The sequence below is a fragment of the Rhodococcus sp. IEGM 27 genome (assembly GCF_033142305.1).
Lineage (GTDB): Bacteria > Actinomycetota > Actinomycetes > Mycobacteriales > Mycobacteriaceae > Rhodococcus_F > Rhodococcus_F oxybenzonivorans.
Genome location: NZ_JAWLSG010000002.1, coordinates 835500 through 891108 on the forward strand (window position 1 = coordinate 835500; position 55609 = coordinate 891108).

Consider the following 55609-nt stretch of genomic DNA (forward strand, 5'->3'; position numbering starts at 1 on the left):
CGCACCCGCGTACGAGTTGAGGGATTCCACGACCTGGAAGGCAAGTTCGCGGGTGGGCACGAGAACCAGGGCGCGGGGACGCTTGGGCGCCGGCCGGTCTTCGTGGCGGGCGAGACGGGTGAGCATGGGCAGGCCGAAGGCCAGCGTCTTACCCGATCCGGTCTGTGCACGGCCGAGAACGTTCTTGCCTGCGAGCGCGTCCGGAACAGCCAGGGCCTGAATGGGCGACGGGGTGGCGATGGAATTCCGGAGGAGAGCCTGCACCAGGGATTCGGGAAGGCCGATCTCGGCGAACGTCACCGTCTCGGTGGTGTTCTCCTCGGAAACAGAGCTGACGTCTTCTGCAGATGTCATGGGGACAGCAGTCACTGGGACAGCGGTCATTTGCACAGCGTTGGTCACGCGGGATACCTCTCCGGGCATTAGGGCGCGTCGCGGAGCGGGGCTGTCATGCAGCACGCACAAAGGGACGAGCCAGGGCACATGTCACCTGGTCAATCCATTCGCGGAAGTGCGGGGAATTGGGCTGTGTGCCGTTTCAGTGTTGATGGGCCGCAGTGGCGACCGTGAACCAGTGTACGGGACGGGCGCCCGGATACCGAACCGGCGGAGTTGTGACGTGAGTGACTACGCCGCCGAGAACAGGCGGCTCAGTTCGGTGAGCCAGGGAACGGCCACCGCGACCGTCGGAACCACCAGGATGGCAACCGACGCCGTGTACGCGGCGATGGCGACCGGCACGGCCGATTCGGAGGAGGCGAGTCGCTGCACCCTCAGCAACGTGCTCGGACCGCCCGCCGCCATCGCGCCCTTCGGCGCCGTGGAGCCGGAGCAGGCGACGAGCGCACGAGCGAGGGCTGTCGGCCCGGTGGCACGCACCGCCGAATCATCGGCGAGCATCTCGACGAGCAACTGCACGGAGCCGAGGGCGGACTTGCTGCGGACTACGGTGGGAAATGCGGCGTTGACCGCGGTGAACGCTTCGAGGACGAGGTCGTGGCGGGCGCGCAGATGCGAACGTTCGTGGGTGAGGATCGCGGTGATCTCGGCGTCGTCGAGATTGGCGAACGTGCCCTGGCTCAACACGACCCGCTGACGCAGGCCGGGTAGGCAGTACGCGATGGGTTCGGTGACGTCGAGGATTCTCAGGTCGGGCGTACGCGCCAGCGGGGACGTCGAGTCACATCGGTCGAGCAGATCGACGAGCATGCGGTGCCGGGCACGACGGCGCCGGGTGCGGAACCCCACCTGAACCACCGCGAACATCAGCTTGGCGCCGACCAGCAGGGTGAGGGCGAACACCACCACGTACAGCAGCCAGAGGGGAAGGCCGAGCGCGTCGATCTCTTCCACCGGCGCGGTGGTAGGCCGTCCGTCCGGACCGGGCACGAGGAGCTGGCTGGCTATCGCGAGACCGGAACTGAAGGCGGACAGGACGGCGGCGAGGGCGATGGCCTGCCACAGCACGAGCGCTGCCCGCGGAGCCCGGTGCGGCCACCGGGCACGGCTGAGCAACGCAGGAACCGGTCCTGCGAGAAGGAGGGCAAGTATGCCGAATACCAGCGCGGTGGTGGCGTCCATGTCCCACTCATCATGCATGACGAACGTCAGACGGCGCGAACGGTTCCCGTCTCGTTGCCGTCGCCGGACCGTTCCTTGGCTTCGAGCGCAGCCAGTGCCTCCCGGAGAGCGTCCGCCTCGTCTGCACCGACTTGGCCGACGAAGTGCACGAGGGCTGCGGCCCGACTGCCGGACTTGTCGGCCTGCTGTAGGGCGTCGACCATGAGGCTGGCGACCAGTTCTTCGCGCTGATGCACGGGCAGGTACCGGTGGGCGCGATCATCGCGCTGCTGGATGACGAGGTGCTTCTTCGCCAGTCGCTGCAGCACGGTCATGACGGTGGTGTAGGCGAGTTCGCGACGCTCTGCCAGAGCTTCGTGCACCTGCCGCACCGTCTGCGGTTCCGAAGTGGACCACAGGTGATCCATCACTGCGCGTTCGAGTTCGCCGAGTCCAGCCATGGTCCGATTCTACGGATACAACGACGCGGATGCGTACTACTGGTAGTAGTAAAACCGCGCGAAGTCGTGTGGTAATGGTCATAGCGCGAACAGGTGGTTTACGGTCGGTGGACGGCCACCGGCCGTCGACTTCGGCGGCTGTGTCGCCGGGCGGGCTTTCGTTCTCGACATCGCGGGAGAGTGGGGACCTGGCGGATGAGTATCGACGGCAATGCAGTCACTGGGGACAGTGCGGCGGCGAAAGTCAGCGGGGCGCCGGGTCGGGTAGCGGAATGGGTGCGCTTCGGCGTGGCCGGCGCACCGGTCAGCATCGCCCTCCTGGTTGTGATCTGGCTGGTGGCGTTCGCGACCTCGAGTGTGATCGGCGGACCCTCCCACGCGTTGTCGCAGCACGTGGCCCTCGGCATCCGGGCGTTCGAGCACGGGTGGGTCTGGACCCTGCTGTCGGCGGGGCTGTGGGGCGACGACATCCTCGCCTATCTGACCACCACCATTCTCGTCTTCCTGGCCGCGGCGCCGTTGGAGCGCCGGATGGGTTCGGCGCGGTTTGCCCTGGCGGCAGTGGTGACACAAGTGGTCGGTGGGCTGCTCGCGTTGGCGGTCGCCGCCGTCGCGAAGGTTGTGGACGCGGACTGGGGTTTCCGGCTCCATGTGGGTATGGCGGTCGGGCCCAGTACCTGGATCATCGGCGCGGCCATGGTGGCGAGTTCCGACATGGGCACCCTGTGGCGCCGCCGGATCCGGGTCGGCGTGCTCGCCTTCACCATCACGTTGGCCCTGTTCAGCGGATCCCTGCAGGACGTGGTCCGGCTCGCCGCCGCTGTCGTGGGCCTGGTGGCCGGACCCTGGATCGTCGGCCGCTCGGCGCGGGGCGAGCGGATCGCCGGGACCCAGCGAGAGGGCCGGGTACTGGTTGCCATCGTGGTGGCCGCCAGCGCCGTCGGACCGATGATTGCAGCTCTCTCGGCGGAAGCGGTCGGACCCCTGGCCGTGCTGCGCGATCTGTTCCGGGGAATTCCGTACACCGCCACCGAGGTTCGCGACCTCTGCGAGGTGAACGCCGCCGACCCCGAATGCCGCCGCGGTTTACTGGAACTGCGACTGTCCGGGGTCGGGCCGACACTGCTCAGTCTCATGCCGTCGCTGTTCCTGCTCACCCTCAGCGACGGACTGCGGCGCGGCCGACGCTTCGCCTGGGTCGGGGCGGTGGTCGCACAGGTGATCCTGCTGGTGCTGTCCCTGCTCAACTTCGTGGTCCGGTTCATCGACTCGTTCGAGGAGGAATCGCTGTTCTACGGGCTGGCGGACCCCAACCTGTATCGAACGCTGGTGCCGTTCCTGACCCCGTTGGTGATCCTGATCGTCCTCCTCGCCACCCGACGATTTTTCGACGTCACCGCCCCCGCCGGAACCTACCGCCGCCTTGCGGTCGCGCTGGCGGCGGTGACGGCCGGACTCGCCGTCCTCTACGTCCTCGGCGGCCTGTGGGCGCGGAACGGTTTCGATCATCGGCCCTCCGCCACCACCCTGCTCGCCAATTTCCCGGAGCGCCTGATTCCACCCGTCTATCTGCAGTGGCTCGACCCACGCCTGCTACCGGTCAACATTCCCGCGACCCTGCTGTACGAATGGACCGGGGTGGTGTTCTGGCTGACGGCATGCGCGCTGGTGGCGGCCACCTTCCTGCGACCGGCGCTCGGTGCGGACTCGGACGCCGCCGCCCGCGCGCGGGCCCTGCTGAAGTCGGGGAGTGGCAGTCCGTTGTCCTGGATGACGACGTGGCGGGGAAACAACTACTGGTTCGCCCCCGACGACACCAGCTACGTCGCGTACCGCGTCATCGCCGGGGTCGCGTTGACCACGGGGGATCCGGTCGGCCCCCCGGAACGGCTACGGGATACCGTCACCGGGTTCGCCGAATTCGCCTCCGCCAACGGGTGGATCCCCTGCTTCTACTCGGTGACCTCCGCCGTGCGCGCCGTCACCGACGACCTCGGCTGGAGTGGTATCCAAGTCGCGGAGGAGACGGTGCTCGACCTCGGCACCATCGCCTTCACGGGCAAACGCTTCCAGGACATCCGCACCGCCCTGAACAAGGCGAAGAAGTCGGGCATCACCGCCGAATGGGTCAGCTTCCCCAGCGCCCCGTTGTCGATCACCGATCAAATCACGGCGATCTCCGAAGAATGGGTGGCCGACAAGGGCATGCCCGAGATGGGATTCACCCTCGGCGGCCTCGACGAGGTCGACGACCCCGAGGTGCGCTGCCTGATCGCCGTCGACGGCGACCGCACCGTGCACGGGGTCACCTCGTGGCTGCCGGTGTACCGGGACGGGAAGGTGGTGGGCTGGACCCTCGACTTCATGCGCCGCCGCTCCGAGGGATTCCGGCCGGCAATGGAGTTCCTCATCGCGTCTGCCGCGCTGAAACTCGAAGCGGAAGGGGCCGAATTCCTCAGCCTGTCCGGCGCGCCGCTCGCGAAGGTCGAACAACCCGACCGCGACGCGGACGCCGCGGAACAGGCCGAATCATCGAGCCTGTCCACCGTCATGGACAGCGTCCTCGATCTCCTCGGGCGCACCCTCGAACCGGTGTACGGGTTCCGATCTCTTCTGGCATTCAAGTCGAAGTTCCAGCCCCGCTACGTGGCCATGCACATGACCTTCGCGGACCCGGCCGCCTTGCCGAGCATCGGAAACGCTGTCGGACGGGCGTACCTGCCCACCGTGTCTCTGGGGCAGGGCGTGCGGTTGGTGCGCACGATGATCGGTGGTCGCCGACCCGGGCGCTGACCTACGCCCGCTCCGGGCCGCCCACCGCGCCGTATACGTGGCGGGTGCCGATCGGCACCACCAGCGGACGGTCGGACACCGGGTCGCCGATCACCGCGGCTTCGAGACCGAACACCTCGAGGAGGAGTTCGGCAGAAATGATGTCCTTCGGGGTGCCGGCGGCGACGACCTTGCCGTCCCGCATCACGATCAGCTGGTCGCTGTAGCGGATCGCCAGGTTGAGGTCGTGCAGCACCATCACGACGGTGCGGCCCATCTCCTCGTGCATCCGGTCCACCAAGTCGAGCACCTCGATCGAATGCGCCAGATCCAGGTAGGTGGTGGGCTCGTCGAGCAGCAGAATGTCGGTGCCCTGCGCCAACGCCATGGAGATCCAGGCGCGTTGGCGTTGCCCACCGGACAACTGGTCGACGGGGCGGTCCGCCAGTTCGGATACTCCGGTCAACGCAAGCGCCTCCGCGACCTCGCCTTCGTCGTCGGACGACCACTGCCGAATCCACGACTGATGCGGATGCCGTCCGCGGGCCACGAGGTCGGCGACGGTGAGCCCCTCCGGCGCAATCGGCGCCTGGGGGAGCATCCCGAGGATGCGGGCGACATCCTTGGTGCGGAGCGAACCGATCGCCTTGCCGTCGAGGACCACCGAACCGGACCGAGGTTTCAGGAGCCGGCCGAGCGCCCGCAACAAGGTGGACTTTCCACACCCATTGGGGCCGATCACGGTGGTGATCACCCCGGTCTTCACCTCGAGATTCAGGTTCTCGACGATGATGCGGTCGCCGTATCCCAGGCTCAGGTCTTCGGCGCTCAGCCGAGAGTCGGTCTGCACGGTCATGCCGAAACCTTCCGATTGTTGCGAACCAACAGGTAGAGCAGGAACGGCCCGCCGAGGGCCGACGTGACGATACCGACCGGCAACTCGACCGGCAGGATCGTCCGCGCGATCACATCGCTACCGACCACGAGCACCGCACCCGTCAACGCGGACGCAATAAGGGGTGGCCCGGCCGACCGCACCAACCGCAGCGCCACCTGCGGGGCGGCGAGTGCGACGAACCCGACCGGGCCGGCGGCCGCTGTCGCGATTCCGGCGAGTGCCACCGCCATGAGCAGTAACCGGGCCTGCGACCACTGCAGTCGCACGCCCAGCGACACGGCATTGTCGTCGCCGAGGCGCAGCGCACCCATCGTGAACGAGGATCCGATCGCATAACCGCCGACGAGGACGACCGCGACCATAACCGGCCACACCTGACTCCACGACGCACCGTTCAGTGACCCGTTGAGCCACACCTGGGCGCGGGAGGCGTCGTTGATGTCCGCGGAGATGAGAAGCCATCCGGTGACGGCGATGAGCATGGCGTTGATCCCGATGCCGATGAGGATCAGCCGGTAGCCCTCGACCCCGCCGCGCCACGCCAGGAGATAGATGGTCAGCGCTGTCAGAAGTGCACCGCACAACGCGGCCAGAGGGATTCCGAGGGTGGCGAGGAGCCCGACGAAGCTGCCACCTCCGCCGAGGACGATGAGGGCGACGGCGGCCGCACTCGCGCCCGAGGTGATCCCGAGAATGTCGGGGCTGGCCAGCGCGTTGCGGGCGATCGATTGGGTCAGCGCGCCGGCGAGTCCGAGGGCCATGCCGATGAACACCCCGGTCAGCGACCGCGGCAGTCGTAGATCCATGACGATGAAGCTCTGTGCCTTGGTGCCGCCGCCGAAGAGGACCGTGGTGACCTCGGGAATGGACAGCGGGTAGTCGCCGCGGCCGATGTTCAGGCACAGCACGAGGAACAGCGCCGCGAGGAGCGCGACGTTCACGGCGATGCCGAGGGGACGCAGGACGAGGGAAAGCGGGCCGAGCCGGAAAGGCGGTCGTGCCGGGACGCGGGACTTCGCCGGCGCGACCGGATCGGGGCGGGTCTGGTCGTCGACGGTCACAGGCTTGCCAGCTTTCTGCGCCGCACCAACGCAATGAAGAATGGGGCTCCGAAGACGGCCAGGACGATCCCGACCTGAAGTTCACCGGGGCGCACGACAACACGTCCGATGACGTCCGCGGTCACCAGCATCACGCCGCCCAGGAGTCCCGCGTAGGGCACCAGCCAGCGGTAGTCGGGGCCGGTGATCGCGCGTGCCACGTGCGGAACGACGAGCCCGATGAAGGCGATCGGACCGCAGGCGGCGGTCGCCGCCCCGGTCAGCAGGGTGATCGCCACGATGCCGAGGGCGCGGCTCGCGCCGATGTTGGTGCCGAGGGAGCGGGCCACGTCTTCGCCGAGGCTCAGCACGTTGAGGCCGGGCGTGCTGGCGAGGGCCAGCAGCAGGCCGATCACGAGGAACGGCAGCACCTGCCAGAGCACATCGAATCCGCGTCCGGCCACGGAACCGACCACCCAGAACCGGTAGGAGTCGAGGCTGGCCTGGTCGACGATGATGATCGCGTTGGTCATCGCCTGCAGGAAGAAGGCGACCGCGGCCCCGGCCAGGGCGAGGCTCAACGGGCTGGCGGCTCCGTTGCCGATCGATGACAGGCCGAACACCACCACGCTCGCAAGGAACGATCCGGCGAAGGCGAACCAGAGGTACTCACTCGGGGCGCTGAATCCGAACAGGTACATCGAGAGGACGACCAGGAACGCGGCGCCCGCGTTGAGGCCGAGAAGGCCCGCGTCCGCGAGGGGATTACGGGTGTGACCCTGGATCAGCGCGCCCGCAACCCCCAGTGCCATTCCGACGACGAGGCCGAGGATCGTGCGGGGGCCACGCAACGTACGGACGATGATGTCCGCCTGGGACCCGTCCGCGTCGAACAGCGCGGAAAAGATCTCCGTGAACGAGAGGGGGCGCGCCCCGACCGCGATGCTGGCGAGCAACACGACCCCGAGCAAGACAACGAGGACGCCCAGTCCGATCAGCCGGCGGCGGCGGATCGCGGCGACGGACCCGTCCTTCTCGCGGGCCACGAATCCCTCGTCGTCCGCTGTACGGTCGCGGACCACCTCGGTACCGGACCGCTGAACCAGGCGCCGCAACGAGCGCTTCGGGCCGATCGCGCCGAGGCTCGTCGCGTCCCGGGTCACGAGACCGACCCACCCCTTGCCCGAGCTCTGCCCGGTGTTGCCCTCCCGAAACCCTTTGTTCCAGACCGCGAGTCCGACGGCGATGGCGACGGTTGCACCACCGAAGACGACCCGGTCCGCCTGACCGCCGCCGTTGCTGTCACTGAGCGCATCGACGAGGTACCAGCCGAGAACCAGGGGGATGGCCACCACGACCGCATCCAGGAATCCTGCGAGTGCCCGCAGAGGCAGGGGAGCCGGACCGCGCGGAATGTCGCGCTTTCCGTACTCCTCGTCGGTCGGCAGGTGCGGGAGGTCGCTGCCGAACTGTCGCGTCGTCGTCACTGCGGGAAAAGCTCCTGACGTGTGTGCACCGGAACCGAATCTGCACCCGATTCAACTACTTAGGTTACGGAACCCTATCTCTGATGTCCCTCCGGGCGGTATGTCCACTTCCGGCGCCCTGCAGTGGGTGCTCTACATCACAGGAAAGCAACTCTTGTAATTTGGTTAGGCTCACCTATGTTGAGAAGGGTTCCACCCCGACCGATTGGAGTGCACGGTGACTTCTACCCTGTCTGCCCCCGCGACCGCTCTGGACGCGTCCTGCGCGCGCCTTCGCTCATTGAATCCCGACTATCCGCGGATGTATGCCGTGGCATCGATGGCCGACGAGGGAAAACGGCGGTGGTGGTCGCTCGCAGACGATCTGGACGGTGACCGCGTTCCGCGTATGTGGGCCCGCTCCCTCGAGGACGTTCCGGACCCAGACGTCGCCGCGATGCAGGTCGCCACCTCGCTCATCCACGCCGTGGTCGGGCGAGTCACCGCGCTCGTCGTTCTCGAAGGGCGCGCGTGGGACCCGGGCCTCGAAAATTTGTGGATTCACATGGACAGCGACGGCGGCATCGATTGGGCGGGGCTCGCCGACGACACGATGCGGGTTCTACCCGACGATCCGTGGGCAGGCACCCGGGGCACGGTGACAGTGCCGTGTGAACGAGCACTCCTGGTCTGGACCGTTCACCGGTGCCTCACATCGCTGCACGCGATTTTCGACGCGATCGCGCGGTGCACGCCGATCGACGCCTCCCGCTTCTGGGGTCTGGTCGGGGAAGCAGTACTCGGCGCCTCGACATACGTGCCGATCCTCGCAGGTGAGGGGGAGTCGGCCGCTCAGCGCCGCGGTCAGGGCATATTGGATGCCTTCGTGGCCGCCGGTGCGCCGGTCCGGTGGAAGACCCGGCTGACGCGGATCCACTGAAGCGGTTGCGAAATTAGGGCAGCCTTGCCTATAGTCAAGGGGCCACGTCGGCAAGCACGAACATCTCGAACCGAACTGCCGGACCGTACCGGAGTCCTGAGGGCTGCAGCGACTCCCGGTCCACTCATGGCGGGCCTCACACCGAAGGGTGTGGGGCCCGCCGATCTGTTTTCGGCACACCTGCTTCCCGCTCCCGCACCGACGTCGTGTAGGCAGGAGAAACGAATGCGCTGCGACAGCGCCCAGTGATCCAACGGAGTGTGTGATGGTGGGTTCCCCCGAACGACAGGCCACGAACGGCAACGGCCAGATCGGCACCGACGCGATGCTTCAGCGATTGGGCAAGGGATTCGATGCCGTGATCGGTCTCGAGTACACCGAACTCGGTCCGGATCGCGTGTGCGCCCAGTGGACGGTCACCCCGGACCTGCAGCAGCCCGCCGGAATTCAGCACGGCGGCGTGTACTGCGCGGTCGTCGAATCGGTGGCAAGCACGGCCGGAATGATGTGGCTGGGCGGTCGGGGACACGTGGTCGGGGTCAACAACAACACCGACTTTCTCCGCGCCACACGCGAGGGCATGCTGACCGCCGAGGCCAGCCCGATTCACCGCGGCCGCACCCAGCAATTGTGGGAGGTCCGGATCACCGACGAGAGCGATCGGCTGGTCTCGAAGGGCCAGGTCCGATTGGCGAACATCACGGACACAGCCTCGCTCGGCAAGTGACCGAGCTCGACGAGTCGGCCCTGGTGCGGGTGGGGTCCGCCGACAACTCGCGCATCCGCCAACCGGGCAACGCCATCTCGATCGCCACGAACTGATTCGCTTGCTATCGTCGAGTAATGCCGTTCGCGAAGCGGCACCTGCCCGGACTGAGCCGCCGTGACCTGCTCAGACTAGGGGCGCTGGCGGGCTCTGGCATGGCTGGCGCCGCGCTCTCGGCGGCGTGTGCGTCGAATAACGGCAATTCGGAGACGGGCGTCCCAACATCGCCTGCGCCGCCTGAGGAACTCGGCCAATTCGATCCCTCGTTGTCAAGCGGACCCCCCACTGGACTACCCCGGCGCGCCGCTTGGGCCAGCACCGCGGCCGCAGAGTTCTTCCTCGCCCTCGGCGCCGGGGTGGAAGCTGCGTCGAGGGAACGGGGATTGCAATACCTCACCGCCTTCTCTGGCGACGACCCGACGAAAAATCTCCGCCAGCTCGAAACGTTCCTCGCCCGTGGCGTCGGCGCACTGGCATTCCAACCGCTCAACGCGGTGATTCAACGGCCCATCCTCGATGCCGCCTTGCGACAAGGCGTTTGCGTGCAAGGCATCATCACTCAGCCGAGCACGCTCCAGGTCGCCGCCAACCAGTACGACATCGGTTTCACGCAGGGCAAGGCCGCGGCGGATTTCGCGACCGCGCGCCTCCAAGGGAACGCGAAAGTGCACTACTTCAATCTGGACTCCGCCTCACCGCAGCTGCAGTTGAGGCACGCCGGCGTACTGGACGGCCTGCGGAGCGCAGGCAGTGGCTTGAGTGTGGTCAGCGATGTGGATGCGCCCGACATCTCGACCGCCAATGGTGCCGCGATCATGAGCACCGTCATCGCGGAGCAGCCCGACATCAGGATCATCCTCGGTGGTGACACCCTGGTGGTGGGCGCCTACAGGGCATTGGATCAGTCCGGCAAGCTCGCCGACGACATGTACTTCTCCGGTGTCGACGGCGACAAGGAGGCGCTGGCACTTGTCAAGAACGACGGACCCTACCGCGCCAGCATTGCGTTCCCGTGGCACCTGATGGGATACGGGCTGGGACAATTTGCCGCCGACTGGATCGAGGGGAAGCAGATCCCGCGGGTTATCGTGGCAAAACCGATCGTGCTCGATTCGCCAGGCAGCGTCGACACTTACATAGCGGACAATGCGAGTCCCGCAGCGGTCTTCGCCGATCGCACGCGCTACGAACGTTACCTGCCGCTGCTCGGCAACGTCAGTTACGCCACCCGCGAGATCGTTTGGCATGAGGAGTATGTACCGAGGTAACCGCGGTCATCTCTCGACGGCGTATACCTTCCCGTTGTAATTGCCGAGGTAGACCAGCTTGTCGGAGACGGTCGGCGAGGACCAGACCTGCCCGCCCATAGGAGTTTTCCACCGTACCGTGCCGTCCTGCGCGCCAAGGGCATAGAGGTAGCCGTCCCAGCTGGCGACGTAAACCACGCCGTCTGCCACGGCCGGTGACGAATGAACCTGACCGCCGGTAAGGGTCTTCCAGCGGACTTCGCCGGAGCCGGCGTCGAGCGCATACACGTTCTTGTCGTAGCTGCCGACGTAAACCAGGCCCCCCGCTGCCGCCGGCGACGAATAAACCTCGCCGCCGGTAGGGGTCCTCCAGCGGACTTCGCCGGAGCCGGCGTCGAGCGCATACACCGAGAAGTCCTCGTTGCCGAGGTAGACGCGTCCGTCCCCAACGGCCGGTGACGACCAGACCTGGCCCCCCACGGGGCTTGCCCAGTGCGCCGTGCCGGTTTGGGCATCCAGCGCGTACACGTACCCCTCGGTTCCGAGGTACACCACACTATCGGCGACCGCTGGGGCCGCGGCGGCGGCACCGTTGGTGCGAGTCTTCCAGCGCATCGCACCGGTGGCCGAGTCGAGCCCGTAGACGTACCAGTCGGTAGCACCGAAGTACACCGTCCCGTCGGACACCACCGGTGAAACTGGGAACGTGTCGCCTGGGTTGCCGGGTGCGGTCTTCCAGCGCTCTTCTCCCGTCTTCGCCTCGAGTGCGTGAACGTTCCCGTCCCAGCTCGCGACATAGACCAGTCCGTCGGCGAAGGCCGGCGATGGCCTGACCCGGTCCCCGGTGGCAGCTGTCCAGCGCTGCACCCCGGTCGCTGCGTCCAACGCGTACACGTTTTTGTCGTAGCCACCTATGTAGACGAGGCCGGCACCCAGGGTCGGCGCCGAGAAGATGATCACGGTGCCAGCCGAAGCAGTCCACAGCACCGCGCCGGGTCGACCGGAAAGCGTTGGAGAAGAGGGCTGCCCGTCCGAGGAGGACGTGATCAACCAGATCGCGGCTCCACCGGCCACGAGCACTGCCCCTCCACCCAAACCGGCCAGGACTTCCCGGCGGCTCGGCCCGGTTCTGCCGACCAACGGTTGATCCGTCGGCGGAGATGCCGGTGTGAGCGGTGGTGGCGCCAGGCTGTCGAAGGACGGATGGCGCACTTCCGGCGACGACCCGGTCTGCAGGCCTACGGGTCCCGAAGCCGGCGCTCTGAAGTGGAATTCGCTGGGCAGGTTCGCAACGTGCGTTTCGGTGTCGTCCGGTCCCGACAACATCGTCGCGGATGCGGATGCGGATGCCGAGGTGCGGTCGGACGCGAACTGGCCCGGTTCGGCCGAGAGGCTGGGCTTCAGGGCGAGTAGCTCCCTACACATCTCGGCGGCACTGGAATAGCGATGGTCTGGTTCAAGGGCAAGGGCCCGCTTCAGAACGTCGTCGAAGACGGTGCCGAGCACCGGTCTCGCCTCAGAAGCCGGAACGTAACGACGCTCCAGCTGCGAGGCAAGGATCTGCCACGGGGTATCACCAGGGAAGGGCAGCCGGTCGGTGAGGAGGTGATACAACATACATCCGACGGAGTACACGTCGGAGCGCGCATCGACGAGTCGGCTGTCGCGAGCCTGCTCAGGTGCCAGATAGGCGACGGTGCCGATAATGTTGCCGGTTCCCGTCAGCAGGTTACTGCAACCCCTCAGGTGCGCAATCCCGAAGTCCATCACCTTCACCGCTCCGGAATCAGTGAGCATGACGTTCGCCGGCTTCACATCTCGGTGAACAACTCCGCGTTCGTGAGCGTGCTGCAGCGCACTCAGCACGTCACCCATGACGTGGACGAGGAGAGGCAGCGCAAGCGGGCCATCCGTGCGGTGACGCTGCTGCAAAGTCGTCCCAGAAACAAGTTGCATGACGAGGAAATGCGCTCGCTCGCCGCCGAGCATATCCTCACCCAAGTCGTACACATGGACGATCGCTGGGTGGTCGAAGCTGGCAACAATTCGCGCTTCCCGACGAAATCGCTCCAGGCAATTTCCCGTGGGATCCTCTTCGAGAAGTTCGGTTCGTAGCACCTTGACCGCCACCGGACGGTCCAGAACAGAGTCCCACGCGCGGTACACGCGACCCATTCCACCGATGCCGAGCACCGCGTCCAACCGGTACCGGTGTGCCAGTACTCTCGCGTCATTCATGCGCGCCTACTAGTCCGCCAGCCCGATACTGGCGCTCTCCGGGGGCTGTGGGATGCCGAAGAAATGACCTTCCAACCCGGATTCTAATCCGGTACAGCGGAGTGGGTCGACACTTCCGCGCGGGATCACCGGATGCCCGGCGCTCGAGGCGATCCTGCCCATTCAGTGACACGAACGGGCGGAGGGCACCCAATAGCCCGGTGCCCTCCGCCTGTGTTCGCTGTGGTCGGGAACTAGCCGGCGGCCTTGCGCTGCCCTGTAGCGGTCGACGGTTCGATCGAAGCTTGCTTCTCGCGCTCGTGGCGTTCCAGCTGTTCCATGGCATTGCGGGCGAACACCCACTGTTCGGTGGACGCCATCTGCGCGCGTCCACGACCGAGGAACGTCACCGTCCACGACAGCAGAGTGGACAACCGGCTGCGGAAGCCGACCAGATACATCAGGTGGATCGCCAGCCAAGCCACCCAGCCGATGAAGCCACTGATTTCGAGCTTGCCCACCTTCGCGACGGCGCTGAACCTGGAGATCGTGGCCATGCTGCCCTTGTCGAAATACTTGAACGGCGGGCGATCCTCGGGCTTTTGACCGTGTAAGCCGGCGATGATCTGCTTGGCCGCGTACTTACCGCCCTGCATCGCGACCTGCGCAAGCCCCGGCAGCTTGTCGAGCGACATCATGTCGCCGATGACGAAGACCTCGGGGTGGCCCGGCACCGACAGGTCGGGGTTCACGAGCAACCGGCCCGCCCGGTCGACCTCGGCTTCGGACTGGTCGGCGATCTGCTTGCCCAGCGGGCTTGCCTGCACACCGGCAGACCACACCTTGCACTGCGACTCGATGCGCCGCTGAGTTCCGTCCTTGTCCTTCACCACGAGTCCGTCGACGTCGACGTCCGTGACCATTGCGCCCAGCTGAATCTCGATGCCGAGCCTCTCGAGCTGCTCGGCTGCCTTGCGGCTCAACTTGCCGCCGTACACCGGCAGCACGTCCCCGGCGCCGTCGAGGAGAATCACTCGGGCCTCGCGCGGGTCGATGTTCCGGAAAGCGCCGGACAGAGTGCGGCGTGACAATTCGGCGATTTGCCCCGCCAACTCGACACCCGTCGGGCCCGCACCCACCACCACGAACGTGAGCAGCCGGGCGCGTTCTTCCGGATCGTGGGACAGCTCCGCCTGTTCGAAGGCACCCAGGATGCGGCCGCGTAACTCGAGCGCGTCGTCGATCGTTTTCATTCCGGGCGCGAACTCGGAGAAATGGTCGTTGCCGAAGTAGGACTGGCCTGCCCCCGCCGCCACGATCAGGCTGTCGTACGGAGTGATGGTGGTCCGGTCCAGGAAGCGGGACGTGATGGTCTTCGTTTCCAGGTCGATCGACTCGACATCGCCGAGCAACACCCGAGCGTTCTTCTGCTTACGCAGCACGAGCCGGGTGGCGGGCGCGATGTCGCCGACGGAGAGAATGCCGGTGGCCACCTGGTACAGCAAGGGCTGGAACAGGTGGTGAGTGGTGCGCGCAATCATGGTGATGTCGACGTCGGCCTTCTTGAGGGCCTGCGTGCCGAACAGACCACCGAAGCCGGATCCAATGACCACGACGCGATGGCGGCGTGACTCAACCGACTGGATACTCATTCCGTGCTCCTCGAATCTAGGCGACGTGTGTAACGGTAGTCGTCTTGCCCACGGGCGTCTCAGTAAGGCTTGCTTCGGACGGAATCGATCCAGAGACCGGCCGGTGCCCGCGAACAGCGACAGGTGGGTGGTTCCCTCGCCGAGGGAACCACCCACCTGTGCGATTGACGCAACTACCGCGCTCGCTCGATCCGCCGCGTCGACCGCGATTTCTCGTTTGTCGGCACGATGTAATCCGACTTGATCGAGTAGACGAACAGTGCGATGACGCCCACAACCACCACGAGAACGGTCAGCACGACCACCACGTAACCGAATCCCACACCTATTGCTGCCCAGTCCATTGGACGTACCTCCTCAGTCGCTGCTCACGCTACTGCGCAGGGTAGCCGCTGTCGTGGCGTCAGCGGGAAAGAACGATTCGATGGCGAGTTCCGCCACGGTCACGTCGAGTGGGGTGCCGAACATCGTCGTTGTGCTGAGGAAGGACAGCTCGGCGCCGCGGTGGCGTATACGGAGCGGTACGACGAGGGAACCGGCTGGGTCACCGGCTTCCGATATACCGCCGGGGTAGCCCCTCAACTCGTCGAGCAGGTCCCGGAGCCGGTCGTCACCGGTCACCGCGATCTGGTGTGCGAGCCGATGCAGAAGATGCCCACGCCACTGGGCCAGATCCACGATGCGCGGCGCCATCCCGTCCGGATGGAGACTGAGGCGCAGCACGTTGACCGGCGGTTCCAGCAACGACGGCGCACAGCCGTCCGTCAAGATCGCCGCCGCGTCATTGGCGTCGACCATGTTCCAGTGCCGGTCCACGACCACCGCCGGATACGGTGAATGCGCGGTGAGAATCTTCTCGATCGCGTCCGCAATCGACGCCATCGACACATCCGACAGGCGGTGCTCGGGGAACTCCGGAGCGAATCCGCCCGCGAGCAGCAGTTCGTTCCGCTCGCGCAGGGGAATGTCCAGATGCTCGCTCAGCCGCAGCAGCATCGCCCGCGTCGGATTGGATCGCCCGGTCTCCATGAAGCTGACGTGCCGCGCCGACACGTCTGCCCGATTCGCCAGCTCCAGCTGACTCAACCGGCGGCGTTCCCGCCACGTTCGCAAGTGGATGCCGACGTGCGAAGTATGCCGATCGTCCAGGGTCGTCATGCAGGCCAGCCTAGGGTGGCGGGGTGGTCGCGGCCATTACCTCCGACGTCATGACGAGCGGTCACGTCAGGTCGTCGAACTCGCCATTCACCCAGGCACAGTGGCGGGACGCCGAGTACTCGAGCGCCGCCCGACCATCGGTGTCGATGGAATTGTCGAAATTGCCGATGATGCGGTCGAATTCGAGCTGGGACAGCTGGTCGGCGATCCTCCTGACAACGGCGGCCGAGAGTGGCAGTCGGTTGGGATACGAGCGTAGAAACGACACCGTGCGGCGATCCGGATTGGGGAAGACACCGTCCCCCGTGAGAAGAACACCCTTCCCGTCCGCGCCGTCGCGCCAATGCGCCACGGCACTACCCGGGAAGTGCCCACCGATCTGATGCAACGTCAGCCCCGGCGCGACGTCGTGGGTGCCGGACCAGAACTCGATCGGGCCGTCGGTGCGCGCCAGCCATGCACGATCTGCGTCGGCGACGAGGATCGGAACATTCCCGAGTGCCTTCGACCACTGGGTCTGGACGCCGAACATGTGCGGATGACTGGCCGCGACCGCGAGTACTGGCCCGTAAGCGGCCACAGCCTCGACCGCGGACGGGTCGATATGGCCGATCGGATCCCACAGCAACGATCCGGCCGGGGTGCTCAGCACCAGTGACTGCTGGCCGATCGCGACCTTCGGTTCCACAGACAGTCCGCGCAGCCCGGGTTCGAGTTCGCGCTCGACAATGCGATGACCGGAACGGGTGAGGTCCTCGGCGGTCGTCCACTCCTGACCACCCAGTGGGATGTACTGGCGTTCGTCCGCGCAGATTGCGCATTCGTCGGGAAGGGGCGTTGTCGGGTCCTGTTCGACGCCGCACGTGGCGCAGAGATGAAATAACACCCCTCGATCATGCATCCTCATAGCTCACAGAGTTGCTGTAATCCCGCGGTGACCGCCGTCGCGCAGGACTGTGCCGACTCGTGAGCCGCAGCGCTAGGCTCGAAGAGGGGTGACCGAGCGGTGGCCGGCCTCACACCGTCGCGCGCCCAGGAGTGCGGGAATACGTGGGGGACCGGCGGGGTTTAACAGGCCGACGGTGTTCGACCCAATGCCCCGGGTACCACATCAATATTGTCGCTGTGAGCGACCACTTGCCGAGAGGCGCACTGGCGGGCACCGTCACCCCTACTTGGAAGAAACCCAGATGCAGACGCCATCCGGGAAGCACACCCACTGGCCGGGAATCTCGACGTTATGGCTGGGGGAGACGGTGCTGGGCCCGGATCCGGGCGACGCAGGCTTGGCGGAGGCGAATCCGGCGGCGCCGGTCAGTGAGATCGCGAGCGCGGCGAGGGCGGCAACGGTGGCGCGGGCTGTGGGGGTTCGGATCATGCTGCTCCTTGATTGTCGGCGACCTGTGTGCCGCTACTAGAAGCTTGCGCCATCCCCGACACAGGAAATAGGCACCGCAGGGTGCTGGTCGGCCACCCTCCGGTATCGCATGCGCCGTCTCCCGCCACGAGCCGCCTGACCTGAGTCGATCGCACCGCCGACGACGCCGTCAGCTTAAGCTGACGGCGTGGAAAGCGGCGATCAGCAGGGCGTCAGGGGAGTCGAGGGGCTCTCTGCGCTGTGGGTTCATTACGACAGTGTGCAGAACATGAGCGAAGCAGCCGTGGCGGCGGCCGAACGGGGCGACGAGGAAACTGCTGCCCGGCGGAGGGAACTCGCAGAACGGGCTCAGCTGCGATCGCCGGCGCCCAGTCATCTCGACGCCCTGGCGATCAGCATCCACCTCGAAAATGAACTGCACAACGCGCGATTCGACGTCGTCAGGCGCGCATTGGCTGAGGGAGCCAGTTGGTCCGAAATCGGACGTGTTCTCGGGATGAGCAAACAATCCGCCCACGCCTGGTACCGGAGACGTCATCGGAAACCGGCTGTTCCGAACCCCACTGCGACACCGCGATAGAACGAGATCGACCAGTTCAGAACGAAGGCATTGCGCCACCGTCAGCATGTGTTGACGGCAGTCGGTCGCAGCGAACTCAGGCTTGCGATATTCCATTGTGGGAATTCTGCATCTGCAGGCAGTGCCCCCGGAGTTAGGCTCTATCGGTTGGTGATGAGTTCCTACGCATTTCTTCGCGGAGGCTGGTATGACGACCGCAGCGTTCGGCTCAGGCTTCGCAGTTCTCGCGTTGGCAATGTCGATCGGGGCGTGCTCGGCGGACAATCCCGCTGGCGGCGAAGGAAATTGCGTCCGCGCGACCGACAGCGAGCTGGATGCGCTCTTCGAAAGTTGGAATGACGCGCTGAGCACCGGCGACGCAAGCAAGGTGGCCGAGTTGTACCGGTCGGACGCGGTGCTGCTACCTACGCTGTCGGTGGCTATCGCAGACACTCCGGGGGAGATAACGCAATATTTCGCCAACCTGATCAAAGCCGATCCCAAGATCCGCATGGAGGAAAGCGTCAAGTTCTCGGACTGCAACCTCGCGTACAACGTTGGTCGCTGGGTCATCAATGCCAATGGCCAAGATGTGGCAGCCAGGGTGACGTGGGTGTACCGGCACGAAGACGGAAAGTGGCTGATCGCCAACCACCATTCGTCGGTGAACCCGCAGTGAGCCGGAAGGGGTCGACGGGGAGCGCGACAAACGGACCGGGGTGCCTCGTCCGCACGCTAGTTGACATAATGTTGATTATCGGCAAATTATCCACCTGGCGGTTTACCACTCACATCGCCCGAAATGGTCTGCAGGTATAACCCGTGGGCGCTTTTTCTCCCGGCCGTGTGTCGGTCGGCCTTCTGTGTTCGTCTGGCCGGACTTGCAAACCTGCGCTGGAGCGCACGCGAGACATCCGAACCGGCGCTCGTCGGAACGTCCGGATGATTCATACCGTTGGATAATATGCAGCCCCAGCGAGCGTCCCGAAATGTGGACGGCTTGCGACGAGTCGGCGCATACGTGCCCGTGCGAGCCTGAGGCCCCGCTGCCCCGGGTGCGGGAACTTCCAGCCATCAGACCGCATTTCGTCACCGTGACGTAATGACGGCCGCTGGAAGGGCGTCCGCTGTGGGCAACGATCCGCTCTCGCCCGCGCGTCGTCGCGTTGTGCCGCTGCCGGGATGGTTCAGGTGTGAGAATGACGGCATGGCTGAACGGATGTCGGACGAGGAATGGCGCACATTCGTCTCGGCGGGAACACGCACGGGCAAATTGTCGACCGTCCGCGCCGACGGCAGCCCCCACGTGGCCCCCGTCTGGTTCGTCCTGAACGGTGACGACCTCGTGTTCACGACCGGCAAGAGCACCGTCAAAGGACGCAACCTCCTCCGAGACGGGCGTGCCGCGCTGTGTGTCGACGACGACCGGCCACCGTTCGCGTACGTTGTGATTACCGGCACAGCCGAGGTGTCCGAGGATCCTGCCGAGCTGCGCCGATGGGCGGCGCGGCTCGGTGGCCGGTACATGGGAGTCGACCGAGCCGAGGAGTTCGGCGAACGCAACGGCGTCGCAGGCGAGCTGCTGGTACGCCTGCGGATCGCGAAGGTCCTGGCACACCGCGACGTCGCCGACTGAGCGGTGCTCTTCGGGCGAACGTGGCCACAGGACAGCGAGAATCGACATAGATTTTGCGCATGCTGATATTTGGGACCACTGTCATCGGGGCACGCGACATCCGGCGGGCAACCGCGTTCTGGGCCGGGGCACTCGGGCTGACCGCCGGCGATCCGTTCGGCGGCAACGGCTTCACCAACCTGTATCTGCCCGACGGGCGGCCACTGCTGTCGATCCAGCAGAGCGACCACGACGCCGAGCCCGAACCGCGAATGCACCTCGACCTCTATGCCAGGGACAGCGACGACCAGGCGGCCGAGATCGAACGACTCGTCGGGCTCGGCGCACGACGGGTGCCCTGGGACCGCTACCCCGACGACTCCGATTTCGTGGTCCTTGCCGACACCGAGGGCAACCTCTTCTGCGTCGTCGACAACGCCGCTGCGCCTGAGCAGGCACGCCTCGACCTGCCCTGACCTGCATTCCATGACGCGGATACGCCAACGCGGAGGCCTTGCGGGTTCGGCGAGGATGGGTACCATTCGACGTTCGGCGCCATTCGAAGGGAAGGTTGCGTTGATGTCTCGCCTCCAACGCACTGAACTGCACGGGGACGAAGCTGCTTATCACCTCTCCGGTGAGGGTGAGACGCTCCTGCTGATACACGGTATGGCCGGCAGCTCCGACACCTGGCGTGCGGTTATCCCCCAGCTCTCGCGCCGGTATCAGGTTCTGGCGCCGGACCTGCCGGGCCACGGCAGGTCCGCCAAACCGCGCGGTGATTACTCCCTCGGAGCATTCGCCGCGTGGTTGCGCGATCTCCTCGACGAACTCGGCATCCCACGGGTGACGGTCGTCGGGCAGTCGTTGGGCGGCGGAGTGGCGATGCAATTTTCCTACCAACATCCGGAACTGTGTAATCGGTTGGTGCTCATCGGTAGCGGTGGGCTGGGACGCGATGTCAATTGGACGCTCCGGTTGCTGGCTGCGCCGGGAGCCGAGTTTCTCCTGCCTCTGATCGCGCCGGGGGTCGTGCGCGAGGCGGGAAACAAAGTGCGCTCGTGGCTGGGGGCGGCGGGTCTGCGGTCGGTGCGGGGTGACGAGATGTGGCAGTCCTACGCATCGCTCTCCGATCCGGACACGCGGCAGGCATTTCTGCGTACTCTGCGCGCCGTCGTCGACTACCGGGGTCAGGCCGTCAGCGCGCTGAGCCGCCTCTATCTGAACGCCGACCGGCCCACCCAGTTGATCTGGGGGGACTCGGACCGAATCATTCCCGTCGCCCATGCCTATGCGGCGCACGAGGCAATGCCGGGCAGTCGACTCGCCGTCCTCGATGGTGTCGGCCACTATCCGCATCTGGAGGCGCCTGGTGAGGTTGTCAACATTATCGACGACTTCGTCTCCGCACACCCGGCACCCGCTCGAGAGTTCGGCCGAGGCTTCCCCGGCCGGGCGGCCGGATGGGAGGCTGAAGGGAGCCATTTCGGCGTTTCCTCGTACTCGGCAGGAGATAACCAATGCGACTTCCCACACTCGGACAGCTGCCCGGACGGATAGCGACCGGAGGTTTCATCCTGCATTCGGGACTTCAGAAGTGGCCCGGCGACGAGCAGACGGCCGCGGGTATCCACGGCATGGCCGCGGGCGCCTTTCCCTTTCTGAACGGAGTGCCGCCGGCACGATTTCTGAAGATGCTGTCGGTGGCGGAGATCGGCACCGGCACCGCACTGTTGGTGCCGCTCGTGCCGACCGCGCTGGCCGGCGCGGCACTCACCGCCTTTTCCGGTGGTCTGGTCGCGATGTATGCGCGGACACCTGGACTGCGTAACCCGGGAAGTATCTGGCCGAGCGAGAACGGGTTAGCGGTCAGCAAGGACGTATGGATGCTCGGGATGGGCCTCGGGTTCCTCCTCGACGAGTGGACGCGCACGCGCCGATCCGGCACATCCACCGGTGTCAGTCTGCGCTGAGCGCCTCCTGAGCCTGGAGATTCTGCACAGGGGTGCGCAGGGATGCCACGACGTCGGCGTAGAGGGTGGTTTTGATCTCGCGCAGGGTGCGGCCGCGGGTGGCGGCCAGCCCGCGGGCATGTTCGATCGCTCTGGAGAGGACGACGTCCTCGGCAGCGACGTCGTCGACGAGGCCCGCGGCGTGCGCTTCGGCACCGCCGTAGCGGTGACCGGTGACGAGGGCGGTGTGCGCCGCGGGCGCAGGCAGTCGCGCCGCGAGGAGGGCAATGCTGCCGGGCGCGTAGCTGGCGCCGATGCTGATCCCGGGCAGGCAGAAGTAGCCGCGGTCTTCGCGCATGATCCGGTGATCGTGGGCCGTGGCCAGGATGGCGCCGCCACCGAAAGTGTGTCCGGGTAGGGCTGCGACGGTGGGCAACGGGAACGTCAGGATCCGGGCGAACAGTTCCTGCACGCGGTCGATGTAGGAGTTCAGCTTGTCCGTGTTCTGCACGACCCACGTGGTGTCGAGGCCGGTGGAGTAGAACTTGCCGACTGCGGTGGTGACGAGCGCGCCGGGACCGTCCGTGCTTTCGATCTCGTCCAGCAGATCCCCGACCTGCTCGAGCCAGTCCGGGTGGAAGGCATTTTCGCTGTCACGGCTTCCCCGCTCACCCAGGTAGAGAACGAACACGTTTTCGGACCGCTCCAAGTAAGGCATGCCGCGAGGCTACCCAACCGCGGCGGCGAGCACCCGCCGAATACACCGGCTGTGCGTGAAGTTTCAACCGCAACCGGCCAGGGTATGTCGTGTCTACAGCTGAGGCGGTGAACGATGAAAACTGGAACAGGTGTTGCCGACGGGCGGACTGTTCGGGATTACATCCACACGGTCGCCCGGTGCGTTCATGCCGATTCGATCGATTGGTGGGACTCCGAGGGCGTCGATGTCGTTCTGGTCCTGCCGTTGCGGTTGCGCTACCTGCCGGGGCGCAATGCGGTTCTGGTGTGGAACCGGCACTTCGGGTGGTCGCTCGGTGCGGAGGGGGTCGGGCGCGGCAGCATCGTCGTCATCGAGGGACTCGGGATCGGACGGACCCCACCGCCCGCGCTGTGTTCGGACCGCGCACTCGAGTTGATCGACGGATACTTCCGGTCGCCGCCGACGCAGACGGACGGCCCCGATCCGAATAGTGTTGCTGCAGAGAGCTTTTCGTCGATAGAACACGATCGGTGTTCGCGAATCGGTACGGAGACTGCCGGGCGCGGGCGCCGCGACCGGGTGGTGAAGCGTCCCTGATCGCCGCGTCCGCCGACACGGAAGACCGGTGTCGTGCCGAAGCGCGGCCTCGTCGGCTGTAGGGCTCAACCGACAAGACCTGGCCGAAGTCGTACCCGGGTATGACTGCGGCGTGCTGACCGCATACCCGAGGCGGTAGCAGTCCAATCATCGCCACATTCGTGGCTGTTGCCCGGCATGTTGCGGGCCGCATGCAGTGTGCGGTGGTGACGGAATTTCGAATCGGCGGCACCGAAATGGGTATGGCGACAGTCTTTTCGTGATCTGCTTACTGCCGTGGTGTGGGGCTCTGCCGTCCGGCCCGGACAAGCAGAATCCCATCGATGGACACGTCGACGTGCCAGCGCGGCTCGTGGTCGCCCGAACGGGGGTGCGGATGTTGGTGATGAGCCCCATGGAGGCACTGTTCGTGCTGTTCGAGACACCGTCCCATCCGCTGCACGTGGGGGCGCTCGAACTGTTCGATCCGCCGGCCGAGGCCGGCGCAGACCACGCCCGGACGATGTTCGAGGCGTTGACTTCCCAGGAGGAGTCGTCCCCGCTGTTCCGTAAGCGGGCGGTTCGCCCGCTTCGAGGAGTCGGTTATCCGTGGTGGTCGGTCGATGATCGGTTGGATCTGGGGTATCACGTGCGGCACAGCGCGGTGCCGGGCGCCGGACGGATGGACGATTTGCTGTCTCTGGTGTCCCAAATGCACGGAATACCGCTCGATCCACAGCATCCGATGTGGGAGATGCATGTCATCGAAGGACTTGCCGACGGGCGGACCGCCGTGTACTCGAAGATTCACCTGTCGCTGATGGACGGTCCGGCGGGTTTGCGGTTGCTCCATCATGCCTTGTCGAGTGAGCCCGACGACACGAACTGCCCGGCGCCGTGGACACCCGGTGTCGCGGCGATGTCGCAGCGCACCTCGCCCTTCCCGGTGGCGGCCGTCCGTGCCGGCTGGCGGGCGGCGACGAGCCTGGTGGGTGTGGTCCCGGCGGCCGCGAAGGCCACCATGGACGGCCTCCGTGAGCAGCATCTGACCCTCCCCCTGCAGTCGCCCCCCACCATGCTCAATGTGCCAGTGGGCCGGGCCCGGAAGGTGGCGGCGCGTTCGTGGCCGATTCGTCGACTGCTGGCCGTCGCATCGGCCGCCCGCACCACCATCGACACGGTCGTTCTCGCTATGTGTTCGGGCGCGCTCCGTAGCTATCTGCTCGAGAATTACGCGCTACCGGATGCGCCGTTGACGGCGATGCTGCCGGTGCCACTCGACCTCGGCGGTCCTGCGATCGGACCGCGCGGGCGGGATCACGGTGTGGGTGCGATGGTCGTGGGCTTGGCCACCGATGAACGCAATCCGGCAGCGCGTCTGGCGCGCATCACGGACGCGATGGAACACACGCACAGGGTATTCGGTGCGCTCAGCCACAACCAGTTCCAGCTGATGAGCGCGCTCGCGATCAGTCCGATACTGCTCGAACCGGTGCGGAGGTTCGTCGACGACACTCCCCCGCCGTTCAACGTCATGATCTCGTACATGCCGGGCCCGTCGAGGCCGCGGTACTGGAACGGCGCCCGCCTGGACGCCGTGTATCCGGTGCCGACGATCCTCGGCGGTCAGGCGCTGAGCATCACGGTCACCAGCCGGGCGGGGCAACTCGATGTCGGCGTGGTCGGCGACCGTCACGCGGTCCCCCACCTGCAGCGCATCATCACGCATCTCGAGACGTCGCTCAGTGACCTCGAGAGCGCGGTCGCGGCATCGGGAACCTGAGGCGTGGTTCGGCGTCTACTCGATCGCCTGCCGCAGTGAGCTGATGCCCGCTTCCCAGCATCGGGTGACGTGGTCACCGACGAGGTCGTCGAATGCGAGGCACGCCGCGGCGCCGAGCAGGATGTCGTCACCGGTCGACGGGCGCGCGGACACCAGACCGCCCGCGAGGTCGCGGCAGACTATCTGCTCGTGCACGGAGTCGGCTTCGACGTGCTCGTCGAAGAACAGCGTGGCGGCCTTGCCGAAGCCGAGCCGGGTCAGTCCGGCGCTGTATTTCTTACTCGGCAACGCCGAGGTGGTTTCGACCGCGCAGAGGTGCCCGACCAGTGCACCCAGACGGCGGCGGTGAAGGCCGAAGAGTGAGAGCGCATTCAGGGACGCCAGGGTGATCGCGGGAACGGCGTCGATGTAGTGGGCGTAGCGGTCGGAAAGCCCGAGTTCCCGCATGGTGGTGGCGAACAGCGCGGAGTGCATGCGTTCGGGACGGCCACCGCCGTATTCGTCCAATTGCACTTCGACCAACGCCGCCTTCGGTGCGCCGGCGAGTCGCGGGATGCCGAGCGTGTGCACGTCCGCTTCGCGGAGCTGATTCAGTGAGCGGTGGACGAGCAGTTCGCGGAAGTGCTGGAGGTCGGCGTCGCGTGCCATGAAGGTGGACAGGCCGGGTCCGGCGGTGGGTGCGGTCATTTTCCACAGTTCCGCCACCACATCTGTCGAATCGGTCGGCGGGTTCGCGACGATCCGGATGGCCGCCTCGAACGGAAGCTCCAGGGCTTCCCGCGCCGCGAGCAGATCGGTGTTCCACTCCCAGTCGTCTCCGACGCCCGCAATGCCCTGCAGATGCAGTTCGTAGAGGGCGGTGAGACAGATCTGGGCGTCCTCGTCGTAGAGGATGGCGGGACGCCCGTCGACCGTCGTGTCCGCGGAAGTCTCTGCGAGGGAACGCGCCGCCGTCACCAACGATTCGCTGTCCTCGACGTCTCCGCGCAGAATGGAGAACAAGAGCTCGCTCACGGGGCCGCGTGATGCAGGAAACGGCATCGCGGATCCGGAAGGGGCCACTGTCTCCGACAACGACCGAGAGTGCAAGGTGGTCATATGGACTCCAATTTCACAACGGGAACCGACGGATCCGACGTGACCATCACGGTGTGCCCGGATGGGCCACTTCTCGTCCGCGGTTCGGCGCAATTGTTCGATACCGACGGTAACCCGTTACCGTCGAACCGGGCCACGGTGGCGCTGTGCCGGTGTGGAAGAACCGGCATTGCGCCCTTTTGTGACAGCTCCCACAAGAAGAAGCTCCGCCGTCCGTAGATGCGGCGGCCCGGTCTACTTCTTGTCTTCGCCCTTACCGACACCAGTTTCGTGTGCAGGTCCGACGCCCTCGTCGCTCGACTCCGCCTGCTCGGTGTCGGCCGCCGGCTTCTCCTCCGACGGCGACGCTACCGCTCCGCGGGCGGTGTCGTCGGGATCCTTGTCCTGGAGCCGGTTCGCGTCGACGTGCTCGTCGTGCTCCGGCCGGCCCTCGGCCGTGCTGGTGGTGCGGCCGTCGTAGGGCGGTGTTGCGGGCTGGGCGTCTCCCGGTGGCGTGGAGCCGCCTGCGGGCCCGGCGACGTGTTCCCGACCGGGATCGGGGCCTTCACCCGTCGTGGCCACTTCCTCCTGATCCAAAGTTCCCGGCTCCCGGTCCGACGGACCGGCCCCGGCTTCGTCCGGACCCGAGTCGCGTGAGCCGACGGGACCCCGTTCGGCTTGCGGCTCCTCTTGGAGCTGCTCACCTGGTTCGGTACCCATGATTCCTCCTCGACAGCGCTACGAAGCGTGTGTCCTCGACGGACCCACTGTTGTAGCTATGCCCCGGACTGCGCGGGCCAAACCCGTTCGCGCGACGTGTCATGCTGCTGGGGTGACACCCGTACCACGGTGGAACTCGTAGGCTGGACACCACAGACAATCGACGGCGGTGAGGGGTAGGTCGTGGACGAGCAGCGACGGTGGTCGTTGTGGCGTGCGGTCGCCGCAGCCTCCGACGTGCGCGGGCAAGGCGCTTGGGCCGAGATAGTCTGCAGCGCCGCGGTCGAACTGCTCAGTGGAATCGACTCGGCGGCGTTGACCATCCGCGCCACCGCCTCGGCTCAGGACATGCTCGGGGCGAGCGACGAATGGGCGGGGATCCTCGACGATCAGCAGTACACCCTGGGTGAGGGTCCGGGCGTGCTCGCCTTCGCCTCGGGTTCCCCCGTACTCGTCAGCGACCTCAGTGTCGACGAAGATCGTTGGCCGGGCTTCTCGGAGGCTGCGCGGGCGATCGGGGCGGCCGCAGTGTTCGCGTTTCCCTTACAAATCGGCGGCATCCTGCTCGGCACCCTCGACCTCTACCGCCGCCGGGTGGGCGGGCTTACGCCGCGCACCCTCGGTGATGCGGCCGTGGTGGCCGACTTGATCACCGTGGCGCTGCTCGAACACACCGAACGGGATGCTGCGGCCGGTGACCTCTGGAGCCGGGAGGGCTCGTATCAGGATGTCAACGTGGCCACAGGGATCCTCGCGGCCCGGTTGCACATCAGCCTGGCCGATGCGTTCGTGCGATTGCGGGGGCACGCGTTCATGATGAACCGGTCCGCCCTGGAGGTCGCCCGCGACGTGCTGGAGCAACGCATCGGTGTCGATGACCTCAACGATTGAGGCGTGTCGACGACCTCAACGATTGAGGCGTGTCGACGACCTCAACGATTGACGAATCCGCACCATAAGGAGGTGACACCGTATGCTCGAAGATGTGCCGGACGCGACTTCTCATCTGGTCGACGCGCTTTCCGCGATCACAGCGCAACTCGTCGACGATTCCTCTGACAGCGGTTCAACGTTGTATCAGATCGCCGGCACGTGCGTGAACGTGCTCGAGGCCGATGCAGCCGGAATCATGGTCGTCGATCCGCGGGGCGGCGTCGCCGTGGTCGCCGCGTCCGACGAGCGCGCCAGGCTGGTCGAGTTGCTGCAGACTCAGATCGACCAGGGCCCGTGCATCGACTGTATGCGCACCTCCGAGATCGTGGAGGCGAGCGATCTGCATGAGATCACCGGTCGGTGGCCGGACTTCACTTCGGCCGTACTCGAGGCGGGGTACCGGTCCGTGCTCGCCGTACCGATGCGCCTCGACGGGCGCACCGTCGGCGGACTGAATTTGCTGTACACGCGGACGGAGGGCATTTCCGCCCACGACCGCGGGTGGTCCGTGATCTTGGCCCGGCTGGCGGTTCTCGGGCTCACCCAGGAGGTTGGTGAACCGCGTACGGGGCGCCTGGCGGAGCGGACGATGTCGTTGCTCAACGATCGGGTGCATGTCGGTCATGCCACCGGGTTGGTCGCGGGCACGCTGGGCATTGCCCCGGCGGCGGCATGCGCCGCGCTCGAGGACTACGCGCAGGGAAACGGCGTTGCGTTGCGAGATGTTGCCCACCGGATCACCGAGGGCACGGTCCGGCCGGCAGAACTACTCGTCCGACAAAGCTGACGGCGGCAGTCAATCCCAGTCGGGATCGTTTCGGCCGTTGGCCGCCGCATTCACCAGCTCCCGCAGCCGCGCTGCCTCCACCGAACATCCGTCTGCGCTCGAATTCTGATCGAAGGCGTGGCCGGCCTGTGCCGTCGTGCATCCGCCCCACGCCTGCAGGATGCCGACGCTCTCCCCCCGGACGGCGCGCAATCGCACTCCCTCGCGGATGCGACGCGCTGCGGTGAGCACACGCGTCAGGTCGGATTCCTTGCTCATGACTCCACGGTCCTCTCTGTTACGGCGCTACGCCAGCCCAGCGGGGATGCCGGTCGATGACCGTCCGTGGTGCGCGCGAACCGCGGTGTCAGAGGTTGCCCGTGCAGGACCGCAGGAGGTCGCGGGCCACGTCGTGCAGCTTCGTGTTGGTGTGTTGCGAGATGTGCGCCAGGCGGCGGAATGCTTGTTCGCCATCTATTCCGTGCAGGGCCATGAGCACGCCTTTGGCTTGATCGATCTCGGCGCGGGAGGTCAGGGCGAGTTTCATCTGTTCGATGTGGTCCCGGGCATTCTGCCAGCGCCACCCGTTGCTGATCGCGGTGGCCGCGGCCGCCGTCAGTAGCGTCATCAGCCGTTGGTCGAGCGGGTCGAACGCCTCGGCCCGGAAACTGTAGGCGTTGAATGACCCTATCAGCCTTCGCTTTTGGTCGACGTCGACGAGAAGCGGAACCGAGAGGTAGGCGCGGACCCCCATGGTGTGGGCGGTTACCGTGAATTCGGGCCATGCTTCGGCGTGCTCTCCGACGACCGCGCGGACCGGCAACTGGGATCGTGCTGCCCGGAGGCAGGGTCCTCTCCCGGCGGCATATTGTCGCGCGTCGAGGGCGGCGAGTGTCTTGTCGGTGCTGGCGACCGTGCAGGGGGCGGTGGTGTCGAAGCGGGTGACGCTGACTGCATCGGCGTCGACCAGGGCCGCGAGGGCGGTCTCCGCCACCCGGAGTAGCACGGTGTCGACGGCTTCTTCGGCGATCGCGGCCTTGTGGAGCTGCTCGAGGGCTTCGGTGACGGTGTCCAACGCGGCGTTGGTCTTCGCCATCAACGAGCGCTCGTCGCCCCCGTCCGGCGTCTCACTCATGACTTCAGCTTTTCACCTTCACCGTCCGGCCGCCATGGACTTCGCCGACGGGTACGGATTCGGTCTCGCAGTGCTGGGTATTTCGACGAGTGCCCGCCACGAAGGAGAACGGTATGTCTCACACGGTTGCCGACGAGGTGTTGTCCCGCTTACGGGAATGGGGCGTCGAGTACGTCTTCGGTTATCCCGGGGACGGCATCAACGGGTTGGTCGCGGCGTTCGGTCGCTCCGGCAATGACCCTCGTTTCGTACAGGCGCGGCACGAAGAGATGTCTGCGTTCGAGGCGACGGGTTACGCCAAGTTCAGCGACCGGGTCGGTGTGTGCACGGCGACGTCCGGGCCGGATGCGGTCCATCTGCTCAATGGCTTGTACGACGCCAAGTTGGATCATGTTCCGGTCGTGGCCATCGTCGGCCAGACATCGCGCAGCGCGATGGGCGGCAGCTATCAGCAGGAGGTCGACCTGCAGTCGCTGTACAAGGATGTGGCCGCCGACTACCTTGTCGAGGTCAATGTGGCCGCTCAGATTCCCAACGCTCTCGACCGGGCGTTCCGCATCGCTCTGGCACGGCGGGCGCCGACGGCGGTCATCATCCCCGCTGATGTGCAGGAGGAGGAATACACTCCCCCGGCGCACGAGTTCAAGCAGGTGCCGTCCAGTCCGCCTGGCGTGAGCGGATCCTGGGTGCAGCCTGCGGTCGAAGAGATCGACAGGGCCGCCCGCATTCTCAATGCGGGGACGAAGGTGGCGATTCTCCTCGGGCAGGGCGCACGCGGCGCCGCCGCCGAAGTGTGTGAGGTGGCCGACCGGACCGGACCGGTGCGGGCGTGGCGAAGGCGCTGCTCGGGAAAGATGTGCTTCCTGATGATCTGCCGTTCGTCACCGGCGCGATCGGCTTGCTCGGCACCCGGCCCAGCTACGAGCTGATGCGGGACTGCGACACGCTGCTGATCGTCGGGTCGAATTTTCCCTACTCACAGTTCCTGCCCGCATTCGACCGGGCGCGGGCCGTGCAGATCGACATCGACGGCACCCGGATAGGGATGCGGTACCCCACGGAGGTCAACATCGTTGCCGACGCGAAAGCTGCTTTGGCGGCGCTGATCCCGTTGCTCGAACACAAGGACGACCGGTCGTGGCGGGAGGAGATCGAACGGGGTGTTCGGCGGTGGTGGGACACCGTCGAGCGCCAGTGCATGGTGTCGGCGCAGCCGGTCAATCCGATGCGGGTGGCGTGGGAGTTGTCGGAGCGCCTGCCGGAAGGTGCCATTCTCACCGCCGATTCGGGATCGTCGACCAACTGGTATGCGCGGTGCGTGCGGTTGCGGGAAGGCATGCGCGGATCGTTGTCCGGAACCCTGGCCACCATGGGTGCGGGTGTCCCCTACGCTATCGGCGCCAAATTCGCGCATCCCGGCCGTCCGGTTGTCGCGCTCGTCGGCGACGGGGCGATGCAGATGAACGGGCTCGCCGAACTCCTGACCATTGCCCGCTACCACCGGGAGTGGACCGACCCCCGCCTGATCGTGTGCATCTTCCACAACAACGACCTCAATCAGGTCACCTGGGAGTTACGCGCGATGGGCGGCGCACCGAAGTTCGAGGAATCGCAGACTCTCCCTGACGTGTCGTACGCCGACCTGGCACGGACCATCGGACTCGAGGCCGTCGCCGTCGACTCGCCCGACGAGCTCGGCGCCGCCTGGGATCGCGCTCTGTCCGCCTCCGTGCCGGTGGTCCTCGATGTTCGCTGTGACCCCGAGGTTCCACCGATTCCCCCGCACGCCACCTATGAGCAGATGAAGTCGACGGCGGAGGCGGTACTCGCGGGTGACGCGAACGCATGGCACCTCGTCGTACAGGGGGCGAAGATGAAGGCCCAGGAGGTCCTCCCACCCCGTCACCAGCGGTGACGACATTCCGGCTGCTGCGACTGCGGTCTCGAATCGGAGGAGGCGCGGCGAGGCGGTAGTATTCGGATGTTTGTTCGGTAGAGACACCTGCCATACCGCTGAAGTGGCGGCGGGTGCATGGGTACTCGCTCGCCTGAAATAGGGAGAGTAGTGCCATTGCCCGAGGATCTCGGTGCCGACGACACTCCGGGTCGGCACCGTCGTGCCGACGACACTCTGGCGCGGCACCGTCGTGCCGACGTCGATACAACCGCTCGTGTCGACGCAGTTGCGAGCGCGCTGGACAACCTGCAGCGCCGTCTGACCACACCCGCGCAGCTGCAGGGTTTCCTGCAGGAACTATGCGACTGTGTGGTGTCGACGATTATCGAAGCGGACATGGCCGGTGTGACCCTGGTGGACGAGGATGGGCGTGCCGAGACCGCGGCGTGCACCGATCGGCGCGCAGTGGACATCGACCTGAACCAGTACCGCAACGGTGAGGGCCCCTGCCTGGAGGCGGCCACCACGGGGCAGATCGTCAAGGTCCGGGTCGACGAGGTTGTCGAACGGTGGCCGGCGTTCGCGGCCGACGTGCGCGACATCGGTGCTGCCAGCTACCTGTCGGCGCCGTTGCGGCTGGGTGAGGCGCACGCCGGTGCACTGAATTTGTACAGTTTCGGCAGCCATGGATTCGGTGATCTCGATGTGGCGTTGCTGAGGATCTTCACCAGTCTCGCCGAGGTGGTGGCCAGGATGACGCGTGAGGCGGCGGCGGCCCACGACGAGGTGGCCGGGTTGAAGAAGGCCATGGTCACGCGCGGTGTCATCGAGCAGGCGAAGGGGATCCTCATGGCGGCGGAGCGGATCTCGGCCGACGAGGCGTTCCGGATGCTGGTGACCAACTCGCAGCGCAGGAACGTCAAGCTGGTCACCGTGGCGCACGAGGTGGTCGAGACCGTCGCCGCCGATGATGGCGACTCCGACTGACGAATCGCGGACAAGGCTCGGGTCAGCCGATGTATCGGCGCGCCTTCGACCGGGACTGCGGTTCCTCGAGGAGCACCAGTCCGGCTTCCACGGTGTCGGGCACCACGCGCCGGTGACGCAGAACCCACCGGGTCGACCTGAGGGCCTCGAGCAGGGCAGCCGCGGTAGCGCGGTCTTTCGGGGCGCTACGCAGGATCACCAGCGAGCGGCGCGCCGCGCTTCGCACCGGACGCCGCAACCAGAGGGTCCACAGTGTGTTGCGGATACCGAGTTGCCGGCGGCGGGTGGCGTCCCGGCTCACCGAGGGCTCGTGGTGGATCACCATGTCCTCGTTCCACACCATCCACCAGCCGGCGGCGGCGAGATCGAGGGCGAGGAGTTCCTCCTCACCGCCCAGCCACATCTTCTCGCAGAAGCCGCCGACCTGACGGAATGCCTCCACCCGGAACATCGTGAGGCCGGCCATCACGCCGAGGACAGCCGGACCCGGCAGCCACGACGGCCCGGGTACCGGTGAGTCCCGGAATTCCGGAGTGATCGGGTCCTCGACAAGGTCCGGTGCCACCAAGCACTTGCCGGTCACGGATCCGATCGTCGGATGCGCGTCGAGGACCGCGGCGCCGACGGTCAGGGCACCTGGTTGCCAGCGGGTGTCGTCGTCGCAGAACGCCACATATGGGCTCGTCACCAGCTCGACGGCCCGGTTCCGGGCGACGGCCCCGAGGTTGTCCCCCAACGCGAGGAGCCGGACCTGCGGGAATTCGCGCCGCACCATGTCGGTGGTGCCGTCACCGGAGCCGTTGTCCGCCACGATGATCGGTGCACGGTCGGGCAGGGTGGTCATGTGGGCGAGGGTTTTGCGCAGCTCGGCGCACCGGTTGTAGGTCATGACCACCACCGTGACCGGCGACGGCTTCTGCGGTTCGGCGCCGCTCACGGCCGGCTCCTCTCGAGTTCTTCGAGACGGCGTTCGAGGTGAGTGGGCACAACCCGCCGGTGTGCGACCGCGGCGGGGAGCTTGCGGATCGTGTCGAACAACGCCGGCGCCGCGGACGGTGTCCGGACCGCCGCGAACATGAGGGAGATGAGGGCACTCGCGACGGTCGGCACCGGTCGCCGCATCACGACGGTCAGGGTGTCGTTGCGGATCTCGCGATTGCGCCGGCGGCTCGCGTTCGCGCGGACCGAGGAGGGGTGGTGGTAGGCGACGAGGTCCTCGACGTAGCACAGTTCCCACCCCTGCGCGGCGAGGTCGAGTGCGAGTAGCGCCTCCTCCCCCACGAACTCGAGCACGTGCGAGAAGCCCCCCACGTTCTCGAATGAGGATCGTCGCACCACCGACGCGCAGGCGAGGAAACCCAGCACCGATGGGCCGGGGGCACCGGGCCGTGTTCCGAGCGGACTGCAGGCCATGCGGTCGTTGAGCGGGTCGTTGCGGGCCTGGGGGCCGACAAGGGTGCGGGCGGCGAGCAGCGCGATGGCGGGATGCTCGTCCAGTACTTTCTCCGCGAGGGGTAGAGCGTCACGGTCCCACCAGGAATCGTCGTCGCAGAACGCGATGTAGGGCGTCGACGCGGCCCACACACCGTAGTTGCGAGCGGCGGCGCCCTCATTGCGGGAGCGTGTAATCGTGGTCAGGGCCGGAATGACGCTGCGCGCCGCGTCTACGACGTCCGCGGTGTCGTCGGTGGACGCGTTGTCGACGACGACGATCGGGGGTATGGGCCGAAGTTTCGACAGTTCGAGGAGGGTGCGCGAGAGGCTCGTCGCCCGGTTGTGCGTCACTATCACGACGGTCGTCTTCGAGGTCACCCCGCAGTGGTACCCGAGTCGCGGCGCACCACAAACAGCCGGCCGAGGGAGAGGAGGTCGGTGCGCCGCTCAGCGTGACCGCAGTACACCGGACTCTTCGACGGCGGCGACGGAGAGGGTCCGGTAGCCGTGGTCGTCGAACAGGACAGTGATCCGGTCGGGTGCGGTGCTCATGACGGTTCCCGGGCCCCATTCGGAATGTTCGACTGCGGTGTCGACTGGCCAGGGTGCGTCCTGGTCGCAGGCGGCGGCCTCGTCGGTGGGCTCCGGGTGTTCGGTGGACTCGGTCGCGCAACATCGGTCACAGTTGCCGCAGGGCGGGTCGAAGGCCTCGCCGAAGTAGCCGAGCAGGAAGCTGCGGCGGCAGTTGCGGGTGTCGGCGTACTCGCGCAGCATCTCGACACGCGACCGTGCCAGGCGTTCCTCCGCGGCGGCACGGTCGGTTGCCCGCCTCAGGGCCTCGTCGGCGCTGAGGTCGCGGGCCGTGAAGCCTCTTCCTTCTCCGGCGACGGCGTCGACTTGTTCGAGCAGGTTGATCGCTGCCGTCACCTTGCGGCTCCCGGCGTCGAGTGCCGCGCGGAGGTCCTTGATCTTCGTGCGGCCACCGCTGCGAAGCAGTTCGAACACCTGGGCAAGAAAATCCTCGTCCGGTCGGTGAGACGCAAAGAACCTGCCGAGTGACAGCTCCTCGGGCCGGTAGAACAGCAGCGCCAACGCGCTCTCCCCGTCGCGGCCCGCCCGTCCGAGCTGCTGATAGTAGTTGTCGAGAGAGTCGGGAACGGAGGCGTGGACGACGAAGCGCACGTCGGGTTTGTCGATACCCATTCCGAAGGCGGAGGTCGCAGCCACGACGTCGAAGTTGCCGTCGAGGAATTGTTCGTGTACAGCTTCCCGCTCGGATCTCTTCATTCCGGCGTGGTACGCGGCGGTCCGCAGCCCGCGGTCGGACAGCTCTTCGGCGTAGAACTCGGCGTCCTTGCGGGTCGCCGTGTACAGCAATCCCGGTTGCGGAAGTTCCGGTACCCGGTCGAGTACGGCGCGTTCCTTGTCCGCTCTGTTGACGTAGCGGTCCACCTCGAGGGTGATGTTGGGGCGGTCGAAGCCCGTCGCGACCACCGCGGGATCATCGAGCGCCAACCGGTCGATGATTTCCTGCCGGACCGGGGGCGGCGCCGTGGCGGTCAGCGCGAGGACGGGTGGGTGACCGAGCCTTCGCACGGTATCGGCGATGCGTAGGTAGTCGGGACGGAAATCGTGGCCCCAGGCGGCGACGCAATGCGCCTCGTCCACCACGATGAGGGAGACGTCCGCTGCCTCGAATCGGGAGATCACGTCGCTGTTCGCCAGTTGTTCGGGGGCGACGAACACGTACTCGGCCTCGTGCTTCTCGACGGCACGCCAGGTGGCCTCGAGGTCGCGTGCGGACCGTGTGGAGTTGATCGCCACCGCCCGGGGTGCGCCCGCCGAGTCGATGCCGGCGATCTGATCCTCCTGCAACGCGATCAGTGGGGAGATGACCAGGGTCGTCCCTGTGAGCAGGACGGCGGGGACCTGGTAGATCGCCGATTTACCCGCCCCGGTGGCCATGACGACGAGCGCGTCGCGGCCGGTCATCAACGCCTGCATCGCCTCGAGCTGTGCGGGGCGCAGGGTGTTCCAGCCGAATGTGTCCCGCGCCGTCGCCTGCAATCTCTCGCGTAGGTCGGATGCGCGCTCGGTCATCGTCGTCTGCGCCATGGCGGCGTGGTCGGCGGCATCGTGAAAAATCAGCCCTGGTTCCGCTTCTTCGCACGCTGACGTGCGACGACGAACAGTACGACAGCCACCAGTATCACCAGTGCAATGAGCTCCATAGCTCCCGTTTACCCGGCTTCCCGGAACCTATGCACCCCGCCGCCGTCGTGGGCAGCATGCACACCGGGAAGGAGGTGAGGCCGAAATCGACAGGATGGGGTAACGTCAGTGTCCTGCACGGTTGAGCCCCCAGCCGCAAAGGACGGGCTGGGTTCGCACACCGTTCCCGTGCCTGTCTCCCTCGTCGCTACGACCGTGAGGAGTCCGACATGAAATCTGTTCTCAGTGCACATTCGGGACACCACGATTCTGCAGAAAACACCATGCTTTTCAGTTGGGCCACCGAGCCCGAGCACGGCAAGCTCACCGTCGAGTGCACCCCCGGTGCCGGCGGCGTTCTGGTCCTCCGTATCTCAGGTGACATCGACGTCACCACCGTTCCTCTCTTCGGTATTCACCTGGACGAGGCGATCAACGAACGCCTGCCGTTCGTTCTGGACTTGACCCACGTTCAGTTCTTCTGCGCATCAGCACTTTCGGTGCTGGAGATCATCGCCGGCCGCGCCCGCAGGCTGGGACTGCCCTGGGCGGTCACCGGGAACACCGCGGTCCGCCGGCCGCTGACCGCCATGAAGCTGGATACGGTGGTGCCGTATTCCACCTCCCTCGACGACGCAAGCAGGCTTGTCGCAGAGGGGCTCCCTACCCACGGGATTTCGGCGTGAACGATGAAACGCCGCAGGGCACATCCGACTTCGTCGTCGTGGCGAACCGGCTCCCGGTAGATCTCGAGACACTCGACGACGGGACCACCCGGTGGAAGCGGAGCCCGGGGGGACTCGTCACAGCCCTCGAACCGATTCTCGATCGGGAGAGCGGCTCGTGGGTGGGCTGGCCGGGCGTCCCCGACACCAAGGTCGAACCGATCGTGTCGGGGAAACTTCATCTGTTTCCGGTCGAGCTCAGTTCGCACGAGGTGACGCTCTACTACGAGGGTTTCTCCAACGCCACCCTCTGGCCGCTCTACCATGACGTGCTGGTCGCGCCGGTGTTCGATCGTGGCTGGTGGCAGACCTATGTGGACGTCAACCGGCATTTCGCCGAGGAGACCGCGCGCACGGCGGCCGAGGGTGCGACCGTGTGGGTGCAGGACTACCAGTTGCAGCTCGTTCCGCGGCTGCTGCGCGAAATGCGTCCCGATCTGACCATCGGCTTCTTCCTGCACATCCCGTTCCCGCCCGTCGAATTGTTCATGCAGTTGCCCTGGCGCAAGGAGATCGTGCAAGGACTGCTCGGGGCAGATCTCATCGGATTCCACCTCCCCGGCGGCGCCAACAACTTCCTCTTCCTCGCCGAGCGCCTGCTCGGACTCGACACCACCGCGGCGGGCGGCGGACATCGCAGCGGGCTCGGTGAAGTGCGGCTGAACGGTCGGGCCGTCCGGGTGGGAGCCTTCCCCATCTCCGTAGACGCCCGGCAACTCATCGACGAAGCGACGGATCCTGCCGTCGTCGCGCGGGCAGCGGAGATCCGGCGCGAACTGGGAGACCCGCGGAAGGTACTGCTCGGGGTCGACCGCCTCGACTACACCAAGGGCATCGATCTGCGTCTCGCAGCGCTCGGTGAACTCCTGGACGAGGGTCGTCTCGATCCGTCCGACACCGTGATGGTGCAACTGGCGACGCCGAGCCGCGAACGCGTCGAGCACTACATGAAGATGCGCAGCTCCATCGAGGAGCAGGTCAGCCACATCAACGGCGATCACGGTCAGATCGGCAAGCCTGTGGTGCATTACCTCTACCAGCCGGTGGACCGCCGGGAGTTGATCGCTCTCTACCTCGCCGCGGACGTCATGCTGGTGACGCCGATGCGGGACGGGATGAACCTGGTGGCAAAGGAGTACGTGGCATGCCGCACCGATCTCGGTGGTGCGCTGGTGCTCAGCGAGTTCGCCGGAGCCGCCGCCGAACTGCGCGGCGCCTATCTGGTCAACCCCCACGATCTGGACGGTGTGAAGAACACGATCCTCGAAGCCCTGGAACAGGACCCCGAGCAGGGGCGGCGTCGCATGACGAAATTGCACGAGCAGGTTGTCGAGCACGATGTGCATCGATGGGCCGAGTCGTTCCTGGGTGCGCTGACGCCACCGTGATCCGGCGCGCGCCGACAGGGCGCCGAACCATGATGCACCGCTCGCCCACGGACGAAGGAGTAATGAGTGATTCGGGTCGCCTCCGTACCGGCGTCTCATGTGTACGTTCGCCATCTGACCGATCCGGAGGGCAACGACACCGTTGTTCGACTCCCGGATCCGGTGCCGGCAGACGGACGGAAAGTTCCCGGCGGGTGGTGGCCGCCGTTGATGCTCGACCCGGAATGGATCAGCAGAAATCACCGAAGTTTCGATATTTTCCACATTCATTTCGGTTTCGACGCCATCGAGACGGCATTGATGAAAGACATCGTGCACGAGCTGTCGTCGCGGCGGAAACCGTTGGTGTACACGGTCCACGATCTGCGTAACCCACATCATCCCGACCCCGAACCGCACCTCGAAGCTCTGGACGTGCTGGTGCCCGCCGCCACCGAGCTGGTCACCCTCACTCCCGGTGCGGCCGCGGTGATCGAGTCGAATTGGGCCCGGATACCCACCGTCCTTCCGCATCCGCACGTCGTGGAGCGGCCCCTCATCGAACGCGCTCGGCCCGCTTCGGGAGCATTCGTCGTCGGTGTCCACGTGAAGAGTCTTCGAGCGAACATGGATCCGTTCCCGGTGCTCGACACCCTCACCCGAACCGTATCGGCGCTGGACGGGGCGCGCCTGCAGATCGACGTCCACGACGAAATTTTCGATCCGGCCAACCATTGGTACGCCCCCGACGCCGGAGCCCGGCTGCTGAGCTACGCCGAGTCGGACTGTGTCGACCTACGAGTACACCCCTACTTCTCCGACGAAGAGTTGTGGGACTATCTGTCCTCCCTGTCGGTGTCCGTGCTGCCGTACCGGTTCGGTACCCACTCCGGCTGGCTCGAGGCCTGCTACGACCTGGGCACCGCGGTGGCCGCGCCGTCCTGCGGGTTCTATGCCCAGCAAAAACGTTGCGGTAGCTACGATTTCGATGATAATTCCTACGGCGGCTCGTCGCTCGAGCGTTGCATCGAGGGCCTCTACGAGCAGTCGAACCTGCGGGCCACCTGGGGTGAACGCGAACAGGAGCGGCGAAACCTGGCACGGGCTCACCACGACCTCTACGAGCGGGCGCTCTCCTGGCGGGTGTCGTCGTGACGGCCGACCCGCTACGGATCGCCCTCATCGCATCGAGTCGCTACCCTATCCGCCAGCCGTTCCCCGGTGGTCTGGAATCGCACGTCTGGTATCTCGCCCGTACCCTGAGCGGCGACGGTCATCACGTCACCCTGTTCGCCGGCCCGGGTTCGGACCGCACGCTGGGCTGCGCTCACCTGCAGGTGCGGACCTTGGATGTCAGTCATGCCGCGCGGCAAGATGTTTCGATGCCGTCGATGTGGTTCATGCAAGAGCATCACGCCTACCTGCAGCTGATGCTCGACCTGTCCGGCCCACTCGCCGAGTCGTTCGACGTGGTCCACAACCACAGCCTGCACTATCTACCGGTCGCCATGGCATCCGCCGTTCCGGCACCCGTGTTGTCGACGCTGCACACCCCGCCCACTCCGTGGCTGGAATCGGCGCTCGCAGTGCGTTCGGGCGCCGGGGCACATTTCGCCGCCGTGAGCAGACACACCGCGGCGGCGTGGCAGCACGCCGTCGACGACATCGAGGTGGTGCCGAACGGGGTCGATCTGGACAGCTGGCCCGAAGGTCGCGGTGGGCCGCACCTCATCTGGTTCGGCCGGCTGGTGCCGGAGAAGGGCGCCCATGTCGCGGTGGACGCCGCCCGGCGCGCCGGTTTCCCGATCGTGCTCGCGGGTCCGATCAGTGATGCCGAGTACTTCGACCGGATGATCCGTCCTCGGCTGGGACCGGAGGTCACCTATCTCGGGCATCTGGCGCAGCCCGAGCTGGCGGCAGCGATCGGCGGGGCCGCGGCGACACTGGTGACTCCCCTGTGGGACGAACCGTATGGGCTGGTGGTCGCAGAATCGTTGGCGTGCGGAACGCCTGTGGCGGCGTTCGCCCGCGGTGGGATCCCCGAGGTGCTCACCCCCGATTGCGGCAGTCTCGTCGCCGCGGGGGATGTCCCGGCCCTGGCCCGGGCGATCCCGGACGTCGTCGGGCGCTCGCGTGCGGCGGCGCGCGCCCACGCCAGGGAACGTTGCTCCGAGCGCAGGATGGTCGACACGTACGTCGACCTGTACCGGCGACTGGCGCGGGGCCACACCCGACCCCGGGCGCAGGGTAGGGCCACACCGTGATCGGTTACTACATTCACCACCACGGTCATGGCCACCGGATGCGGGCATCGAGTATCTCCGCGCAGTTGCAGTCGCCGGTCACCACACTGTCCTCGGCGCCGCCACCGCCCGCGGGACGCTTCGCCGACAGCATCGCGCTGGCCCGTGACGACCGCGGCAGTGACCCCGTCAACCCCACCGCCGACGGTGCGCTGCACTGGGCGCCCACACACGACAACGGGCTGCGGACACGGATGGCCAGGATCGTGTCCTGGATCGACGCGACCCGCCCCGCCCTGGTGGTGGTGGACGTATCGGTGGAGGTGGCAGCGCTCGTGCGGTTACTCGGTGTCCCGGTCGTGCTGATCGCCATGCCCGGCGAGCGCAGCGACGCACCGCACCATCTCGGTTACCAACTGGCCGACCACATCATCGCCGCATGGCCGCAAAACCTGTACGACCCCCGGTGGTTGCGCGAATTCGCCCACAAGACGACCTTCGTGGGCGGGATCAGCCGGTTCGAGGGACGCGCCGTCACCGCACCCGCCCCGTCCGGGCAGACCCGCATCCTCGTACTCAGCGGGGCGGGCGGAACGTCACTGACGATGGACGACATCCGGCGCTGCGCACACGAGCACCGCAACTACCGGTGGCAGGCGCTCGGCATTCCGGGGGCGCCGTGGGCCGAGGACCCGTGGCCGCACCTGTGCGGTTGCGACGTGATCGTCTCGCATGCCGGGCAGAACGCGGTGGCCGACATCGCCGCGGCGCGTCGTCCGGCGATCATCATCGGTCAGCCACGACCGTTCGACGAGCAGGTGGAGACGGCACGCGCACTCGGGAACGCGGGACTCGCCGTGTCGATACCCCGATGGCCGGAGACGTCGCAGTGGCCGCAGCTCGTCGACCGTGCGCTCGCACTGGGCGGCGAGCGATGGGTCCGCTGGCAGACGTCCGGTGCGGCGGCCCGCGCCGCCGCGGTCATCGACAGTGTGGCCAAGCGGGCGGGCGGACTGCGATGAAGACGGCGGTCGTGACGATCGTCGCCCGGCGCGAACACCACCTCCGGCAACATCTGCGTTCCGTCGGGCAGATGACGGAGCGGGTGGGCGATCACGTCGTGGTCGCGATCGGCGACCGCAAAACCACCGAGGTGGTATCCGAGGTCGGCGGCGCCCGCAGTGTGTGGTGCGACCACGACGGCGGACCCCTCCCCCTGGCGGCTGCCCGCAATCTCGGCGCCGATGCTGCCCTGGCGGCCGGCGCCGACCTGATCGTGTTCCTCGACGTCGACTGTCTCGCCGGCCCGGCGCTGCTGCGGCAGTACCGGGTGGCCGCCGACCATCCGCGAAACCAATCCGCGCTGCTGTGCGGGCCGGTCACCTACCTCCCGCCGCCCGGGCCGGGTGGCTACGACCTGGACCGCCTCGCCGAGCTGCGGAATCCGCATCCCGCCCGTCCCGCACCCGAGGACGGGACCGTCCTGACCGGGACCGACTTCACCCTCTTCTGGTCTCTGTCGTTCGCCGTGAGGCGCGAGACCTGGCACCGCATCGGCGGATTCTGCACCGAATACCGTGGATACGGAGGTGAGGACACCGATTTCGCGTGTTCCGCGGCCGAGGCGGGGACCGGTCTGCGGTGGGTCGGCGGCGCAGACGCGTTCCACCAGCACCATCCGGTGTCCGATCCGCCCGTCGAGCACCTGGGCGACATCCTCGCCAACGCTCACCTGTTTCACCGCAGGTGGGGATGGTGGCCGATGCGGGGATGGCTCGAGGCGTTCGAGGCCCTCGGCTTGATCGACTACGACGCGGCGCAGTTGCGGTGGGTACCCCGGTGATCTCACTCGGCGGGAGTGGTCACCGATTCGACGATGCGACGCGCCACCTCGGCCAGCTTGAGATGCTCCTGCTGGGACTGCACGACGAGGATCTCGAAGGCCTGGTCGGCGGACACACCTTGCAGGGCCATCACGATGCCTTTGGCCTGCTCGATGACGGCGCGGGTTTCCATCGCCTTGGTCAGGCCCGATATCTCGTTCCTGGCCCGTGTCACGCTGTTCGCGCTCCTGAGGAGCCCCTCGATCGCCGTGGTGTACACGAGCAGGACGACGGCGTCGAAGTCGCTGAAACCGTGGTCTTCGCGCCCGTAGAGGTCGAGGGTGCCGGCGACGCTCTCGTCGACCGTGAGGGCTGCCGACAGGACACTGCGCATCCCGGCCTGCGCGAGCTCCTCGGCCAGGGTGGGTGCCTGCACGGCCGCGTCGACGAGCCGCAACCGCAGAACCTTCCTCGCCGCCGCGGTGGGGGCGCCGTCCGCCGGAGCGGACGGTCGGTGCTGTAACAGGTGCCGGGGGTCGACGGCGCGCACCGCGTCGTCGGTCGAAGCGACGGTCACCACCTCGCCGTCCCGCACGAGAGAAATCCCCGCCAGGTCGGCGTCGGGGATCGCGTCGACCACCTGCTCGCAGACCCGCCGGAGGAGAATGTCCATCTCCACCTCGGATCCGCAGTTCCTGTTGAACTCGTCGAGAGCAACTGCCAGGGAGCCTAATTGGGCCGCTACCGTGGCACCGTCGAGGGCAAAAGGCATCGACCCGGGGAACTCACCAGCAGTCTCGACCATTCTCGGATACACCTCAAATTCCGGGTGTAACCGAACGGACACCCACTGAACGAACGCAGCAGCTGTCTCTACCGTCGAGATGACTTTACTCGACCGCGGATGTCCTCCTGCCCACCGATACCCGCAGCCGGGACGCCGCCCACACCGGTCAGCGAACCCGCTGGTCGTCCCCGCCGGCGAGTGAGTTCAACGCCGGTGCGCACGGCCGCAGGAGGCCTCCGGCGCTCATCGAGGAACCCGTGGTCCGACTGTCGTGACGGGCGACGACTTCCTCGAAACGTCGCAAGCGTCGCCGAGCGGTGCGCACGGCGGCTGCCCGGTCGCGATGCTCGGCATCGACACCGAATGACGTCCGGATCACCTCGGCGAGGGCCTGCACGAACTCGGCCGCCGCCGTACCGATCGGCGGCGGCAGGGGGTCGAACGGCGGATGAGGGTCGATGGTCAGTTCTGCCGCGCGCAGAATCTCGGCACATTGGGGCCACGCCTCGGACAGGGCGACCACGGCGCTGCCCCACCGCTCCTTGGCGGCGAGCGCCGGGGAGGTGGCTGACCGGAGGTTGCCGCGGGCGCTCTCCTCGGTCCAGGCCACCGCCTCGAGCGCCTCGTCGAGTTGCGAGCGGACCTGCGCCGACCGCTCGTTCCACGAAGTTGCCCGGCCGCGGGCCCCGACCCGCAGCTCCTCCGGCACCTCGGCCAGCAAATTCGCGGCGGTCACCCCCACCCCGGTCACCACGCGCTGCGACCGCTTCACATACAGCGGCGGCAGGAACAGGGCGTTCACCGCGACCCCGGTAGCCGCACCGAGGGCGATCTCCACGATGCGGAAGCCGAGCACACCCGGGTCCTCGGCGGCGCCGTACGTCACCATGAGCAGTGCCGTCACAGCCACCCAGATGCCGCTCGAACCCAGTCGGCGCCAGCGCCCGAGGAGCAGGCCCACCAGAACCGCGATCCCGACCCCGACGGTGATCGAGTCGACGAGTGCTCCCACGGCCGCGGCCAGCACCACCCCGAGGGACACGGCAGCGAGCTGTTCGGCCGCCACCCGCAGCGAGCGGGACACCGTCGCCTCGATCATGAACACCGCCGCGTACGGCGCCAGGAACGGCTGAGGCAGCGCGAACACCATGGTTGCCAGCACCCATGCCAGGACGGCGGCCGTGGCTGCCTTGACCGCCTGGATCAGGACGGTGCCGCGATCGCCGTCCGACGTCCACATTCGAAGGCGGCGGAACACCCTCACGTGTAGCGGAGCAGGGCCGCGCAACCGTCCGCGGGCGTCAGCCGCTCGTCGGTCCGGATCAGGGTTGCACCGGTAGCGATGGCGGCGAAGGGCAGCGCTTCGTCCGCCCGCCGCGTGACTTCCACGGTCGAGCCCATTTCGGACAGCTGGTCGGCGTTGGTGGCCACCCAGGTCGGGGTGTCCCCGACCAGCACGGTGCGGTTCTCGAGATCGCCGATGACGAGCGCGTCGACCTGTCCGGCGCGCAGCGCCGCCGTCACCGCTTCGAGTCCCTCGACGGCAAGGCCCGACGCTCGGCCGCTCCCGGCCCGCACCCGGTCGGCGGCGTCGTCGATCACCGCCAGTCGGCGGCGCGCCAGTTCCTGGTCGATGGCACGGTGCACGTCCACCGTGCCCGCGCCGACGGCGCGCGACCCCGATTCCAGGGCCACCGCGGCGGCTCGGGAGCGTTCGGGCAGGGTGGCCAGCAGCTGGGTGCGCGACTGCACCTCCCCGATCACGAAGATCGGCTCCGCGTGATGTTTGTCGGCGAGAACGGTCAATCGATCGGCCACGGTGGAGAGGGTCCGCCGCGCGGCTTCCTCTTCCGGCGGCTGCGGATCCCCGGAACGGCGGGTGTCGGCCCCGGCGGCCGCCTGCGCCGGCTCGTCGGCGCCGGACACCGTCTCCGACAACAGGGCTCGCCCCTGCGTGTCGTACACCGACAGATCGGCACCCTCATGATCGACGGCGACGACGAGGTAGGGCGATCCGGTGGCTCCGTGTTCGACGATCGGCACGAGGTACGGCAGATCGGAATACCGGGCCACCGTCGCGGCAGGCGGCCGGAGCAGGTGCTCGTCGAGGTAGACCCGGGTGGCGTCGGCGACCAGTCCGCGGCCGCTGCGACCCACCGCCGGGGAGGCGGTGAGGACGGCCTCCTCGAGTGTGTCGAGCACCGCGTCGGGCGCCCCGTCACCGCGAAGTTGCTCGCGCAGGCCGCGCCATCTCAGCTCGAGCTGTTTGGCGGCGTCCTCGGTGTCGTGCGAGTCCTCGAAGTAGACCGAGGCGAAGGGTCCCTCCGCGGAGATCAGGGGGTGGAAGCGTTCGGCGTGCACAGTCTTCTCCAATCCACGTGTACGACAGTTCTCGTGTGCCCGGCATCCGGTCTGAGAAACCGGCCCCGCCGTCACACCAGCTGACGCGGTATCCGTCGGTGCCAGTTCTGCGAATACACCCGTCGATCCCCGTGTACGGCATCGAGCTCGAACGCGTCCAGGTCCGCGGTGATCACGAAGTCCGTGGCCGTCGACGTCAGGACCGTGCGAGTGCGGACCTCGGTCCGCCAGTCGTTCCGCTCGTATCGGCGCACGGTCTGCGTTTCGCCGCGCGCCGAATTCACATCGTTGCCGCGGAAACTGAACCACTCCCGCGTCGCCCTGCTGACGACGGTCCCGATCTCGTCGATACGGAACGAGCCCTGGTCGTCGACGATCTCGAGCGTGGAGGTGCCGCTCTCGAGGTCGCGAATGGTGCGCCAGTGGTGCTCCCCCCGGCGAAGCCGGGTCACCGCCAGCTTTTCGGCGGCCCGGGGTTCCCCGAGGTCGCGCAACCGGGCGTCGTCCTCGTCGCGGGGCGGGCGGACGGGCAGGACGAGGGTTCCGCCGGTGGAAACCGTCAAGGTCACCGGTTCGGGTGGGGGCCATGCCAACGGAAAATACGAGGTGGACAGTGACAGCCGCACGCGATGCCCGGCCGGGAACACCTGGGCTGCGCCGTTGAGCGGCAACCGAATCCGGTACTTCCGTCCCGGCGCGAGGGGGGCCGGATGTTCGCTGCCGTCCCGGTGCGTGAGGTTGAGCACACCGTAGGTGACGCGGGTGGCCTCCCCGTTCGGGGCCACATCGGACAGGCGAGCGGCGAGCATGGCGACCGGGGTATCGGACGACACCTCCAGTTCGACCTCCGGTAGCCCGAGAATCTCCAGCGGCTCGTCGAGCGATTCGGTTTCGAAAACCAGTGCGCCGCCGTCCTCTTCACGCTGATCCGACGGCAGATCGGGGGTGGCCGCGTAGGACGCCCACTTACCGGCGAACATGCCCACGCTCATCGGCGATTGGAGGAAGAGCGGGCGGGGTTCGTCACCCTCCTGGGCGGCCGCACCGGTTTCGGTGAGGATGTGCCGGCCGAAGGTGTACCGGCGCTGCTCGACGTGGGGCGACGGCCAGGACGGTTCGGCGACCCACCGGCCCGGCCGCTGCGCGTAGGAAGGATTCGGTTCCACGCTGTTCTGCATCCATGCCCGCACCATCGGTTCGTCCATGACACCGTTGTCGATTCCCTTGAGCCAGTGATCCCACCAGCGGACGACCTCGGCGAGGAAGTCGATCGCCGGACCCGGCACACCGAGGTGCGGGTATTTGTGGCCCCACGGCCCGATCAGGCCCTTGCGCGGGACGTCGAGATGTTCCATCAGGCGGAAGATCGCGTTGGTGTATCCGTCCGCCCATCCCCCGACCGCCAGAACCGGGCAGCGCACAGCGCTGTAGTCCTCGTTGACGGAGGCACGTTTCCAGTAGTCGTCCCTATGCTGATGCTCGAGCCAGTTCTCGATCCACAACCCACTGCCCCGGAGCCGTTCCAACCACATCTCCCGCCAGCTGTCTCCGACGATCGCCGGATCCGGTGGCAGGCTGTTGAAGGCGAACATCACGGTGGCCTCGGACAGGTTGTCGGAGAGCAGGCACCCGCCCATGTAATGCATGTTGTCGACGTAGAGGTCCTCGGTGGCCGAGGCGCTGATGATCGCCTTGAGGGCGGGCGGGCGCTGCGAGGCGACCTGCAGGCTGTTGAAACCGCCCCAGGAGATGCCCATCATCCCCACGTTCCCGTCGCACCACGGCTGCCGGGCCAGCCACGCGATCACTTCGCAAGCGTCGTCGTGCTCGGCGGGAAGGTACTCGTCCTGCAGGACGCCGTCGGAGTCGCCGCTGCCGCGCATGTCGACGCGCACGCAGGCGTAACCGTGGCCGGCGATATAGGGGTGGTTCAGGGCGTCGCGCCCGCGGGTGGAATCACGTTTGCGGTACGGCAGGTATTCGAGCACCGCCGGGACCGGATCAGTGTCCGCATCGACCGGCAACCATATCCGGGCGGCGAGCCGGGCTCCGTCCGGCATGGTGATGAAGGTGTTCTCGATGGTGCGGACCTCGCGGGGGAACGCGGTGACCGTCTGCATGAAAAGGACCGTCCTCTCAGTGCTGGTTCGGGACCGGCTCGAACTCGAATGGCAGTTCCGCCAGCGCGCGGTCGACGTGCTTTTCCAACTGGGCGATGTCTTCGGCGCCGATGTACATGGTCCCGAGCACATAGCGGTAAGCGTCCTGGTTCGGCAGGTCGGCGAGGCGGTCACCGGGCCGGACATCGATGAGGACTTTCGTCTCGGGCACCGCCTTCTGCACGCGGGCAATGTCCTCACCGCTCGGCACCCTTGTCACGATCCCGTCCTCGTAATGCGGGATGATGCATTTCGCGGCCACGCCGAATGTGCCGTGCCGCCGCTGCATGCGCGGTGGTGTGCCGAGCGCGATGTCGATCGCCACCTCGTGGTTCGACATGCCGTCCACCTTGGCGAACAGGTCACTGTGCGACTGCGAGATGCGGGTGTTCACCTCGATCAGCCAGAGCTTGTCCTCCTTCTCGTCCCACATGAATTCGGAGTTGAAGCAGCCGTTGTCGAATCCGACGTGCCGCAGGTACCGCTCGGTGATGTCGATCATTCGTTGCTGCACCTCGGGCGGCACCGTGCTCGCCGGATAGTCCAGTCGGTCGAAACTGTGTCCCGTGGCGTCCTTGTGCATGTCGAAGACCCCGTGCACCGAGAACTCGCCGTTGAACATCGTGCCCTCGGGGGCGGCCTGGATTCCGGTGATCACCTGCTCGGCGAGACACGTCGTGCCCGACGCCCCCCGTACCGCCTCGGGGAGGTCGACGCGCCGGAGCGCTTCATCGAACGCATGCCCCACCAGGCCGATCCTCTCGCGTATCTCTGCGATTGCCGCATGGAAGGCGGCCGCATCACCGATCTCGAACCCGAGTTGGGAGGAATGCGACTTCACCGGCTTCACCCAGAACGGGAACTCGAGCCCGATGGAATCGAGGGCGTGGTCGTCGAACGGGTCGAATGAGGCGAACCGGGGCACCGTGTCGGGTACGGATTCTTGCTGGGCGAGCCGGCTCCAGTACTTGTGCTCGCAGGCGAGCACACTGCGCAGGGGCGGCGCGGGAATGCCTCGCTCGGCGGCCAGGATGGGTGCCAGAACGCTGGTGGGAAAGTCCCAGTGGGCGATGATCGCGTCGACTGTTCCGGGAAACGCGTCGAGTTTCTCGCGGCACCTGGTGAGGAGATCCTCGAACACGTACTCGTCCGGGGCGACAAGTGTGTGGTAGTCGAGCAAGCCGTGGAATTGGTAATTCTTCGCGTCGCGGACGGTGCCGAGTTCTTCGCGTTGCATGTCGGTAAGGCCGAGAATGAAGATGTTCTTACCCATACGTTGCAGCGTTCCCGCAACCACTTCCCGGGAAACGGGAGATTCGTACCGCGAGCCTCTGGGTACGCAGGAGACGGGATCGATTGTCCAACCGAGGAAGGCGACTGATGAACACCCACGTGACGGTGAAACTCTTACGCGAACTGCTCGACTCGTCACTGCCCGACGCGACTCTGATTCTCGTCGACGGGACTCCTCGGGTGGTCGGCTCCGCGGACCTCGAGGACAAGGCGCAGCCGTTCGTCATCGTCACGCGGGACGACCTGCGCGATCGGCTTCCGAAGGATCGGGAGTACGGCGACAGTGATCTCGAATTCCATGCCGCCGAGCTCGAATCGACGGTGGCGTCGCTCGGCGGGTGAACGGCCGCTGCTCAGCCGTCTCCCAGCTGCTCCCGCAGCCCGGCGAGAGTCCGGGCCAGGATCCGGGACACCTGCATCTGGGAGACGCCGACCCGCTGCGCGATTTCGGTCTGTGTCATCGAGCCGAAGAACCGCAACATCAGCACTCGGCGCTCGAGTGGAGGTAGCTTCTCGAGGGCCGGCCGCACCGCCGCATGACTTTCCACATTCGCCAACTCGGGGTCCTCCTCGCCGAGTGTCTCGGCGAGCGGAAGGTCATCGGGATCGTCGCCCATGGTCGCATCCATCGACAAGGTTTGATACGCGTTCTTCGCGAGCAGCCCCTCCGACACCTCGCGGACGTCGAGGTCCAGTTCCGCCGCGATTTCGCTGGCGGACGGGGAACGACCCAGATCCTGGGACAGTTCGTCGACCGCTTTGGTGATCAGTGCATGCATCTCCTGCATTCGCCGGGGCACACGCATCGACCATCCGACATCGCGGAAGTAGCGCCGCACCTCCCCCATGATCGTGGGCACGGCGTAGGAGACGAAGTCGTAGCCGCGGTCCGGATCGAAACGGTCGACTGCTTTCACCAATCCGAGGCGCGCGACCTGCAACAGATCCTCGTGCGCCTCACCGCGACCACCGAACCGGCGGGCAATGTGCTCGGCCAGCGGCAGGCACCGGGTGATGACGTCGTCGCGCAGCACCGATGCCTCGGCGGACGTACTCTCGAGCGCCCCGAGGCGCGCAAGGGTCGGCGCCACGTCCTTGTAGTCATCTCTGCCGGGACGGCGCCGCTCGCTGCGTTCCGACACGGGCGACACTAGAGGGTGCCCCGGTGTTTGACGAGGTCGACGGTGACGCCTCGCACACCGATAGCGTCGTCACGGGTCCCCTCGGTCACCGACACCGTATCCATCAACGTTTCCAGTACGTGCCAGCCGAAGCTCTCTCGGTTGGGCACACCCGCCCGGGTGAGGAACCCACCGATGGTGACGTGCAAAGCGTTCTCCGCTACCGCGAAGGAGCAGGTCAACTCCGAACTCGGCTGCGCTGCCGCGATCAGTTCCGAGCACACCTCGTCGACCGCGAGTTTGACATCGGCCACGTCGTCGAGGGTGAAGTCACCGAGGACGGCGAGGGTCTCTGCAACCGCACGCACCACGGGCAACTGTTCGAACTCCGCCGCTACACGAAGCACCACGGGCACACCCGATCTCGTTTTCATCTGCGTAACCTCGTCGACCTCGGCCATCTGCACTCCACGTCTGTCGTCGGTATCTTCGACTTCCGGCAGCGTACCCAGGGAGTGCACTACTCAACCGACCGACAGCCGCAGCGAGCACGCGGGCAGCGGAACCGACCGGTAGGAATTCCGGCGACCAGGGAGGTGCGTACCCCGCCGGGGGCCCGGGTACTTCGCTCTCATGACTCCTCTTACCGCACTCGCCCTCACCTGTTCGCTGAAACCGTCTCCGGCACCCTCGAGTAGTGAACTGATGGCCGAGCAGGTCCTCGCCGAGCTGGGCAAGCACGGGGTGACCGGGGACACCGTGCGACTGGTCGATCTCGACATCCGCCCCGGAGTCGGCACCGACATGGGAAACGGCGATCAGTGGCCGGATGTCCGCACACGCATCCTCGAATCCGACATCCTTCTCGTGTCGACACCGACGTGGCTCGGCCAGATGTCGAGCGTGGCCAAACGGGCGCTCGAGCGGCTGGACGCGGAACTGTCCGAGACCGATGAGCAGCAGCGTCCCATCCTGTTCGACAAAGTCGCGATCGCGGCCGTCGTCGGCAACGAGGACGGGGCCCACGCAATTGTCGCCGACCTGTTCCAGGCCCTCAACGACTGTGGTTTCACCATTCCCGCACAGGGCTGTACGTACTGGAACGGTGAGGCGATGACACCCGGTGACTACAACGACCTCGACGAGGTGCCGGAGGCGGTGGCGTCGACCACCGCGACCTTGGCGCGCAATGCGGCACACCTGGCGCGTGCCTTGAAAACCGAGCCGTACCCTCCGGGAGACTGAACGGCCGGCGCCGACGTCGTGCGCGGCTACCGCACGGCCCGGATGACCACCAGTTCTTCGGTGCGCTGCCCGGGCGCGATGAGGCCCCTGGATTCGAACAGGGCCCGCCGCGCGGCGAGGACCGGGCCGAACGGGATCTCGGTGCGGGCCACCACGTCGACGGACAGGCCCTGCTCCTCGAGCATCGTCTGGGTCTTTTCCACCCCGCTCAACGCGGATTGTGCGAGCAGCAGTGTTCCGCGGTCGCCGAGAACTTCGGGTGCCTCGACGCAGATCCGGTCGAGAAGTGCCCGCCCGTCCTTGCCCGCATCCCAGGCCCGGGCGATCCCGGTGTCGGGCAGCTCGTCGTCGGCCGCCGGCACATACGGCGGGTTGGACACCACGAGGTCGAACCGTTCGCCGCGCACCCCTGCAACGAGGTCGCTACGCAGCACCCGAATGTGGTGGCCGCGCAGCCGCGCGTTGGTCCACGCGGTGACCAGAGCCCGGCGCGAGACGTCGACCGCCGTCACGGAGTGGGCACCGGCCTGCGCCGCGCGCAGCGCCAGTACGCCCGTGCCGGTACACAAGTCGAGAACGCTTCTCCCCGGCGCGAGCCCGTGACGGTCGAGAACGTCGGCGAGAAGCCAGGTATCTTCCTGCGGCGGATACACCCCGGGAATGCGCAGCAACATCGTCGACTCCTCATCATGCACCGACAGCGATCCGCGTCGACCGCCACACTCGACAATACGGAGGTCCCTGTCCATTGCGAGGGACACGCCGCCGAAGGGCTGAGGATGTGATGTGACCGCGGGCGGGCCGGGGACGTCCGTCACCGGGCGCTCTGCCTGCGCGCGGTGATTGCCCCATGCGGCCTGTGGCCACTCCCCGTGCGTGTATGTGCCTCGAGCACCTCGAAGCCGGCCTCGAGCAACACCTGGCTGAGTTCGGCAACCGGCCATCGGTGGGCCGTGGTGACGGCATGGTCGAAGGTCTCCACGGTCGCTCCTTCGACGAAGCCCACCAACAACCCCCCACCCGGCTGAAGGACGCGCGCGAACTCCGCGAGCGGAGTCCGGATCTCGTGCGGATCGTGGTGGATGAGCGAGTACCAGGACAACACACCACCCAGTGATCCTGTTGCGGCGTCCAGCGCCTCGAAGCCGCCGACGTCGAACACGAGGTGTGGATACTGCGTGCGAGCTCGTTCTACGAACTCGGGCACCAGGTCGATCCCCCTCACCTCCAGTCCGCACTCGGCCAGGAAGTCCGTCCACTGTCCGGGACCACATCCAGCGTCGAGCACGGGACCGGTGAGAGTGGTGGCCCAGGCACTCACCAGAGCCCGATCGGACGGGTGCGTCGAGGCCATGGAGCCGAAGAGATCCACGTATTCCCGGGATCGGGCCGAGTAGGACGCTCGGACGGTATCGACTCGTTGCGCGCTCGTGTTTTCCATGCCCACGATCATCGTCGATGGGGTGCACCCTGCCGGACCCCGCCAGGACGAAATCACTCACCTACGGTCTGGGATCTTCTGGTTTACGACGAGCAGCTACCCGCGACACACGAACTCATAGCTGCCTTCCCCGACACCCCCTTCGTTTGGAGGCGGCCGGTTGGCCGGTCGAGCTCACCGCCGAAGGCTTTCCCGGTGGGCAGAACGCCTCACGGCGGTGAGCCAGTTTCCGAACGTCGTCCTGAAGTTGCAGGGAATCGCCCTCATATTCGGAACATCCCTCGATGCGATCGGAAAATGGGTACGGACGGCGCTCAGCAGCTTCGGTGCCCGGCGATGCATGTTCGCCTCTCATTATCCGATCGACCACCTGCTGTGGGACAGCCGAACAATGGTATCCACCGTCCAGGCGGCCCTCGACGACGTGCCGGCGACAGAGCAAGCGCTGTTCTTCGGCGACACCGCCCGGCGGGTGTATCGACTGTCGGCCGGCAGTCGATGTTCAGCCACCCGACGCAGGCCTGGCGCGCCTAGCACGAAACATCGTCCAATGAAACAAGTTTCGAACAGCACAAGCTTCTAGGCGCCGGCTACAGCGGTCACTTCCCGTCCGAGTCGCTCGCCAGAGTCCCGACAAGCGGTCCTGCGAACCAGTGTTCGACATCGGCGCGGCTGCGGATCCGGACGATGGTGAGGTCGGATCGTCGCTGCGCAAGTGCGGAGATTCTGAGTTCGCTCTTGTGGTGCGTGGTCCAGGCCCAGCGCACGATGTGATCTCGGTCGAGAAGGAACCGGCGCAGGGGCGGCTCGATGTTGCCGTTCCAGAGCACCTCGCGGCGTAGTCGTCGCCGAATGGTGCGGGCGGTGACCTGGCGCATCACGGTGGCGCGGGGCAAGTCGAGCCAGACGAGCAGATCCGCACGATCGGCGAGTAGGTCGCGTACATTGCCGTACTGCCATTCCGTGACCCACTGGGGTCGCGAGCTGAATTCCTCCACATCGGTGAGGAATTGATCGCGCGGTATCCAGTTCGATCCGTGATACAGCGCGTCGATCTCGACATGTTCGATACCGAGCAGCGTCGCGATGCGCGCGGCAAGTGTCGTCTTGCCGGCGCCGGAGGTTCCTGCGACGAGGACTCGCCGGGGTCGACGCGCAAGGCTCTGACGGGGGTCGATCATGGGCACCGGGACACCGTAACGGACAGCACTGGCACGGTATCTCGACGGAGAGGTTACCGTCACCCACGGCTAACAGAATTCGGTGCCGAACCGGCACAACCACATACGGACCCCACCATCAGGAGGGTTCCGCTGGACCCGAAGGAGTATCCGACGACCGGCGCCCCGTGGTGGGATGCCGGAGGTGCGACGGGCGCCTTCACGACCTGCGGACTCCAAGAGGGGATCGTCACCTATGTCAGTCTGGGCTGCAATCCCATTCGCCCCCAGTGAAGAGTCAGGAATGGTGGTGAACCGGCGGCAGATCTCGTTGCACCAACCGCAGATCGGAGGCTGCGATGATGCCGGGAAAGTAGTAGTAGCCCTCCGGAGATTGGATCAGGTCGTCAGCGTCGATGCTTCGGACCTCCCACACGTCCACCGCTCCGCCCGTGTTGTTCATCCGCACGAACCAGTCGCGTTCGAAGTCGTCGGCCGCGAGAAAGCAGCCCTCCTGCTCCGGACGACGGCTTCCCGCTATACCGGGGGCAGCACCCATTCGGCTCCAGTCCAGGCCGTGTCGCGAAATGGATGCACGGTTCAGGACCGAGGTGACGTGGTAGCGAATGTGCATGTTCCGACGGTAACAACAACCAACGCGCGTGAGCATCGCATTTATCGCCGTGAGAACCCCGACCACGACACTCGCGCACGCTGTGCCGACGTCCCCGCGGGCAAGGGTCTCGGGAACCCGCTCAGTACACGTTGATGTCGGTGCCGCTGGGAATATGCGGACGATCGGTGGTCAGCGTGACCTCGACGCGACCGGATCCGGTCTCGAGGTGTGCCCACGGTTCAGCCGGGAAATCGATCACGCCTCCACTCACCTCGGCGGACCACGTTCCTGCTGCCCCGGTATCCGCGTTTCGCCAGTGCAGCGTTGCGGATACCGAGCACAGCACACCAGGCGTCGTCGACATACCGACGAACGTCGCGTTGAGCCGAACGTAGACCAGCCCGGGCAGCCTGTCCGTCGCGACGGTGACTCCCCCGATTCGGCCGCCGCAGGCGACTCCGTCCGCGGCGGTCACCGTGTCCGGGATGTACACCCATCGGTCTTGCGTCTGATCCGCCGCAGCAGGGCTGCTGGTGGCGAACATCCCGGCCAGCACCAGTCCACTGATCGCGATCGACCGACGGAACTCGGGAAGAAACATGGTGCTCCAGACACATTCGTGAACAGCGGTCCCGACCGTGACTGGGCGGGTGGATCGGACGCAAGCCAGGTCTGCGTCTAGCGATTACCGATCAGACGGGATGGGTCCGGGTCACCTACCGGGCACGACCGAGATGGTTCCCCGACAGACGGCGTTCTGAGGATTGACGAACCACCATCCGGCGCCGGTCTGGACGGTGACGGTGAACGACACCGTTCCGGTTCCCGCCCAGGTGCGGTTGATCGGTATTCCAGGCTTCTGCTGCCAGGCCGCCTCATCGCTGACGCTGTGACCGGTCGCACCTGTCGTCGTGTTGTGCCAGTCGACCGACACCCTCGTGCCGTACCAGTTGACTCCGATGCTGGGGATCAGACCACCGGGCGGCGCGGGCAATTCGTTGCCGCCGCTGAGCAGAATCGACGGCTCCAGCGCGGTTCCACCCGGTCGAAGCGACTCCCCGGAGGCGGCGTTGACGGTCCACGTGAATGGCGGTGCCCACATAAGAGGATTCGCGCTCGAACACGTCATCGTTGTCGATGTCGGTGGCGCGGGCTGAGCACTCGCGACCGCGCCTCCCCCGGCCACCACTGCAGTTCCCACCCCGAGCGCAGTGAGTGCGGCCGCGCCTACGCGGCGTCCCAGCTTGTTACTCATGAGCACTCCATTTCCTTTGTTACCGCGAGAATGAAGACGTCGTCCGCCCCCTTCCACTTTCGGAGACGGAACAGAGTTTGTTACAGATGATGCGAAGTGGACGCGAGCTGGCG

57 protein-coding genes and 2 pseudogenes (1 of these 59 running past the window's edge) are annotated in these 55609 nt (G+C 66.5%); 25 read left to right on the forward strand and 34 right to left on the reverse strand.

Annotation, left to right across the window (positions count from 1 at the left end):
• The 3 genes from R4P95_RS10305 to R4P95_RS10315 form a co-directional block, all read right to left on the reverse strand.
• Positions 1-354 carry the 5' portion of a DEAD/DEAH box helicase gene (locus R4P95_RS10305; protein WP_317744937.1) on the reverse strand. It extends 1527 nt beyond the left edge of the window, so the window shows 354 of its 1881 coding nt (coding positions 1-354); its start codon is at positions 352-354; the stop codon falls past the left edge of the window.
• 273 nt (positions 355-627) lie between these two features.
• Positions 628-1581, reverse strand: a complete 954-nt coding sequence (locus tag R4P95_RS10310) for a M56 family metallopeptidase (RefSeq protein ID WP_109335106.1) — start codon at positions 1579-1581, stop codon at positions 628-630.
• Between the two features lie 26 nt (positions 1582-1607).
• Positions 1608-2021: a BlaI/MecI/CopY family transcriptional regulator gene (locus R4P95_RS10315; protein WP_109330087.1), complete on the reverse strand. Its 414-nt coding sequence runs from the start codon at positions 2019-2021 to the stop codon at positions 1608-1610.
• Positions 2022-2216: 195 nt separating this feature from the next.
• Between R4P95_RS10315 and R4P95_RS10320 the strand changes: the two genes are divergently transcribed.
• Positions 2217-4814, forward strand: a complete 2598-nt coding sequence (locus R4P95_RS10320; RefSeq protein ID WP_317744935.1) for a DUF2156 domain-containing protein — start codon at positions 2217-2219, stop codon at positions 4812-4814.
• A gap of 1 nt (position 4815) precedes the next feature.
• Here the strand turns inward: R4P95_RS10320 and R4P95_RS10325 are convergent, their stop codons facing one another.
• From R4P95_RS10325 to R4P95_RS10335, 3 genes are read right to left on the reverse strand one after another with little or no spacing between them, the layout of a single operon-like run.
• Positions 4816-5649, reverse strand: coding sequence for an ABC transporter ATP-binding protein (locus R4P95_RS10325; protein ID WP_317744933.1), 834 nt, complete (start codon positions 5647-5649; stop codon positions 4816-4818).
• A complete protein-coding gene (locus R4P95_RS10330) occupies positions 5646-6752 on the reverse strand; it encodes a FecCD family ABC transporter permease (protein ID WP_109330081.1) in 1107 nt (368 codons plus the stop codon). The genes R4P95_RS10325 and R4P95_RS10330 overlap by 4 nt, the downstream gene beginning before the upstream one ends.
• Entirely contained in the window at positions 6749-8218 is a 1470-nt protein-coding gene (locus R4P95_RS10335; protein ID WP_317744931.1) for an iron ABC transporter permease, read from the reverse strand. The genes R4P95_RS10330 and R4P95_RS10335 overlap by 4 nt, the downstream gene beginning before the upstream one ends.
• A 205-nt stretch (positions 8219-8423) precedes the next feature.
• Between R4P95_RS10335 and R4P95_RS10340 the strand changes: the two genes are divergently transcribed.
• From R4P95_RS10340 to R4P95_RS10350, 3 genes are all read left to right on the forward strand, one after another.
• Entirely contained in the window at positions 8424-9137 is a 714-nt protein-coding gene (locus R4P95_RS10340; RefSeq protein ID WP_159922478.1) for a hypothetical protein, read from the forward strand.
• Positions 9138-9402: 265 nt separating this feature from the next.
• On the forward strand, positions 9403-9864 hold the full coding sequence (locus tag R4P95_RS10345; protein WP_213572056.1) for a PaaI family thioesterase: 462 nt from the start codon (positions 9403-9405) through the stop codon (positions 9862-9864).
• A 116-nt stretch (positions 9865-9980) separates the two neighbouring features.
• Positions 9981-11171, forward strand: coding sequence for a sugar ABC transporter substrate-binding protein (locus R4P95_RS10350; protein ID WP_317744929.1), 1191 nt, complete (start codon positions 9981-9983; stop codon positions 11169-11171).
• 6 nt (positions 11172-11177) lie between these two features.
• Here the strand turns inward: R4P95_RS10350 and R4P95_RS10355 are convergent, their stop codons facing one another.
• The 7 genes from R4P95_RS10355 to R4P95_RS10385 form a co-directional block, all read right to left on the reverse strand.
• Positions 11178-13388: a serine/threonine-protein kinase gene (locus R4P95_RS10355; RefSeq protein ID WP_317840474.1), complete on the reverse strand. Its 2211-nt coding sequence runs from the start codon at positions 13386-13388 to the stop codon at positions 11178-11180.
• Between the two features lie 233 nt (positions 13389-13621).
• Complete coding sequence (locus R4P95_RS10360; RefSeq protein WP_109330071.1) at positions 13622-15019, reverse strand: NAD(P)/FAD-dependent oxidoreductase; 1398 nt, start codon at positions 15017-15019, stop codon at positions 13622-13624.
• A 173-nt stretch (positions 15020-15192) separates the two neighbouring features.
• Positions 15193-15363, reverse strand: a complete 171-nt coding sequence (locus tag R4P95_RS10365; RefSeq protein WP_213572059.1) for an adenylate cyclase — start codon at positions 15361-15363, stop codon at positions 15193-15195.
• 13 nt (positions 15364-15376) lie between these two features.
• On the reverse strand, positions 15377-16177 hold the full coding sequence (locus R4P95_RS10370) for a helix-turn-helix transcriptional regulator (protein WP_317744928.1): 801 nt from the start codon (positions 16175-16177) through the stop codon (positions 15377-15379).
• A 61-nt stretch (positions 16178-16238) separates the two neighbouring features.
• Positions 16239-17063 carry an MBL fold metallo-hydrolase gene (locus R4P95_RS10375; protein ID WP_317744926.1) on the reverse strand — a complete coding sequence of 275 codons (825 nt, stop codon included), beginning with the start codon at positions 17061-17063 and terminating at the stop codon, positions 16239-16241.
• A 285-nt stretch (positions 17064-17348) separates the two neighbouring features.
• Positions 17349-17555: a hypothetical protein gene (locus tag R4P95_RS10380; RefSeq protein ID WP_317744924.1), complete on the reverse strand. Its 207-nt coding sequence runs from the start codon at positions 17553-17555 to the stop codon at positions 17349-17351.
• A 169-nt stretch (positions 17556-17724) separates the two neighbouring features.
• Entirely contained in the window at positions 17725-18231 is a 507-nt protein-coding gene (locus tag R4P95_RS10385) for a hypothetical protein (RefSeq protein WP_213572063.1), read from the reverse strand.
• Positions 18232-18322: 91 nt separating this feature from the next.
• Here R4P95_RS10385 and R4P95_RS10390 point away from each other — a divergent pair, with 91 nt between their 5' ends.
• The 5 genes from R4P95_RS10390 (at position 18323) to R4P95_RS10410 (ending at position 21702) form a co-directional block, all read left to right on the forward strand.
• A complete protein-coding gene (locus tag R4P95_RS10390; RefSeq protein ID WP_213572064.1) occupies positions 18323-18793 on the forward strand; it encodes an SgcJ/EcaC family oxidoreductase in 471 nt (156 codons plus the stop codon).
• A gap of 528 nt (positions 18794-19321) precedes the next feature.
• Positions 19322-19750, forward strand: a complete 429-nt coding sequence (locus R4P95_RS10395) for a PPOX class F420-dependent oxidoreductase (RefSeq protein ID WP_317744923.1) — start codon at positions 19322-19324, stop codon at positions 19748-19750.
• Positions 19751-19809: 59 nt separating this feature from the next.
• Positions 19810-20205, forward strand: a complete 396-nt coding sequence (locus R4P95_RS10400; protein ID WP_159922456.1) for a VOC family protein — start codon at positions 19810-19812, stop codon at positions 20203-20205.
• 103 nt (positions 20206-20308) lie between these two features.
• The gene (locus R4P95_RS10405) at positions 20309-21289 is read left to right on the forward strand and encodes an alpha/beta fold hydrolase (protein WP_213572066.1); all 981 of its coding nucleotides are present in this window, start codon (positions 20309-20311) and stop codon (positions 21287-21289) included.
• Positions 21250-21702, forward strand: coding sequence for a hypothetical protein (locus R4P95_RS10410; RefSeq protein WP_213572067.1), 453 nt, complete (start codon positions 21250-21252; stop codon positions 21700-21702). Before R4P95_RS10405 ends, R4P95_RS10410 begins: the two co-directional genes overlap by 40 nt.
• On the opposite strand, the gene R4P95_RS10415 is transcribed toward R4P95_RS10410, so the two are convergent.
• On the reverse strand, positions 21689-22399 hold the full coding sequence (locus tag R4P95_RS10415; RefSeq protein WP_213572068.1) for an enoyl-CoA hydratase/isomerase family protein: 711 nt from the start codon (positions 22397-22399) through the stop codon (positions 21689-21691). The genes R4P95_RS10410 and R4P95_RS10415 overlap by 14 nt on opposite strands.
• Before the next feature lie 114 nt (positions 22400-22513).
• Here R4P95_RS10415 and R4P95_RS10420 point away from each other — a divergent pair, with 114 nt between their 5' ends.
• A complete protein-coding gene (locus tag R4P95_RS10420) occupies positions 22514-22978 on the forward strand; it encodes a DUF6292 family protein (protein WP_213572069.1) in 465 nt (154 codons plus the stop codon).
• 376 nt (positions 22979-23354) lie between these two features.
• Positions 23355-24740 carry a WS/DGAT/MGAT family O-acyltransferase gene (locus tag R4P95_RS10425; RefSeq protein WP_213577987.1) on the forward strand — a complete coding sequence of 462 codons (1386 nt, stop codon included), beginning with the start codon at positions 23355-23357 and terminating at the stop codon, positions 24738-24740.
• Positions 24741-24755: 15 nt separating this feature from the next.
• Here R4P95_RS10425 and R4P95_RS10430 read toward each other — a convergent pair whose 3' ends face one another.
• On the reverse strand, positions 24756-25838 hold the full coding sequence (locus tag R4P95_RS10430; RefSeq protein WP_213572070.1) for an iron-containing redox enzyme family protein: 1083 nt from the start codon (positions 25836-25838) through the stop codon (positions 24756-24758).
• On the opposite strand from R4P95_RS10430, the gene R4P95_RS10435 reads away from it, so the two are divergent.
• Positions 25839-26057, forward strand: coding sequence for a CDGSH iron-sulfur domain-containing protein (locus tag R4P95_RS10435; protein WP_109330043.1), 219 nt, complete (start codon positions 25839-25841; stop codon positions 26055-26057).
• A gap of 15 nt (positions 26058-26072) precedes the next feature.
• On the opposite strand, the gene R4P95_RS10440 is transcribed toward R4P95_RS10435, so the two are convergent.
• A complete protein-coding gene (locus tag R4P95_RS10440) occupies positions 26073-26537 on the reverse strand; it encodes a hypothetical protein (protein ID WP_159922444.1) in 465 nt (154 codons plus the stop codon).
• 183 nt (positions 26538-26720) lie between these two features.
• On the opposite strand from R4P95_RS10440, the gene R4P95_RS10445 reads away from it, so the two are divergent.
• Both R4P95_RS10445 and R4P95_RS10450 read left to right on the forward strand, forming a co-directional pair.
• Positions 26721-27428: a GAF and ANTAR domain-containing protein gene (locus R4P95_RS10445; protein ID WP_213572071.1), complete on the forward strand. Its 708-nt coding sequence runs from the start codon at positions 26721-26723 to the stop codon at positions 27426-27428.
• Positions 27429-27510: 82 nt separating this feature from the next.
• The gene (locus R4P95_RS10450; RefSeq protein WP_317744921.1) at positions 27511-28257 is read left to right on the forward strand and encodes a GAF domain-containing protein; all 747 of its coding nucleotides are present in this window, start codon (positions 27511-27513) and stop codon (positions 28255-28257) included.
• A gap of 9 nt (positions 28258-28266) precedes the next feature.
• Here R4P95_RS10450 and R4P95_RS10455 read toward each other — a convergent pair whose 3' ends face one another.
• On the reverse strand, positions 28267-28515 hold the full coding sequence (locus R4P95_RS10455; RefSeq protein WP_213572073.1) for a hypothetical protein: 249 nt from the start codon (positions 28513-28515) through the stop codon (positions 28267-28269).
• Positions 28516-28603: 88 nt separating this feature from the next.
• On the reverse strand, positions 28604-29371 hold the full coding sequence (locus R4P95_RS10460; RefSeq protein ID WP_213572074.1) for a GAF and ANTAR domain-containing protein: 768 nt from the start codon (positions 29369-29371) through the stop codon (positions 28604-28606).
• Between the two features lie 113 nt (positions 29372-29484).
• Here R4P95_RS10460 and R4P95_RS10465 point away from each other — a divergent pair.
• A pseudogene (locus R4P95_RS10465) lies at positions 29485-31286 on the forward strand (thiamine pyrophosphate-requiring protein).
• 150 nt (positions 31287-31436) lie between these two features.
• Positions 31437-32255, forward strand: coding sequence for a GAF and ANTAR domain-containing protein (locus R4P95_RS10470; RefSeq protein WP_317744918.1), 819 nt, complete (start codon positions 31437-31439; stop codon positions 32253-32255).
• Between the two features lie 22 nt (positions 32256-32277).
• On the opposite strand, the gene R4P95_RS10475 is transcribed toward R4P95_RS10470, so the two are convergent.
• From R4P95_RS10475 to R4P95_RS10485, 3 genes are all read right to left on the reverse strand, one after another.
• Positions 32278-33192, reverse strand: coding sequence for a glycosyltransferase family 2 protein (locus R4P95_RS10475; RefSeq protein WP_317744916.1), 915 nt, complete (start codon positions 33190-33192; stop codon positions 32278-32280).
• Positions 33189-34067, reverse strand: a complete 879-nt coding sequence (locus tag R4P95_RS10480; RefSeq protein ID WP_317744914.1) for a glycosyltransferase family 2 protein — start codon at positions 34065-34067, stop codon at positions 33189-33191. The genes R4P95_RS10475 and R4P95_RS10480 overlap by 4 nt, the downstream gene beginning before the upstream one ends.
• Before the next feature lie 69 nt (positions 34068-34136).
• Positions 34137-35804 carry a RecQ family ATP-dependent DNA helicase gene (locus tag R4P95_RS10485; protein ID WP_317744913.1) on the reverse strand — a complete coding sequence of 556 codons (1668 nt, stop codon included), beginning with the start codon at positions 35802-35804 and terminating at the stop codon, positions 34137-34139.
• 326 nt (positions 35805-36130) lie between these two features.
• On the opposite strand from R4P95_RS10485, the gene R4P95_RS10490 reads away from it, so the two are divergent.
• The 6 genes from R4P95_RS10490 to R4P95_RS10515 all read left to right on the forward strand — a co-directional run bounded on the left by R4P95_RS10490 (position 36131) and on the right by R4P95_RS10515 (position 42078).
• Positions 36131-36586, forward strand: coding sequence for an STAS domain-containing protein (locus R4P95_RS10490; RefSeq protein WP_213572079.1), 456 nt, complete (start codon positions 36131-36133; stop codon positions 36584-36586).
• Positions 36583-38013, forward strand: coding sequence for a trehalose-6-phosphate synthase (locus R4P95_RS10495; RefSeq protein WP_317744912.1), 1431 nt, complete (start codon positions 36583-36585; stop codon positions 38011-38013). Before R4P95_RS10490 ends, R4P95_RS10495 begins: the two co-directional genes overlap by 4 nt.
• Before the next feature lie 66 nt (positions 38014-38079).
• Positions 38080-39147, forward strand: coding sequence for a glycosyltransferase family 1 protein (locus R4P95_RS10500; protein ID WP_317744910.1), 1068 nt, complete (start codon positions 38080-38082; stop codon positions 39145-39147).
• Complete coding sequence (locus R4P95_RS10505) at positions 39144-40256, forward strand: glycosyltransferase (RefSeq protein WP_317744909.1); 1113 nt, start codon at positions 39144-39146, stop codon at positions 40254-40256. The genes R4P95_RS10500 and R4P95_RS10505 overlap by 4 nt, the downstream gene beginning before the upstream one ends.
• A complete protein-coding gene (locus tag R4P95_RS10510) occupies positions 40253-41257 on the forward strand; it encodes a glycosyltransferase (protein WP_317744907.1) in 1005 nt (334 codons plus the stop codon). Before R4P95_RS10505 ends, R4P95_RS10510 begins: the two co-directional genes overlap by 4 nt.
• Complete coding sequence (locus R4P95_RS10515; protein ID WP_317744905.1) at positions 41254-42078, forward strand: glycosyltransferase family 2 protein; 825 nt, start codon at positions 41254-41256, stop codon at positions 42076-42078. Before R4P95_RS10510 ends, R4P95_RS10515 begins: the two co-directional genes overlap by 4 nt.
• Positions 42079-42080: 2 nt before the next feature.
• Here the strand turns inward: R4P95_RS10515 and R4P95_RS10520 are convergent, their stop codons facing one another.
• The 5 genes from R4P95_RS10520 to R4P95_RS10540 all read right to left on the reverse strand — a co-directional run bounded on the left by R4P95_RS10520 (position 42081) and on the right by R4P95_RS10540 (position 48638).
• Positions 42081-42863 carry a GAF and ANTAR domain-containing protein gene (locus R4P95_RS10520; RefSeq protein ID WP_317744904.1) on the reverse strand — a complete coding sequence of 261 codons (783 nt, stop codon included), beginning with the start codon at positions 42861-42863 and terminating at the stop codon, positions 42081-42083.
• Between the two features lie 148 nt (positions 42864-43011).
• A complete protein-coding gene (locus R4P95_RS10525) occupies positions 43012-44085 on the reverse strand; it encodes an FUSC family protein (RefSeq protein ID WP_317744903.1) in 1074 nt (357 codons plus the stop codon).
• Between the two features lie 20 nt (positions 44086-44105).
• Complete coding sequence (locus R4P95_RS10530) at positions 44106-45206, reverse strand: hypothetical protein (RefSeq protein ID WP_317744901.1); 1101 nt, start codon at positions 45204-45206, stop codon at positions 44106-44108.
• A gap of 71 nt (positions 45207-45277) precedes the next feature.
• On the reverse strand, positions 45278-47326 hold the full coding sequence (locus R4P95_RS10535; protein WP_317744900.1) for a CocE/NonD family hydrolase: 2049 nt from the start codon (positions 47324-47326) through the stop codon (positions 45278-45280).
• Between the two features lie 16 nt (positions 47327-47342).
• Entirely contained in the window at positions 47343-48638 is a 1296-nt protein-coding gene (locus tag R4P95_RS10540) for an ATP-grasp domain-containing protein (protein WP_317744899.1), read from the reverse strand.
• Positions 48639-48745: 107 nt separating this feature from the next.
• Between R4P95_RS10540 and R4P95_RS10545 the strand changes: the two genes are divergently transcribed.
• On the forward strand, positions 48746-49000 hold the full coding sequence (locus R4P95_RS10545; protein ID WP_317744898.1) for a hypothetical protein: 255 nt from the start codon (positions 48746-48748) through the stop codon (positions 48998-49000).
• A gap of 11 nt (positions 49001-49011) precedes the next feature.
• On the opposite strand, the gene R4P95_RS10550 is transcribed toward R4P95_RS10545, so the two are convergent.
• Together R4P95_RS10550 and R4P95_RS10555 are read right to left on the reverse strand one after the other, a co-directional pair.
• Entirely contained in the window at positions 49012-49809 is a 798-nt protein-coding gene (locus R4P95_RS10550; protein ID WP_159922410.1) for a SigB/SigF/SigG family RNA polymerase sigma factor, read from the reverse strand.
• Entirely contained in the window at positions 49809-50240 is a 432-nt protein-coding gene (locus tag R4P95_RS10555; protein WP_213572091.1) for an ATP-binding protein, read from the reverse strand. Before R4P95_RS10555 ends, R4P95_RS10550 begins: the two co-directional genes overlap by 1 nt.
• A 172-nt stretch (positions 50241-50412) precedes the next feature.
• Between R4P95_RS10555 and R4P95_RS10560 the strand changes: the two genes are divergently transcribed.
• Entirely contained in the window at positions 50413-51024 is a 612-nt protein-coding gene (locus R4P95_RS10560) for a flavodoxin family protein (protein ID WP_213572092.1), read from the forward strand.
• 26 nt (positions 51025-51050) lie between these two features.
• On the opposite strand, the gene R4P95_RS10565 is transcribed toward R4P95_RS10560, so the two are convergent.
• Positions 51051-51698 (reverse strand): HemK2/MTQ2 family protein methyltransferase, encoded by a 648-nt coding sequence (locus R4P95_RS10565; protein ID WP_213572093.1) that lies wholly within the window; start codon positions 51696-51698, stop codon positions 51051-51053.
• 140 nt (positions 51699-51838) lie between these two features.
• Positions 51839-52465 (reverse strand): class I SAM-dependent methyltransferase, encoded by a 627-nt coding sequence (locus R4P95_RS10570; protein WP_317744897.1) that lies wholly within the window; start codon positions 52463-52465, stop codon positions 51839-51841.
• Between the two features lie 66 nt (positions 52466-52531).
• On the opposite strand from R4P95_RS10570, the pseudogene R4P95_RS10575 reads away from it, so the two are divergent.
• Positions 52532-52958: pseudogene (locus R4P95_RS10575) on the forward strand (amidohydrolase family protein); the annotation flags it as partial.
• 106 nt (positions 52959-53064) lie between these two features.
• Here the strand turns inward: R4P95_RS10575 and R4P95_RS10580 are convergent.
• The 4 genes from R4P95_RS10580 to R4P95_RS10595 form a co-directional block, all read right to left on the reverse strand.
• Positions 53065-53646 carry an AAA family ATPase gene (locus R4P95_RS10580; protein WP_317745123.1) on the reverse strand — a complete coding sequence of 194 codons (582 nt, stop codon included), beginning with the start codon at positions 53644-53646 and terminating at the stop codon, positions 53065-53067.
• Between the two features lie 277 nt (positions 53647-53923).
• Positions 53924-54259: a hypothetical protein gene (locus tag R4P95_RS10585; protein WP_317744896.1), complete on the reverse strand. Its 336-nt coding sequence runs from the start codon at positions 54257-54259 to the stop codon at positions 53924-53926.
• Positions 54260-54380: 121 nt separating this feature from the next.
• Positions 54381-54842, reverse strand: a complete 462-nt coding sequence (locus tag R4P95_RS10590) for a hypothetical protein (RefSeq protein WP_317744895.1) — start codon at positions 54840-54842, stop codon at positions 54381-54383.
• Between the two features lie 111 nt (positions 54843-54953).
• Positions 54954-55496, reverse strand: coding sequence for a hypothetical protein (locus R4P95_RS10595; protein WP_159922394.1), 543 nt, complete (start codon positions 55494-55496; stop codon positions 54954-54956).
• Positions 55497-55609: the final 113 nt, after the last annotated feature.

Bases quoted from the DNA above. Each gene is read 5' to 3' on its own strand.
- R4P95_RS10310 (WP_109335106.1), bottom strand. From the start codon at position 1,581: ATGGACGCCACCACCGCGCTGGTATTCGGCATACTTGCCCTCCTTCTC.
- R4P95_RS10315 (WP_109330087.1), bottom strand. From the start codon at position 2,021: ATGGCTGGACTCGGCGAACTCGAACGCGCAGTGATGGATCACCTGTGG.
- R4P95_RS10320 (WP_317744935.1), top strand. From the start codon at position 2,217: ATGAGTATCGACGGCAATGCAGTCACTGGGGACAGTGCGGCGGCGAAA.
- R4P95_RS10325 (WP_317744933.1), bottom strand. From the start codon at position 5,649: ATGACCGTGCAGACCGACTCTCGGCTGAGCGCCGAAGACCTGAGCCTG.
- R4P95_RS10345 (WP_213572056.1), top strand. From the start codon at position 9,403: ATGGTGGGTTCCCCCGAACGACAGGCCACGAACGGCAACGGCCAGATC.
- R4P95_RS10350 (WP_317744929.1), top strand. From the start codon at position 9,981: ATGCCGTTCGCGAAGCGGCACCTGCCCGGACTGAGCCGCCGTGACCTG.
- R4P95_RS10355 (WP_317840474.1), bottom strand. From the start codon at position 13,388: ATGAATGACGCGAGAGTACTGGCACACCGGTACCGGTTGGACGCGGTG.
- R4P95_RS10360 (WP_109330071.1), bottom strand. From the start codon at position 15,019: ATGAGTATCCAGTCGGTTGAGTCACGCCGCCATCGCGTCGTGGTCATT.
- R4P95_RS10365 (WP_213572059.1), bottom strand. From the start codon at position 15,363: ATGGACTGGGCAGCAATAGGTGTGGGATTCGGTTACGTGGTGGTCGTG.
- R4P95_RS10370 (WP_317744928.1), bottom strand. From the start codon at position 16,177: ATGACGACCCTGGACGATCGGCATACTTCGCACGTCGGCATCCACTTG.
- R4P95_RS10380 (WP_317744924.1), bottom strand. From the start codon at position 17,555: ATGATCCGAACCCCCACAGCCCGCGCCACCGTTGCCGCCCTCGCCGCG.
- R4P95_RS10385 (WP_213572063.1), bottom strand. From the start codon at position 18,231: ATGGAATATCGCAAGCCTGAGTTCGCTGCGACCGACTGCCGTCAACAC.
- R4P95_RS10390 (WP_213572064.1), top strand. From the start codon at position 18,323: ATGACGACCGCAGCGTTCGGCTCAGGCTTCGCAGTTCTCGCGTTGGCA.
- R4P95_RS10395 (WP_317744923.1), top strand. From the start codon at position 19,322: ATGGCTGAACGGATGTCGGACGAGGAATGGCGCACATTCGTCTCGGCG.
- R4P95_RS10400 (WP_159922456.1), top strand. From the start codon at position 19,810: ATGCTGATATTTGGGACCACTGTCATCGGGGCACGCGACATCCGGCGG.
- R4P95_RS10405 (WP_213572066.1), top strand. From the start codon at position 20,309: ATGTCTCGCCTCCAACGCACTGAACTGCACGGGGACGAAGCTGCTTAT.
- R4P95_RS10410 (WP_213572067.1), top strand. From the start codon at position 21,250: ATGCGACTTCCCACACTCGGACAGCTGCCCGGACGGATAGCGACCGGA.
- R4P95_RS10415 (WP_213572068.1), bottom strand. From the start codon at position 22,399: ATGCCTTACTTGGAGCGGTCCGAAAACGTGTTCGTTCTCTACCTGGGT.
- R4P95_RS10420 (WP_213572069.1), top strand. From the start codon at position 22,514: ATGAAAACTGGAACAGGTGTTGCCGACGGGCGGACTGTTCGGGATTAC.
- R4P95_RS10425 (WP_213577987.1), top strand. From the start codon at position 23,355: ATGTTGGTGATGAGCCCCATGGAGGCACTGTTCGTGCTGTTCGAGACA.
- R4P95_RS10430 (WP_213572070.1), bottom strand. From the start codon at position 25,838: ATGACCACCTTGCACTCTCGGTCGTTGTCGGAGACAGTGGCCCCTTCC.
- R4P95_RS10435 (WP_109330043.1), top strand. From the start codon at position 25,839: ATGGACTCCAATTTCACAACGGGAACCGACGGATCCGACGTGACCATC.
- R4P95_RS10440 (WP_159922444.1), bottom strand. From the start codon at position 26,537: ATGGGTACCGAACCAGGTGAGCAGCTCCAAGAGGAGCCGCAAGCCGAA.
- R4P95_RS10450 (WP_317744921.1), top strand. From the start codon at position 27,511: ATGCTCGAAGATGTGCCGGACGCGACTTCTCATCTGGTCGACGCGCTT.
- R4P95_RS10455 (WP_213572073.1), bottom strand. From the start codon at position 28,515: ATGAGCAAGGAATCCGACCTGACGCGTGTGCTCACCGCAGCGCGTCGC.
- R4P95_RS10460 (WP_213572074.1), bottom strand. From the start codon at position 29,371: ATGAGTGAGACGCCGGACGGGGGCGACGAGCGCTCGTTGATGGCGAAG.
- R4P95_RS10485 (WP_317744913.1), bottom strand. From the start codon at position 35,804: ATGGCGCAGACGACGATGACCGAGCGCGCATCCGACCTACGCGAGAGA.
- R4P95_RS10490 (WP_213572079.1), top strand. From the start codon at position 36,131: ATGAAATCTGTTCTCAGTGCACATTCGGGACACCACGATTCTGCAGAA.
- R4P95_RS10515 (WP_317744905.1), top strand. From the start codon at position 41,254: ATGAAGACGGCGGTCGTGACGATCGTCGCCCGGCGCGAACACCACCTC.
- R4P95_RS10520 (WP_317744904.1), bottom strand. From the start codon at position 42,863: ATGGTCGAGACTGCTGGTGAGTTCCCCGGGTCGATGCCTTTTGCCCTC.
- R4P95_RS10525 (WP_317744903.1), bottom strand. From the start codon at position 44,085: ATGTGGACGTCGGACGGCGATCGCGGCACCGTCCTGATCCAGGCGGTC.
- R4P95_RS10535 (WP_317744900.1), bottom strand. From the start codon at position 47,326: ATGCAGACGGTCACCGCGTTCCCCCGCGAGGTCCGCACCATCGAGAAC.
- R4P95_RS10540 (WP_317744899.1), bottom strand. From the start codon at position 48,638: ATGGGTAAGAACATCTTCATTCTCGGCCTTACCGACATGCAACGCGAA.
- R4P95_RS10545 (WP_317744898.1), top strand. From the start codon at position 48,746: ATGAACACCCACGTGACGGTGAAACTCTTACGCGAACTGCTCGACTCG.
- R4P95_RS10555 (WP_213572091.1), bottom strand. From the start codon at position 50,240: ATGGCCGAGGTCGACGAGGTTACGCAGATGAAAACGAGATCGGGTGTG.
- R4P95_RS10560 (WP_213572092.1), top strand. From the start codon at position 50,413: ATGACTCCTCTTACCGCACTCGCCCTCACCTGTTCGCTGAAACCGTCT.
- R4P95_RS10565 (WP_213572093.1), bottom strand. From the start codon at position 51,698: ATGTTGCTGCGCATTCCCGGGGTGTATCCGCCGCAGGAAGATACCTGG.
- R4P95_RS10570 (WP_317744897.1), bottom strand. From the start codon at position 52,465: ATGGAAAACACGAGCGCGCAACGAGTCGATACCGTCCGAGCGTCCTAC.
- R4P95_RS10580 (WP_317745123.1), bottom strand. From the start codon at position 53,646: ATGATCGACCCCCGTCAGAGCCTTGCGCGTCGACCCCGGCGAGTCCTC.
- R4P95_RS10585 (WP_317744896.1), bottom strand. From the start codon at position 54,259: ATGCACATTCGCTACCACGTCACCTCGGTCCTGAACCGTGCATCCATT.
- R4P95_RS10590 (WP_317744895.1), bottom strand. From the start codon at position 54,842: ATGTTTCTTCCCGAGTTCCGTCGGTCGATCGCGATCAGTGGACTGGTG.
- R4P95_RS10595 (WP_159922394.1), bottom strand. From the start codon at position 55,496: ATGAGTAACAAGCTGGGACGCCGCGTAGGCGCGGCCGCACTCACTGCG.